General features: G+C 72.0%; 36 protein-coding genes and 1 pseudogene. 13 read left to right on the plus strand and 24 right to left on the minus strand.

What is annotated here, in order from left to right; all coding sequences use genetic code 11:
• The first annotated feature begins 166 nt into the window (after window positions 1-166).
• The 4 genes from JXZ78_RS17810 to JXZ78_RS17825 all read left to right on the plus strand — a co-directional run bounded on the left by JXZ78_RS17810 (window position 167) and on the right by JXZ78_RS17825 (window position 4536).
• A complete protein-coding gene (locus JXZ78_RS17810; protein ID WP_030024691.1) occupies window positions 167-826 on the plus strand; it encodes a hypothetical protein in 660 nt (219 codons plus the stop codon).
• Window positions 827-887: 61 nt separating this feature from the next.
• Window positions 888-1727, plus strand: a complete 840-nt coding sequence (locus JXZ78_RS17815) for a thioredoxin domain-containing protein (RefSeq protein WP_030024690.1) — start codon at window positions 888-890, stop codon at window positions 1725-1727.
• Window positions 1728-1896: 169 nt separating this feature from the next.
• A complete protein-coding gene (locus JXZ78_RS17820) occupies window positions 1897-2751 on the plus strand; it encodes a thioredoxin domain-containing protein (RefSeq protein WP_030024689.1) in 855 nt (284 codons plus the stop codon).
• 105 nt (window positions 2752-2856) lie between these two features.
• On the plus strand, window positions 2857-4536 hold the full coding sequence (locus JXZ78_RS17825) for an alkaline phosphatase D family protein (protein ID WP_030024688.1): 1680 nt from the start codon (window positions 2857-2859) through the stop codon (window positions 4534-4536).
• Window positions 4537-4573: 37 nt separating this feature from the next.
• Here the strand turns inward: JXZ78_RS17825 and JXZ78_RS17830 are convergent, their stop codons facing one another.
• A complete protein-coding gene (locus JXZ78_RS17830; protein WP_372498429.1) occupies window positions 4574-5272 on the minus strand; it encodes a dienelactone hydrolase family protein in 699 nt (232 codons plus the stop codon).
• A 21-nt stretch (window positions 5273-5293) separates the two neighbouring features.
• Between JXZ78_RS17830 and JXZ78_RS17835 the strand changes: the two genes are divergently transcribed.
• Window positions 5294-6415 (plus strand): mechanosensitive ion channel family protein, encoded by a 1122-nt coding sequence (locus tag JXZ78_RS17835; protein WP_030024686.1) that lies wholly within the window; start codon window positions 5294-5296, stop codon window positions 6413-6415.
• A gap of 66 nt (window positions 6416-6481) precedes the next feature.
• Here JXZ78_RS17835 and JXZ78_RS17840 read toward each other — a convergent pair whose 3' ends face one another.
• From JXZ78_RS17840 to JXZ78_RS17855, 4 genes are all read right to left on the minus strand, one after another.
• Entirely contained in the window at window positions 6482-8083 is a 1602-nt protein-coding gene (locus JXZ78_RS17840; RefSeq protein WP_033040148.1) for a Na+/H+ antiporter, read from the minus strand.
• Window positions 8084-8221: 138 nt separating this feature from the next.
• Window positions 8222-9163 carry an RluA family pseudouridine synthase gene (locus JXZ78_RS17845; RefSeq protein WP_030024683.1) on the minus strand — a complete coding sequence of 314 codons (942 nt, stop codon included), beginning with the start codon at window positions 9161-9163 and terminating at the stop codon, window positions 8222-8224.
• Between the two features lie 81 nt (window positions 9164-9244).
• Entirely contained in the window at window positions 9245-9922 is a 678-nt protein-coding gene (gene lspA, locus JXZ78_RS17850) for a signal peptidase II (RefSeq protein ID WP_030024682.1), read from the minus strand.
• 243 nt (window positions 9923-10165) lie between these two features.
• A complete protein-coding gene (locus JXZ78_RS17855) occupies window positions 10166-11005 on the minus strand; it encodes a TraR/DksA family transcriptional regulator (protein WP_030024681.1) in 840 nt (279 codons plus the stop codon).
• 616 nt (window positions 11006-11621) lie between these two features.
• Here JXZ78_RS17855 and ileS point away from each other — a divergent pair.
• Window positions 11622-14762 (plus strand): isoleucine--tRNA ligase, encoded by a 3141-nt coding sequence (ileS, locus tag JXZ78_RS17860; protein WP_030024680.1) that lies wholly within the window; start codon window positions 11622-11624, stop codon window positions 14760-14762.
• Window positions 14763-15197: 435 nt separating this feature from the next.
• On the opposite strand, the gene JXZ78_RS17865 is transcribed toward ileS, so the two are convergent.
• The 16 genes from JXZ78_RS17865 to rsmH form a co-directional block, all read right to left on the minus strand.
• On the minus strand, window positions 15198-16322 hold the full coding sequence (locus tag JXZ78_RS17865) for a DivIVA domain-containing protein (RefSeq protein WP_030024679.1): 1125 nt from the start codon (window positions 16320-16322) through the stop codon (window positions 15198-15200).
• Between the two features lie 49 nt (window positions 16323-16371).
• The gene (locus JXZ78_RS17870; RefSeq protein ID WP_030024678.1) at window positions 16372-16665 is read right to left on the minus strand and encodes a YggT family protein; all 294 of its coding nucleotides are present in this window, start codon (window positions 16663-16665) and stop codon (window positions 16372-16374) included.
• 71 nt (window positions 16666-16736) lie between these two features.
• Complete coding sequence (locus tag JXZ78_RS17875) at window positions 16737-17357, minus strand: cell division protein SepF (protein WP_030024677.1); 621 nt, start codon at window positions 17355-17357, stop codon at window positions 16737-16739.
• 124 nt (window positions 17358-17481) lie between these two features.
• Complete coding sequence (locus JXZ78_RS17880) at window positions 17482-18213, minus strand: YggS family pyridoxal phosphate-dependent enzyme (RefSeq protein ID WP_030024676.1); 732 nt, start codon at window positions 18211-18213, stop codon at window positions 17482-17484.
• Between the two features lie 3 nt (window positions 18214-18216).
• On the minus strand, window positions 18217-18966 hold the full coding sequence (pgeF, locus tag JXZ78_RS17885; protein ID WP_030024675.1) for a peptidoglycan editing factor PgeF: 750 nt from the start codon (window positions 18964-18966) through the stop codon (window positions 18217-18219).
• Between the two features lie 13 nt (window positions 18967-18979).
• On the minus strand, window positions 18980-20209 hold the full coding sequence (ftsZ, locus tag JXZ78_RS17890) for a cell division protein FtsZ (protein WP_030024674.1): 1230 nt from the start codon (window positions 20207-20209) through the stop codon (window positions 18980-18982).
• Between the two features lie 274 nt (window positions 20210-20483).
• On the minus strand, window positions 20484-21395 hold the full coding sequence (locus JXZ78_RS17895; RefSeq protein ID WP_238783195.1) for a cell division protein FtsQ/DivIB: 912 nt from the start codon (window positions 21393-21395) through the stop codon (window positions 20484-20486).
• 64 nt (window positions 21396-21459) lie between these two features.
• Window positions 21460-22545 (minus strand): undecaprenyldiphospho-muramoylpentapeptide beta-N-acetylglucosaminyltransferase, encoded by a 1086-nt coding sequence (murG, locus tag JXZ78_RS17900; protein ID WP_030024673.1) that lies wholly within the window; start codon window positions 22543-22545, stop codon window positions 21460-21462.
• A 6-nt stretch (window positions 22546-22551) separates the two neighbouring features.
• Window positions 22552-23892, minus strand: coding sequence for a putative lipid II flippase FtsW (gene ftsW, locus JXZ78_RS17905; protein ID WP_030024672.1), 1341 nt, complete (start codon window positions 23890-23892; stop codon window positions 22552-22554).
• A 61-nt stretch (window positions 23893-23953) separates the two neighbouring features.
• A complete protein-coding gene (gene murD / locus JXZ78_RS17910; RefSeq protein ID WP_030024671.1) occupies window positions 23954-25372 on the minus strand; it encodes a UDP-N-acetylmuramoyl-L-alanine--D-glutamate ligase in 1419 nt (472 codons plus the stop codon).
• A complete protein-coding gene (gene mraY, locus JXZ78_RS17915; RefSeq protein WP_030024670.1) occupies window positions 25369-26433 on the minus strand; it encodes a phospho-N-acetylmuramoyl-pentapeptide-transferase in 1065 nt (354 codons plus the stop codon). Before mraY ends, murD begins: the two co-directional genes overlap by 4 nt.
• Complete coding sequence (locus JXZ78_RS17920; protein ID WP_030024669.1) at window positions 26430-27863, minus strand: UDP-N-acetylmuramoyl-tripeptide--D-alanyl-D-alanine ligase; 1434 nt, start codon at window positions 27861-27863, stop codon at window positions 26430-26432. Before JXZ78_RS17920 ends, mraY begins: the two co-directional genes overlap by 4 nt.
• Before the next feature lie 62 nt (window positions 27864-27925).
• Window positions 27926-29683, minus strand: a complete 1758-nt coding sequence (locus JXZ78_RS17925) for a Mur ligase family protein (protein WP_030024668.1) — start codon at window positions 29681-29683, stop codon at window positions 27926-27928.
• A gap of 18 nt (window positions 29684-29701) precedes the next feature.
• Window positions 29702-32071 carry a peptidoglycan D,D-transpeptidase FtsI family protein gene (locus tag JXZ78_RS17930; RefSeq protein WP_238783196.1) on the minus strand — a complete coding sequence of 790 codons (2370 nt, stop codon included), beginning with the start codon at window positions 32069-32071 and terminating at the stop codon, window positions 29702-29704.
• Between the two features lie 143 nt (window positions 32072-32214).
• Window positions 32215-32844 carry a cell division protein FtsL gene (gene ftsL / locus JXZ78_RS17935; protein ID WP_078623976.1) on the minus strand — a complete coding sequence of 210 codons (630 nt, stop codon included), beginning with the start codon at window positions 32842-32844 and terminating at the stop codon, window positions 32215-32217.
• Window positions 32841-33800 (minus strand): 16S rRNA (cytosine(1402)-N(4))-methyltransferase RsmH, encoded by a 960-nt coding sequence (gene rsmH, locus JXZ78_RS17940; RefSeq protein ID WP_030018004.1) that lies wholly within the window; start codon window positions 33798-33800, stop codon window positions 32841-32843. Before rsmH ends, ftsL begins: the two co-directional genes overlap by 4 nt.
• 493 nt (window positions 33801-34293) lie before the next feature.
• Between rsmH and JXZ78_RS17945 the strand changes: the two genes are divergently transcribed.
• The 4 genes and pseudogenes from JXZ78_RS17945 to JXZ78_RS17960 all read left to right on the plus strand — a co-directional run bounded on the left by JXZ78_RS17945 (window position 34294) and on the right by JXZ78_RS17960 (window position 40076).
• Entirely contained in the window at window positions 34294-34851 is a 558-nt protein-coding gene (locus JXZ78_RS17945; RefSeq protein ID WP_030018003.1) for a beta-class carbonic anhydrase, read from the plus strand.
• A 273-nt stretch (window positions 34852-35124) separates the two neighbouring features.
• Window positions 35125-36183, plus strand: a complete 1059-nt coding sequence (locus JXZ78_RS17950; RefSeq protein WP_030018002.1) for an AAA family ATPase — start codon at window positions 35125-35127, stop codon at window positions 36181-36183.
• Window positions 36184-36668: 485 nt separating this feature from the next.
• Window positions 36669-37040, plus strand: a pseudogene (locus JXZ78_RS17955) (DUF58 domain-containing protein); the annotation flags it as partial.
• A 495-nt stretch (window positions 37041-37535) separates the two neighbouring features.
• On the plus strand, window positions 37536-40076 hold the full coding sequence (locus tag JXZ78_RS17960; RefSeq protein WP_030018000.1) for a transglutaminase TgpA family protein: 2541 nt from the start codon (window positions 37536-37538) through the stop codon (window positions 40074-40076).
• Between the two features lie 701 nt (window positions 40077-40777).
• Here JXZ78_RS17960 and JXZ78_RS17965 read toward each other — a convergent pair.
• From JXZ78_RS17965 to JXZ78_RS17975, 3 genes are all read right to left on the minus strand, one after another.
• Window positions 40778-41209 carry an SCO2097 family morphological protein gene (locus JXZ78_RS17965; RefSeq protein ID WP_030020902.1) on the minus strand — a complete coding sequence of 144 codons (432 nt, stop codon included), beginning with the start codon at window positions 41207-41209 and terminating at the stop codon, window positions 40778-40780.
• 257 nt (window positions 41210-41466) lie between these two features.
• Window positions 41467-42222 (minus strand): methyltransferase, encoded by a 756-nt coding sequence (locus JXZ78_RS17970; protein ID WP_030020901.1) that lies wholly within the window; start codon window positions 42220-42222, stop codon window positions 41467-41469.
• Window positions 42223-42320: 98 nt separating this feature from the next.
• Entirely contained in the window at window positions 42321-42806 is a 486-nt protein-coding gene (locus JXZ78_RS17975; RefSeq protein WP_030020900.1) for an SAV_6107 family HEPN domain-containing protein, read from the minus strand.
• A gap of 226 nt (window positions 42807-43032) precedes the next feature.
• Between JXZ78_RS17975 and JXZ78_RS17980 the strand changes: the two genes are divergently transcribed.
• From JXZ78_RS17980 to JXZ78_RS17990, 3 genes are read left to right on the plus strand one after another with little or no spacing between them, the layout of a single operon-like run.
• Window positions 43033-43866, plus strand: a complete 834-nt coding sequence (locus JXZ78_RS17980; protein ID WP_030020899.1) for an ATP-binding cassette domain-containing protein — start codon at window positions 43033-43035, stop codon at window positions 43864-43866.
• The gene (locus JXZ78_RS17985) at window positions 43838-46045 is read left to right on the plus strand and encodes a YhgE/Pip domain-containing protein (protein ID WP_030020898.1); all 2208 of its coding nucleotides are present in this window, start codon (window positions 43838-43840) and stop codon (window positions 46043-46045) included. Before JXZ78_RS17980 ends, JXZ78_RS17985 begins: the two co-directional genes overlap by 29 nt.
• Window positions 46046-46080: 35 nt before the next feature.
• A complete protein-coding gene (locus tag JXZ78_RS17990) occupies window positions 46081-46692 on the plus strand; it encodes a TetR/AcrR family transcriptional regulator (protein ID WP_030020897.1) in 612 nt (203 codons plus the stop codon).
• Window positions 46693-46834: the final 142 nt, after the last annotated feature.

Here is a 46834-nt window from a genome sequence, read left to right on the forward strand (position 1 = left end):
CAGCGGCTCGATTCTGGACCACAACTCATCGTCCACCAGCCACGGTCGAGCACTTCGCTTACTCACACCCCAGCAACTGACGCAGCCATCCGAAGGACACGGCTACTTACGTTGCGTTAGGAGCTCTTAGTGCCCACTTACACCGGGCCATGGCAGACTCGCTGCAATGGACATCTCGGCGGCACACCTGCGGGCACTGCGCGCAGCGCTCTTCACGGCGCTGTGCGTGACGCTGTCCGCCGCGGGTCATGTGCTGCTGTCCCGGATGCCGCTGCCGCTGACCACCGTCGCCGTCCTCTCGGCCGCCGTCTTCGCCGTCGCGTACGCGCTGGCCGGCCGGGAGCGCGGCTACTGGCGCATCGCCGCCCTGCTCGTCCCGCTGGAACTGGCCGCCGACACGGTCTTCAGCGCCGGCCAGCACACCTGTTACGGGCGGGCCGGCGGCCCGGTCACCGGGCCGCTGCGGTCCCTGGGCGTGGACCTGCTGTGCGGCGGCGGTGACGTGGGCACGCCCCTGGCGCACCTGTCGCCGCAGGACCGGACACCGGCCGCGACCTGGCTGCTGCTGCTCGCCGTGCACGTCGCCGTGGGGCTGCTCGCGGCGGCCTGGCTGCGGCGGGGCGAGGCGGCGCTGGCCCAGCTGCTGGGGGCGGTGACGGCGTTCGCGTTCCGGCCGCTGCTGCTGGCCGTGGCGGTCGTCCGGGCACTGCCCGTGCCGCACCACCGGGCCACCCGGTCCGCGCGCACGGAGCCCGCCCCGCGGGCCGTCCCGCTGCTCGTGCACTGCGTCGTACGGCGTGGACCGCCCTGTTCCCTCGCCGCGTAGCCTTCGGGCCGCGGCTCATGGACAGGCACCCGTTCACACCTTTTCCAGGAGCAGGACAGTCATGAGCAACCGCAACAGCCAGGCCAACAAGCAGGCAGCCCGCGAGCGGCTGCGCGTCGAGCGCGAGCGGCAGAAGAAGAAGGAGAAGGTCCGCCGGCAGCTGACCGTCGGCGGTTCGATCGTCGCCGTGCTGGCCGTCGCGGGCGGCATCGGCGTCGCCGTGGCCAACTCGGGCGGCGGCGACTCCGGCGGCTCCGCCAAGTGGTCCGACGCGGCGAGCGCCAAGCTGGTCCAGCCGGCCAACACCTCCGGCAAGAACGGCACGGAGATCATCGTCGGCAAGAAGGACGCCAAGCACACGCTGTCGCTCTTCGAGGACGCCCGCTGCCCGGGCTGCGCGGGCTTCGAGCAGAACGTCGGCGAGACGATCCAGAAGGACCTCAAGGACGGCAAGTACAAGGCCTCCATCCACCTGGGCACCTTCCTGGACAACAACCTCCAGGGCACCGGCTCCAAGAACGCGCTCAGCGCGATGGGCGCCGCGCTGAACGTGAGCCCGGACGCGTTCTTGAAGTTCAAGGAGGCGCTGTTCTCCAAGGAGTACCACCCGCAGGAGACCGGTCCGGACAAGTTCGCCGACAACAACTACCTGATCAAGGTCGCCGACACGGTGCCCGCCCTGAAGGGCAACGCCAAGTTCCAGGACGCGGTGAAGGCCGGTACGTACAACCGCTGGGCGATGGAGATGTCCGAGGCCTTCAACGGCTTCAAGGACGTCAAGAGCACGCCGACGGTCAAGATGGACGACACGGTGCTGGGCACCGACTCCGCGAACGGCAAGGTCGCGCCGTCCACGCCGGACGCGTTCAACGACCAGGTCGACAAGGCGATGAAGGGCTGACCCGCCGCCCTTCGCGGAGCCCCGGACCGGTCTTCCGGTCCGGGGCTCCGTCGTACGCCGATGCCAAATCTTGACCCGGCAGATCGCCGTGCTCATGGCAGACTCCGGCACGAAGCGGACCGCGCGCCGCCGGGCACGGGTCACTGGAAACAGGGAGTCGGTAAGCACCATGAGCGACCGCAACAGCCAAGCGAGCAAGCAGGCGGCCCGCGAGCGGATCCGCGCCGAGCGCGAGCGGCAGAAGAAGAAGGAGAGGATCCGCCGGCAGCTCGTGGTGGCGGGCTCGGTGGTCGGTGTCCTGGTCATAGCCGGCGGCATCGGCTTCGGGATCATGAAGGCGAACGAGCCCACCGGCTGGGAGGCGGCCAAGGAGGCCGACCTGGTCAAACCCGCCCACACCAGCGGCAAGAACGGCACCGAGATCGTCATCGGCAAGCCGGAGGCCAAGGAGACCTTGGAGGTCTTCGAGGACATCCGCTGCCCGGCCTGCGCGGGCTTCGAGCAGAGCGCGGGCCCGGCCCTCCTGAAGGGCATGGAGGACGGCCGCTACAAGATCCGCTTCACGATGTACACGTTCATCGACGGCGGGCAGGGCGGCGAGGGCTCCAAGAACGCGCTCAGCGCGCTCGGCGCGGCCCTGGACGTCGGCCCGGAGGCGTTCCTCAAGTACAAGACCGCGCTGTACGCGGAGAAGAACCACCCCGAAGAGGCCGACGACGCCTACGCCAAGGACAAGAAGCTGATCGAGGTCGCCGATCAGGTGCCCGAGCTGAAGAACAACGAGAAGTTCCAGGCGGCGGTCAAGAACGGTACGTACGACCGCTGGACCATGGACATGACCGCGCTCTTCGGCCGCAAGGGCGTGACCGGGACCCCGGCGTTCCTGCACGGCGACAAGAAGCTGAAGCTGCCGCCGGTCCCGCAGAAGCAGATGACCAAGGAGCAGTACCAGGAACTCGCCACGGCCAACTTCAACAAGATGATCGACGACGAGTTCGGGCCCGCGAAGGACGCGAAGAAGTAGCTGCGCGGGCCGGAGCACCGGCCCGGCGGACAGCTGTTTACGGGAGGGCGAACTTCCTGCGCGAGCCCTCCCGCAGTGCCCTACCCGACAGTATGGTGATCGGCCGTGACCGATCATGACCAGATATCACGTCGCACCGCCGTTACGGCCGCAGCCGCCTCCGCCGCCCTGCTGCCCTTCGCCACCGCCGGCCCCGCCCGCGCCGTCCGGACCGGTCCGGACGTACAGAGCGGCACGGACGCCCCGCCCCGTACGGACGCCCAGGTCTTCCAGCACGGCGTGGCCTCCGGCGACCCGCTCCCGGACGGCATCCTGCTGTGGACCCGGGTGACGCCCGAGCCCGGCGCGGTGCCCGGCTCCGGCCGCGGCCCGGACACCACGGTGGGCTGGGAAGTGGCGGCCGACCCCGGCTTCGGCACGGTGGTCGCGCGGGGAACCGCGACCACCACGGCCGCGGCCGACCACACCGTCAAGGCCGACGTACGCGGCCTGGCGCCGGCCACCGCCTACTACTACCGCTTCACCGCCGCCGGTACCCACTCGCCCGTGGGCCGCACCCGCACCGCCCCCGCCCACGACGCGAAGGCCCCCAACATCCGCTTCGGCGTCGTCTCCTGCGCCAACTGGGAGGCGGGCTACTTCTCCCCGTACCGGCACCTGGCGGCCCGCCGCGACCTGGACGCGGTGCTGCACCTCGGCGACTACCTCTACGAGTACGCGACCGGCGGCTTCCCCGCCTCGGGGAAGGTCGTACGGCAGCACTCCCCCACCCACGAGATCATCACGCTCGCCGACTACCGCACCCGGCACGGCGTCCACAAGACCGACCCCGACCTGCGGGCCCTGCACGCCGCGCATCCGATGATCGCGATCTGGGACGACCACGAGTTCGCGGACAACGCCTGGTCCGGCGGCGCCGTGAACCACACCCCCGGCGCCGAGGGCGACTGGGCGACGCGGATGGCCGCCGCCAAGCGCGCCTACTTCGAGTGGATGCCCGTACGGACTTCCACGGCGGGCACCACCTACCGCAGGCTGCGCTTCGGCAAGCTCGCCGACCTGCACCTGCTCGACCTGCGGACCTTCCGGGACGAACAGGCCAAGCCGGGCAGCGGGAAGGTGGACGACCCGGGGCGCTCGATCACCGGACGCGCCCAGCTGGACTGGCTCAAGGCCGGACTGGAGCGCTCGGACACCGCCTGGCGGCTGGTCGGCACCTCCGTGATGATCTCCCAGGTCGCCTTCGGCTCCGTACCGGCCCACCTGCTGGCGCCGCTCGCCGAACTCCTCGGCCTGCCGAAGGAGGGCCTGGCCGTGAACACCGACCAGTGGGACGGCTACACCGACGACCGGCGCGAGCTGCTGACCCACCTGCGCGACCGTGGCATCGGCAACACCGTCTTCCTGACCGGCGACATCCACATGGCGTGGGCCAACGAGGTGCCGGTGAAGGCCGCGACCTACCCGGCCACGCCGCCGGTCGCCACCGAGTTCGTGGTCACCTCGGTCACCTCCGACAACGTGGACGACTTCCTGCACGTCGCCCCGCACACCGTCTCGCTGGTCGGCGTCGCCGCGGTCCGGGCCGCCAACCGCCATGTGAAGTGGCTGGACATGGACTCGCACGGCTACGGCGTCCTGGACGTCAGCGCCGAGCGCACGCAGATGGACTACTACACCGTCTCCGACCGGACCGACCCGCACGCCACCACCGCGCTGGCACGCTCCTACCGGACCCGCTCCGGGACCCAGCGGGTGGAGCGGGTGCGGCAGCCGGTGCGCTGACCCGCTCCGCACCCCCTGTACGGCCCCTGTACGGCCTTTACAGCGAGTCGAGGAAGCCGAGGGCGACCTTCCAGGCGCTCTCGGCGGCCTCCTCGTCGTAGTCCGGCAGGTCGGGGTCGGTGAACAGGTGCCCGGCACCCTGGTAGCGGTAGACCTCGACATCCGCGCCGGCCCGCCCCATCCGCAGGTACCACGCGTTCAGCCAGTCGTGCGGCTCGAACGGGTCCGGGTCGGCGACGTGCAGCTGGACGGGCAGCTCGTCGACGGCCGCGTCGTCGGCGATGTCCGAGGTGCCGTGCATCAGCAGCAGGCCGCGCGCCTTCTCGTCCCCCAGGGCGAGATTCTGGGCGACCGCGCCGCCGAAGGAGAAGCCCGCGTAGACCACGCCCCGGTCGGAGTACGGCGCGGCGGCGGTCACGGCGCGGACCAGCAGCTCGTCCTTGCCGATCTCGTCCTTGATCACCACACCGTCCTCGACGGTGTCCGCGGTCCGCCCGTCGAAGAGGTCCGGTACGACGACCTCGTGACCGGCCGCACGCAGCCGGTCGGCGGCGGCGTGCACCGCGGGCCGCAGGCCGCACACCGAATGGAACAGAACCACCGTCGAGGGTTTCGCGGACGGCGCGGACGGCGAGGCGGACGAAGAGGCCACTGAATTCACTTCCCTGTCATTGGATCGCACTTCCACCATCGTGCCAGTTACGGTCAGTAGGTACCGGCACGAAGCTGACCACATCTAGGAGGACCGGAAGTGTCCATGGAGGACGTGCTTCGTCCGCTCACCGTCGTAGGCGGCTCCATAGTCGTGACGCTCGTCCTGGGCTGGCTCGCCGACCTGGCACTGCGCCGGGCCGACACCGCCCGCCCGGACACGCCACTGTGGGGCCTGCTGCGGCGCTGCCGTGTCCCCCTGCAAGTGGTGCTGGTCACCGCGCTGCTGCGCGGCTTCTACGACAGAACCGGTCTGCAGTTCATCGAGGACCACGAAGCGGGCCTCGGCCAGATTCTCTCCCTCGTCCTGATCGCGGCCACCGCCTGGCTCGCCATCCGGGCCTCGGCGGCCATCGTGGAGTCCTCGTACTCCCGGTACGCGGCGGGCGCGCGGGACGCCGCCCGGGTGCGGCGGGTCCGTACCCAGGTCACCCTGATCCAGCGGGTGGTCACGGCGATCGTCATCGTCGTCGCCGCGGCCTCGATGCTGCTGACCTTCCCCAAGATGCAGACGGTCGGCCAGTCCATGCTGGCCTCGGCGGGGCTGGTCGGCATCGTGGCCGGTGTCGCCGCGCAGTCCACCCTCGGCAACCTCTTCGCCGGCCTGCAGATCGCCTTCGGCGACATGGTCCGCATCGGGGACACGGTGGTCGTGGACAAGGAGTGGGGCACGGTCGAGGAGATCACCCTGACCTTCCTGACCGTGCGGACCTGGGACGAGCGGCGGATCACCATGCCCGTGTCCTACTTCACCAGCAAGCCGTTCGAGAACTGGTCGCGCGGGGGCGCGCAGATGACCGGCACGGTCTTCTTCCACCTCGACCACGCGGCGCCCGTGGAGAAGATGCGCGAGCGGCTGCACGAGATCCTGCAGAACAGCACCGACTGGGACGGCCGCGGCTGGAGCCTGGTGGTCACCGACACCACCCCGACCACGATCCAGGTCCGCGCCCTGGTCACCGCCCGGGACTCGGACGCCATCTGGTCGGTGCGCTGCGAGGTCCGCGAGCGGATGATCGACTGGCTGCGCGCGGAGCACCCGTACGCGCTGCCGCGGGTGGTCATCGCCGCCGCGCCCGACGGCGGTGAGGACGCCGCCCGGCTCATGGAGACGAGCGCGGAGCGGCGTCCGGGGACCCTGGACAAGGGACCGGGGCTGGACGGCTGACAGCACGGGGCGGGGTGCGAACGCACCCCGCCCCTTTTGGGCCTACGCCCTTCCCGCCTCCCGGCCTTACGGCAGCGGAGCGCCCCGCAGGCTGCGCATGTCCAGCTGGCGCAGCACCCGGTCCACGATCTCCGGGTCGGCACCCGGCTCGCTGCGCGCCGCCAGCACCTCGTGGCGGGCGGCCGAGAGCATCTCGCTCTGGATGCTCTGCACCTTCTTCATCCGGGTGATGCGCTTCTCGAAGTGCTCCCGCCGGTCGTCGTCCACGATGTCCGGCGCGATGCGCGCACCCATGTCGTAGGCGCGCCGGGCGAGCTGCTCGCTGATCTCCTCCGGCAGCTCCTCGACCTCCAGGATCTCCTTCAGGCGCCGCTTGGACGCCTTGATCACCCGGAGCGCCAGCTCGTGCTCCAGCTTCTCCTCGGCCTCCGAGTCGGCCTTGACCCGCAGCTTCTTGACCAGGGTCGGCAGCGACAGGCCCTGGACGACGAGCCCGGAGAGCACCACGGCGAAGGCGATGAACAGGATCTCGTCACGGGCCGGGAAGTCCCCGCCGCCGTCGATCGTGTACGGGATGGCCAGCGCCAGCGCGACGGACGCCACCCCGCGCATCCCGGACCACCACATGATCACGGTCTCCCGCCAGCTCAGCGGGATGTCCTCGTCGAAGTCGCGGCGCTTGTGCATCCGCTTGGCCAGCCAGGCGGCGGGCAGCAGCCACAGCAGCCGGACGCCCACCACGACCACCACGACGGCGGCGCCGATACCGAGCATCTCGCCCCAGCGGCCGGAGGCCACCTTGATGACGTTGTGCAGCTCCAGGCCGATCAGCCCGAAGGCGACGCCGGTGACGAGGGTGTCGACGATCTCCCAGAAGGTATAGCCGGCCAGCCGGCCCATCACGTCGTCGGCGTCCACCGCGTACTCGGCCAGGAACAGCGCGGTGGTCAGCACCGCCAGCACTCCGGAGCCCTCGAACTCCTCGGCGAGGACGTACGCGACGAACGGCACCAGCAGCGTCAGCCCGATCTGCAGCGTCGGGTCGCCCAGCAGGCCCATCAGCTTGTTGGTGACCCAGCCCAGCACCAGCCCGACCGCTATCGCGACCACCGCGGACAGCACCAGCGAGCCGACCGCGCCGGGCACCGAGAAGGAGCCGCTGACGGCCGCGGCGAGCGCGACGTGGTACAGCACGATCGCGGTGACGTCGTTGAACAGCCCCTCGCCCTCCAGGATGGAGACCATGCGGCGGGGCAGCCCCAGCTTGCCCGCGACGGCGGTCGCGGCGACCGGGTCCGGCGGCGCGACCAGGGCGCCGAGCACCACGGCCGCGGCGATCGGCATGCCGGGGACGATGGCGTGCGCGACGGCGGCGACGGCGGCCGTGGTCGCGAAGACCAGGGCCACCGCCAGCAGGAAGATGGGCCGGATGTTGGCCGTGAACTGCCGCCAGGAGGTGCGCTGCACCGCGGCGTAGAGCAGGGGTGGCAGCACCAGCGGGAGGATGAACTCCGGCGGCACCTCCACGTTCGGCACGAACGGCAGCAGTGCCAGCCCCGCGCCCGCGAGCGTCATCAGGACCGGCGACGGCAGGCCCAGCCGGTCACCGACCGGGACCATGACCACGGCCCCGAGAAGTAGGACGAACATCAGGGCCAGCTGGTCCACGGTGGCTGCACTCCGGGGTCGAGATCGATCACGTTCCGACCCAAGCCTGCCATGGAGCCTGCGAAAACCGCTCGGACGAGCGGTCCGGCCGCTCGGCCGTCCGGCCTACCTCAGCACCCGCGACTCAGGGCCGGCGGATCAGGCGCTCTCGGCCCGCACCCGGTCCAGCGCGCGCTGAAGGTCCTCCGGGTAGGCGCTCTCGAACTCCACCCACTGCCCGTCGGCCGGGTGCTCGAAGCCCAGCCGCATCGCGTGCAGCCACTGCCGGGTGAGGCCCAGCCGCTTGCCGAGCGTCGGGTCCGCGCCGTAGGTCAGGTCGCCGACGCACGGGTGACGGTGCGCGGACATGTGGACCCGGATCTGGTGCGTACGCCCCGTCTCCAGCTTGATGTCCAGCAGGCTGGCCGCCCGGAAGGCCTCGATCAGGTCGTAGTGCGTCACCGACGGCTTGCCGTCGGCCGTCACCGCCCACTTGTAGTCGTGCTGCGGGTGCCGGCCGATGGGGGCGTCGATCGTGCCGCTCATCGGGTCCGGGTGGCCCTGCACCAGGGCGTGGTAGCGCTTGTCGACCGTACGCTCCCGGAACTGCTGCTTGAGCAGGGTGTACGCGCGCTCGGACTTGGCCACCACCATCAGGCCGGAGGTGCCGACGTCGAGGCGGTGCACGATGCCCTGGCGCTCGGCGGCGCCGGAGGTCGCGATGCGGAAGCCGGCGGCGGCCAGCCCGCCGATGACGGTGGTGCCCGTCCAGCCGGGGCTGGGGTGCGCGGCGACGCCGACCGGCTTGACGATCACGACGATGTCGTCGTCGTCGTGCACGATCTCCATGCCCTCGACGGGCTCGGCGACGATCTCCACCGGTGGCGCGGCCTGCGGCATCTCCACTTCCAGCCAGGCACCGCCGTGCACCCGTTCGGACTTCATGACTTCGGCGCCGTCCACCCGGACCTTCCCGCCGGCCGCCAGCTCGGCGGCCTTCGTACGGGAGAAGCCGAACATACGGGCCAGCGCGGCGTCGACGCGCTCGCCCTCCAGGCCGTCCGGTACGGGCAGGGTGCGGATCTCGGGAATCGTGCTCACACCACCGAGTATGTCAGCCCGCGGTGACACTCCCGTCGGCCCCGGGTCGTCCGGGGCACGCGGCCCCTACGGCGCAGGCCCTCAGTCCTTGTGGACCGTGCCGTCCGGGTCCAGGCCGCGGAAGGACAGGATCACGATCAGGATGCCGCCGCAGACGATCGCGGAGTCCGCGAGGTTGAAGACCGCGAAGTGGGCGGGGGCGATGAAGTCCACCACCGCGCCCTCGAAGACGCCCGGCGTACGGAAGATCCGGTCGGTGAGGTTGCCGAAGGCGCCGCCCAGCAGCAGGCCGAGCGCGATGCCCCACGGCAGGCTGTAGAGCTTGCGGGCGATCCGGATGATCACCACGATCACGATCGCCGCGATGATGGTGAGGAAGATCGTCAGCGCCTCGCCGATGCTGAAGGCGGCACCGCGGTTGCGGATCACCTCCAGGCGCAGCAGCGAACCGATCACCTCGATGGGGGCGTGGTGCTCCAGCTTCGCGACCACCAGCGCCTTGCTGCCCAGGTCGAGGAGGTAGACGACGGCCGCGACCAGGAACAGCGTGCCGATCCGCCGCTTGCCCCGGCCCTTGGTCCGGCCCGCGGTGGCACCGGCCTCGCCGCCGTCCGCGTTCTCGTCCCGGCCCTCGTCCGGCTGCTGCTCCCGCGACGCCGCCCTCTCGGCGCTCCCCCCGGCTCCCGGCACCGCCGCCGTCCCCGGCTCGGAATCCGGCCCGGTCTCCGGCGTACCGGTGATGCGCTCCGCCTCTGCCACGTTGTGAGCCCCTCAGCCCGTCGAGTCCCGCACGCCAGGCCGCCCCCGGCTGAGGACGAGGGTACGGCACAGGCGTACGGACACCGTGGGTACGGCCCCCTCGGCCTCGGGTGATTCATCCGCGGACCGCCACCGACCGCCCACCGGGCACCCGCCCCGACGGCCCCGACGGCCTCTGGCGGGCCCCCTGCCGCCACTCCCGCCCCTGCCCCCTCCCGCCTACCCCTCTCTCCTCCTCCGCCCCTACCGCCGCTCCTGCCGCTGCTTGCACTCCACGCACAGCGTCGCCCGGGGGAACGCCTGCATCCGGGCCTTGCCGATCGGCTTGCCGCAGTTCTCGCACAGGCCGTACGTGCCCGCGTCCAGGCGCTCCAGCGCGCGTTCGGTCTGGAGCAGCATCTCGCGGGCGTTGGAGGCCAGCGCCATCTCGTGCTCGCGGGTGATGTTCTTGCTACCGGTGTCGGCTTCGTCGCCGGTGCCCTCGCCGGTGTCCCGCATCAGCCCGGCGAGCGCGTCCTCGGACGCCGTGATCTCCGCGCGCAGCCGCTCCACCTCGTCGAGCAGTTCCGTGCGGGCCTCGGCGACCTCCGCCGGTGTCCAGGGGTCCTCCCCGGGCCGTACGGCCAGCTCGCCGGGGGCGGCCGCGGCGCGCGCCTTGGGCACCGCGCCCGGCGTCCCGTCCTGCTCCGCCTCGGCGGCCGGTGCCCCGCCCGGAGTCTGCTTCTCCACCACCGTCTTGGCTCCCGTCTTCTTCGCGGGCACCGCCTTCTCGGCAGGTGCGGTCTTCTTGGCCGCCTTCTTCACGGCGGCCTTCCGGGGCGCGGGCCCGCCGTCCGCAGGGGGCTCCCCGGCCTCCTTCTTCGCCGCCTTCTTCGCCGTGGCCTTGCCGCCCGGCGTCTTCTTCGCCGTGTGCCCGGCCGCGGGCGGGTGCTCCGGCTCCTCCGCCGGGGTGTCCGGTACGGCCTCCGCGCTCATCGCCGTGGCGGCGGACGCCCGCTTCTTCGCCGCGGGCCCTGGCTTGTCGGCCGCGGCCTTCCCGGCATCCGCCGTGCTCTTCTTCGCGGCGGTCTTCTTCGCCACCATGGCCGCGACCCCTTCACGTATGTGATCATGCTCGCGAATCGTGACCGGAACGATAAATCGCCTCAAGGCACGCGGCAACGGGACGCACCGCCCTTTCCGGCCCGGTCTCCCCCCGCGGCAGCCGGGTCTGCATCCGTTGTGCCCACCTGCCCGCGCGGTAATCCGCCAGCCCACGGCCCGCGCGGAGCCCGGCCCCGGCCGCCCGGCGCGCGGGCGCCGACTCCCGCGCCCTGCGTATCGCCATTCGGGTCACGCCCTCGGCGCCCGCTACCTCACTCGGCGCAGCCCGGAAAACCGGTCGGCCCGCACCGTCGGTGCCCCGTACACTGTGGGCAGCGAAAGGCGCCGACGGGACGAGTAGCGTCGTACGCAGCGATGAGCGATCCGGGGACGGTGCGAGCCCGGAGGCGTGCGCGACGTGAAGATCACCCCAGAGCCGCCGGAAGAACGCCCACGGACGGCCGGCAGGCGGCCCGCGGGTCAGTAGAACCGGCCTCGCGACCCCAATGAGGGGGCGGTGCAGCGCGCACCGCCAAGGAGGGTGGTACCGCGGGGGCCCAGGCTCTCGTCCCTCCGGACGGAGAACGCAGCAGGTGTCCGCCGGAGGAACGCCCCGATGTCACAGCCTCAGTACCGCCAGGTACCCGCCCAGGTAGACCTGCCCGCCCTTGAGCACGCGGTGCTCGATTTCTGGCGCGAGCAGAAGGTCTTCGCCCGTACCCTCCAGCAGTCCGAGGGACGCCCCGAGTGGGTCTTCTACGAGGGTCCGCCGACCGCCAACGGCATGCCCGGCGCCCACCACATCGAGGCCCGCGTCTTCAAGGACGTCTTCCCCCGCTTCCGCACCATGCGGGGCTACCACGTCGGCCGCAAGGCCGGCTGGGACTGCCACGGCCTGCCGGTCGAGCTGGCCGTCGAGAAGGAGCTGGGCTTCAACGGCAAGAAGGACATCGAGGCGTACGGCATCGCCGAGTTCAACGCCAAGTGCCGTGAGTCGGTGACCCGCCACACCGACGCGTTCGCCGACCTGACCACCCGGATGGGTTACTGGACGGACCTGGACGACCCGTACCGCACCATGGACCCCGACTACATCCAGTCGGTCTGGTGGTCCCTCAAGCAGATCTTCGACAAGGGCCTGCTGGCCCAGGACCACCGTGTCGCCCCCTGGTGCCCCCGCTGCGGCACCGGTCTGTCCGACCACGAGCTGGCCCAGGGCTACGAGACGGTCGTGGACCCCTCCGTCTTCGTCCGCCTCCCCCTGACCTCCGGCCCGCTGGCCGGCGAGGCGGCCCTCCTCGTCTGGACGACCACCCCCTGGACCCTGGTCTCCAACACCGCCGTCGCGGCCCACCCCGACGTCACCTACGTGGAGGCCACCGACGGCCAGGAGAAGCTCGTCGTCGCCGAGCCCCTCCTCGACAAGGCCCTCGGCGAAGGCTGGACCACGACCGGCCGGACCTTCACCGGCCGCGAGATGGAGCGCTGGGCCTACCGCCGCCCCTTCGACCTGGTCGAGCTGGAGGACGCCAACTTCGTCGTCAACGCCGACTACGTCACCACCGAGGACGGTACGGGCCTGGTCCACCAGGCGCCCGCCTTCGGTGAGGACGACCTCAAGACCTGCCGCGGCTACGGCCTGCCGGTCGTCAACCCGGTACGCCCCGACGGCACCTTCGAGGAGAACCTGGCCCTCGTCGGCGGCCAGTTCTTCAAGAAGGCCGACGAACACCTCGTCGCCGACCTCGACGCCCGCGGCCTGCTCTTCAAGCACGTCGCCTACGAGCACAGCTACCCGCACTGCTGGCGCTGCCACACCGCGCTCCTCTACTACGCCCAGCCGTCCTGGTACATCCGCACCACCGCGGTCAAGGACGCCCTGCTGCGCGAGAACGAGGGCACCAACTGGTTCCCCGAGTCGGTCAAGCACGGCCGCTTCGGCGACTGGCTCAACAACAACATCGACTGGGCCCTGTCCCGCAACCGCTACTGGGGAACTCCCCTCCCCATCTGGCGCTGCGCCGAAGACCACCTCACCTGCGTGGGCTCCCTGGCCGAACTCACCGACCTCACCGGCACCGACCAGTCCGGCCTGGACCCGCACCGCCCCTACATCGACGCCGTCACCTTCCCCTGCCCCACGTGCCAGGGCACCGCGACGCGCGTCCCCGAGGTCATCGACGCCTGGTACGACTCCGGCTCCATGCCCTTCGCGCAGTGGGGCTACCCGTACAAGAACAAGGAACTGTTCGAGAAGCGCTACCCGGCGCAGTTCATCTCCGAGGCCATCGACCAGACCCGCGGCTGGTTCTACACCCTCATGGCCGTCGGCACCCTCGTCTTCGAGAAGTCGTCCTACGAGAACGTCGTCTGCCTGGGCCACATCCTCGCCGAGGACGGCCGCAAGATGTCCAAGCACCTGGGCAACACCCTCGACCCGATCCCGCTGATGGACCAGCACGGCGCCGACGCCGTCCGCTGGTTCATGGCGGCCGGCGGCTCCCCCTGGGCAGCCCGCCGCGTGGGCCACGGCACCATCCAGGAAGTGGTCCGCAAGACCCTCCTGACCTACTGGAACACGGTCGCCTTCCAGGCCCTGTACGCCCGCACCTCCCACTGGGCCCCCAGCGCCGCCGACCCCGCCCCGGCCGAGCGCCCGCTCCTCGACCGCTGGCTGCTGTCCGAACTCCACGCCCTCACCGACGGTGTCACCGACGCCCTCGAAACCTACGACACCCAGCGCGCCGGCAAACTCCTCTCCTCCTTCGTCGACGACCTCTCCAACTGGTACGTACGCCGCTCCCGCCGCCGCTTCTGGCAGGGCGACAACGCGGCCCTGCGCACGCTCCACGAGGTCGTCGAGACGGTCACCCGGCTGATGGCCCCCATCACCCCCTTCATCACCGAACGCGTCTGGCAGGACCTGATCGTCCCGGTCACCCCCGACGCCCCCGACTCGGTCCACCTCTCCACCTGGCCCGAGGCGGACCGCTCGGCGATCGACCCGGAACTGTCGAAGCAGATGGTCCTGGTACGGCGCCTGGTCGAACTGGGCCGCGCCACCCGCGCGGAGTCCGGCGTCAAGACCCGCCAGCCCCTCTCCCGCGCCCTGGTGGCAGCCTCCGGTTTCGAAACGCTCTCCCCCGAGCTGCGCACCCAGATCACCGAAGAGCTGAACGTCTCCACCCTCGCCACCCTCTCCGAGGTGGGCGGCTCCCTGGTGGACACCACGGCCAAGGCCAACTTCCGGGCCCTCGGCAAGCGCTTCGGCAAGGGCGTCCAGGCAGTCGCCAAGGCCATCGCCGAAACCGACGCCGCGGCCCTCTCCCTCGCCCTGCGCGAGGGCACGGCGACCATCACCGTCGACGACGAGACGGTCCCCCTCTCCCCCGACGAGGTCATCATCACCGAGACCCCGCGCGAGGGCTGGTCGGTGGCCTCCGACGCGGGCGCCACCGTGGCCCTCGACCTGGAGATCACCCCCGACCTGCGCCGCGCGGGCCTGGCCCGCGACGCCATCCGCCTCATCCAGGAAGCCCGCAAGAACAGCGGCCTGGACGTCGCCGACCGCATCACCCTCCGCTGGCAGACCCCCGACGAAGAGGTCCGCACCGCCCTGACCGACCACCAGGACCTCATCGCCGACGAGGTCCTGGCCACCGACTTCGCACAGGGCGAGGCCGACGACACGTACGGCCAGGCATTCGAGGACGAGTCCCTCAACCTGACGTTCCGCCTCAAGAAGACCGAGGCGTGACCACCGAGCCGGTCTGAGCACACGACGGCCCCCGACGCACCAAGCGTCGGGGGCCGTTGCCGTACAAACGGCTTGGGCGTTTCTATAGGACACCGACCCAAAGAGCACCGAAAGCCGCAATACGGCCAGGGCTCGGGGGTGCGCAGGGGTCTCCCCGCAGGCAGCCCGCACACTGGCCAGTTATGGCATGCACGAGGAGTCAAGGGTGCTGTGGGGGCACCCCCGGCCGGAGGCTGGGGGAGAGTGACCCCGGAGGGCCCCCGAGCCCCCACCCACCGGACCCATCGCGCAAGACGCGCACCCCCACCGGACCGCACGGCACGAGGCCACAGGCCACGCAAAAGAACCGGGCCCCCGGGGAATCACCCCAGGGGCCCAGCCCTGATTGCCGACCACGCGCTACACGCGACGACTACGCGCGAAGCGCGGCACCGCTCAGTTGTCGTCCTCGTCGATGAGGAACCCACGCATCGGCGACGGCGCCTGCTGCATCGGCTGCTGCCCCTGCGGCCGCACCGGAGCCATCGGCTGCGTCATCGCCGGCGACATCTGCTGCTGCCCGCCGTAGGACGGCGCGCTGCCCGAGCCACCACCGTGACCACCCATCGACTGCCCGCCACCCATGGCGTGGTTACCCCCCATGGACCCGGCACCGGCCGAAGCCATCGACGGCGACGGCGGCAGCGAGGCGGTCGCCGGCGTCCGCGGCGGCGCCAGCGAGTCGTCGGCCTGGTTCTCCAGCTGGCGCAGCTGGCTCTCCAGGTAGGACTTCAGCCGCGTACGGTACTCGCGCTCGAAGCCGCGCAGGTCCTCGACCTTGCGCTCCAGCGTGGCGCGGGCCGACTCCAGCGACCCCATCGCGACGCGGTGCTTCTCCTGCGCGTCCCGCTCCAGCGCGTCCGCCTTCGCACGGGCGTCCCGCTCCAGACCCTCCGCACGCGAGCGCGCCTCGCCCACGATCTTGTTGGCCTCGGAACGGGCCTCCGCGATCGCCTGGTCGGCGGTCTGCTGCGCGAGCGACAGCACGCGAGCGGCACTGTCACCGCCCGGGCCCTGGCCCGGCTGCGGCAGCTGCGGGCCACCGTGCCCGCCGGGGCCGCCCATCGGGCCGCCCAGCGGACCGCCGGGACCCATCGGGCCGGGGCCGTGCGGACCCTGGGGCCCAGGACCGTGGCCACCGGGCCCGGCCGGGAGCCGCGGGGCTCCTCCGGTCAGCTGCGGCGGGCCGCCCAACTGCTGCTGTTGCTGCTGTTGCTGCGGCGGCACCGGCTGCGGACCGGATATGGCGGCGGGCACGGGAGCGCCGGGCCTGCCCTGCTGGTGCTGCTGCTGGTCCTGCTGCTGGTCCTGCTGCTTGCGCATGTTCTGCTGCTGGTTCTGCGCGGCGGCGCGCGTCGCGGCGGCCAGCTTGGCGCGCAGGTCCTCGTTCTCCCGCAGCAGTCGGGTCAGTTCGGCTTCGACCTCATCGAGGAAGGCATCGACCTCGTCCTCGTCATAGCCTTCTCGGAGGCGGACGGTCGTGAACTGCTTGTTCCGCACGTCCTCGGGGGTCAACGGCATCTCTACTTCACCTCAACGTAGTCGTCGGCAATCGGCAAGACCGTATCGTTCACACCAACAACACCGTCCTCACGACGGTGATCAGGATGTAGACGATGATCATCAATACGAAGAAGGACAGGTCGAGCGCCACGCCCCCGAGACGCAGCGGCGGAATGACCCGCCGCAAGAGCTTGAGTGGCGGATCAGTGACAGTGTAGGTGGCCTCCAGAACGACCACCATCGGCTTGCCGGGTTGCCATGAACGGGCGAACTGGAAGACATAGTCCATCACCAGCCGGAAGATCAACACGATGAGGAAGCAGTACAACGCGATGTAGATCACCTGTCCAGCGATGCTCATCTGCGGTGCCCTCTCCCCTTGCCATGCTGTCGTGTTGGGCCCTTTCGGCCCGGTGTGCCCGGTGTTGCGTCTCAGCTCTGGTTGAAGAACCCGCCCTCTGCGATACGGGCCTTGTCCTCCGCCGTGACATCGACGTTAGCAGGCGACAACAGGAACACCTTCTGCGTCACCCGCTCGATGCTGCCGTGCAGGCCGAAGACGAGACCGGCCGCAAAGTCGACAAGTCGCTTCGCGTCCGTGTCGTCCATCTCCGTGAGGTTCATGATCACCGGAGTGCCCTCACGGAAGTGTTCCCCGATGGTACGGGCTTCGTTGTAGGTCCGGGGGTGCAGCGTCGTGATGCGGTACGGCTCCCGCTCGGACACAACCTTGGGCATGATCACCGGTGCGTTCTTCTCCAGATTCGGACGGTCGGGTGTGATGGACGCCACGGGGGCGATTCGGGCGGGTCGTCCGCTTTCGGCAGCCAGCGGGGCGGACTCACGCTGAGCGGGAGGCTGGGCGACTCGGACGGGTTCGTCCCGTTCCGGGTGCGGCTCGGTGGGTACTTGGGTCTGCTGTCGCCGCCCCCGTTCGGGCTCCGGGTCAAGCTCGGGCTCGAACTCGTCGTCGGGGTCGAACCCCCGGCCGTCGTACCCATCGTCCTCCACGAGGCCGAGGTAGACCGCCATCTTGCGCATCGCGCCGGCCATTCTCTGCGTCCTCCGCTCTGTGGTGGATCGGCTCCGTCACCTGGCGCCTTGAATCCACGCGGTCTGCCCTCCTTTTGGGGGCAATGACCATATTTTGTGCTGTGGTCCGACTTGCTTGGCGACGTTACCCGAGCCGTGGTCGGACTCCGAGTACCGCAGTGCCGACGCGCACATGTGTCGCCCCGGCAGCCACGGCCTCATCAAGGTCCGCGCTCATCCCTGCCGACACCATGTTCGCAGCAGGATGGTTCACGCGCAGGCCGGATGAGATTTCCATCAAACGCTCGAAAGCGGCACCGGGCCGCCCGGCATAAGGGCCGGTCAGCGGAGCCACCGTCATCAGACCGTCCAGGCGCAGCCCTTCGGCGTCCGCGACGGCGTCGGCGAGCGCGGCGACCCCGGCCGGGGCGACCCCGCCGCGCTCCCCCGTCTCCCCCCGGGCGGCACCCGACTCGGCGTCAAGTGCCACTTGGAGCAGGCAGCCGAGCTCGCGGCCGGCCCGTACCGCTTCCTTCGACAGCGCGGTGACCAGCTTGGCGCGGTCGACCGACTGCACAATATCGGCGTAATTGACTACAGACCGCACTTTGTTGGTCTGCAACTGGCCGACGAAGTGCCAGGTAAGGGACAGATCCGAGCAGGCCGCAGCCTTCGGTGCCGCGTCCTGGTCACGGTTCTCCGCCACCTGACGGACGCCCAGTTCCGCGAGCAGCCGCACGTCGCTCGCCGGGTAGGTCTTCGTGACCACGATGAGGGTCACGTCCTCCCGCGCGCGGCCGGCCTTGTCGCACGCGGTGGAGATTCGTTCCTCCACGCGCGCCAGATTGTCCGCCAGTTCGGTCCTACGATCCGTCACAGCTCAGCATCCCAGCCATACATAGCTCGCGAGCCGCCCGGTGACGCGGTCCCGCCGGTACGAGAAGTGGTCCGCCGACTCCAGCGTGCAGATGTGGGAATGCTCACCCATCTGCACGCCGCAGGCGGCGAGTTGGGCACGGACCCCGGCGGCCATGTCCACCGCGGGCGTGCCCCACGAGGTGGTGGCCCAGGCCTCGGGCACCACCGCGGCGACCTCGGCGCGCATCGCCTCGGGCACCTCGTAGCAGCGTCCGCAGACCGCGGGGCCGGTACGGGCGACGATGCGGGACGGGTCGGCGCCGAGCGCGGTCATCGCCTCGACGGTCGCCGGAACCACCCCGGCCACCAGTCCCGGACGCCCCGCGTGCGCGGCGCCGGTGACCCCGGCGACCGGGTCGGCGAGGAGCACCGGGGTGCAGTCGGCGGTCAGGACGGCGAGGGCCAGGCCCCGGCGGGCCGTCACCACCGCGTCCACGCAGGGGATCTCGGAGCCGTCGCGCCAGGGGCCGTCGACCACGGCCACGTCGCGGCCGTGCACCTGGTTCATCCATACGACGGAGGCGGGGTCCAGACCCAGCGCCTTCGCCGCCCGTTCGCGGTTGGTCCGTACCGCGCCGGGATCGTCGCCGACCGCGCCCCCGAGGTTCAGCTCGGCATACGGAGCGGCGCTCACCCCGCCCCACCGGTCGGTGGAGGCGAAGTGCGCGCCGCTCGTGTCGTTCGTCAGCACCGGGTGCTGTTGCCCTATCACGTCGGGACTTCGGTCACTTCAGGAAGTCGGGGACGTCCAGTTCCTCGGCCGCGGTGTCCGAGTACGGACGGGCCGGCGGAACCTGCGGCGAGGCGGTCGGGGGCGGCGGGACCTCGCCGAGCGGGGACGGGTCGGCCGGGGCCGGCTCCTCGTCCCGTACCGGCACCGAGCCCAGGCTGCCGAAGGACGACGGCCGGGACTCGGCCTGCGGGGCCGGGCGGCTGGGGGCCGGGGCCGGTTCCTCGCGCTTGCCGTTGTTCTGGCTGCCGAGCACGGTCTGCTGACGGGCCGGCGGCTGGCCGCCGTCGAAGCCCGCGGCGATGACGGTCACCCGGACCTCGTCGCCGAGCGCGTCGTCGATGACCGCGCCGAAGATGATGTTCGCCTCGGGGTGGGCCGCCTCGCTGACCAGTTGCGCGGCCTCGTTGATCTCGAAGAGACCGAGGTCCGAGCCGCCGGAGATGGAGAGCAGCACGCCGCGGGCGCCGTCGATGGATGCCTCCAGGAGCGGCGAGGAGATCGCCATCTCCGCGGCGGCCACCGCGCGGTCGTCGCCGCGCGCCGAGCCGATGCCCATGAGGGCCGAGCCGGCCTCGGACATCACGGACTTGACGTCGGCGAAGTCGAGGTTGATCAGACCCGGGGTGGTGATCAGGTCGGTAATGCCCTGGACACCCGACAGCAGTACCTGGTCCGCGGACTTGAACGCGTCGAGCACGCTCACCTGGCGGTCCGAGATGGACAGCAGTCGGTCATTGGGAATCACGATGAGGGTGTCGACCTCGTCGCGCAGGCCGGCGATGCCGTCCTCGGCCTGGTTCGCGCGGCGACGGCCCTCGAAGGTGAACGGGCGGGTGACCACACCGATCGTCAGGGCGCCGAGCGAGCGGGCGATGTTGGCGACGACGGGGGCGCCGCCGGTGCCGGTGCCGCCGCCCTCTCCCGCGGTCACGAAGACCATGTCGGCCCCCTTGAGGACCTCCTCGATCTCCTCACGGTGGTCCTCGGCCGCCTTGCGGCCGACGTCTGGGTTGGCGCCTGCGCCCAGCCCACGGGTGAGTTCCCGGCCGACGTCCAGCTTGACGTCGGCGTCGCTCATCAGCAGGGCCTGTGCATCGGTGTTGATCGCGATGAACTCGACGCCCTTGAGCCCGACCTCGATCATCCGGTTGATGGCGTTCACGCCACCGCCGCCGATGCCGACGACCTTGATGACTGCGAGGTAGTTCTGCGGTGCTGCCACGTCGAAGGCCTCTCGCCTCGAGTTACGTGTCGCCGCCGCACCGGGGTGCGGACGTCGACTGATGCCGATGGGACGGTTCGTAGTGCCGACCCGAACCCTAACGCTGAAGTTTAGGGTTACCAGTGCCTGTGTTCCTGGGACTCTTTGGAACGAGACACTAAGTCGACAAGTGGCGCACGTTCAACGAACACGCCGAACCTCCCGTTTTTCTTTTCACCCTATGTGATCACCCATAGTGGTAGCCATCCAGGGTGCTGGCCTGCGGGTACACACGTCAACTCCCGGACACCGCGGGTGCGGTGGGCACACTCACGTCGAAGTGGCGCGCGTCACGCGCCGCTTTCAGCGCCGCGGCGAGCACCTTGGCCTTCGCCGTACTGCGTTCGTCACTCCCCCAAACGACGGTACGGCCGCCCGTCAGCTTCAGGGTGATGGCGTCGAAGGAGCGCACCTCGACGGTGCGAACGTCCTGGTGGAGCGCTTTCGGCAGGGCGGTGACGACGGTGCCGGCCGCGCGCCGGAGCCGGTCGGCACCGAACCGCCGCAGGCCCGGGCTGTCACGTACGGCCATTTCCAGAAGCGGGACGCCCTTCGGGGCGGCGGCGACCGTGGCGAAACGCGTCCCTTCGGCGTCCACTTCGACGAACTTTCCGCCCGTTTGAATAACGAGTTCCGGCTGCCTTTCGGTCACTTTCAGGCTGACCGTGTGCGGCCAGGAGCGCCTGACCTCAACGGACTTGATACGCGGAAGTTTCGCGCGCAGCCGGTCGGCGACGGCCTTCTTGTCCACCGAGGCGAGCGGGGTGTCCATCGGTACCGCGGCGGCCCGTACGACCTCATCGACCGTCAGAACCCCCGTACCGCTCACCTTCACGGCCTCCGTGCGCAGCCAGGTGGAGCCGTACAGGGACCAGGTGCCGAAACCGGCCAGCAGCACCGCGCCGGCCAGTGTGATGATCAGAGTACGGCGGGACGGCACCCTGAACCGGGTCCACAGACCGGGGCGCCCGTCCGGGGAGCCGGACGACCCACCCTGTCGCGCGGGCTTCTTGGCCCCTCCTCCGCCGCCGGAACCGGCTTTCCCGGCTTTCTCGGCCTTTCCTGCCTTTCCCGCCTTTCCGGACGAGGGCGGGCCGGAGCGCGCGGACTTCTTCTCACCGCGCCGGGCGGTCGTCGGTCCGGCCACGCTCCCTCTCCTTCCGGCCGCCACCCCGGGGTCCACCCCCGGGGCAGCACGGCCGTACCGTCCGTCAGCGGCCAGCGACCGCCTCGTACACCATCCCGACCAGCAGCTCGTCCGCGTCCCGGCGCCCGAACTCGGACGCCGCGCGGGACATCTCGTACAGCCGGTGCGGGTCGGCGAGCACCGGGAGCACCTGGCCCTGCACCCACTCCGGCGTCAGCTGCGCGTCGTCGATCAGCAGGCCGCCGCCGGCGTTGACCACCGGCTGGGCGTTGAGCCGCTGTTCACCGTTGCCGATGGGCAGCGGCACGTAGGCGGCCGGGAGCCCGACGGCGGACAGTTCGGCGACGGTCATCGCGCCCGCGCGGCAGAGCATCATGTCGGCCGCGGCGTACGCGAGGTCCATCCGGTCCACGTACGGTACCGGTACATACGGGGGCATTCCCGGCATGTTGTCCACGTGCGGCATTTCATTCTTCGGGCCGACCGCGTGCAGCACCTGGATGCCGGAGCGCTGAAGCGCCGGCACGGCCGCCTGGATGACCTCGTTGAGGCGCCGGGCACCCTGCGAGCCGCCCGACACCAGCAGCGTCGGCAGGTTGGGGTCCAGCCCGAAGGCGGCCCTGGCCTCGGGGCGGACCGCCGCCCGGTCGAGGGTCGCGATGGAACGGCGCAACGGAATGCCGACGTACCGGGCGTCCCGCAGCTTGCTGTCCGGGGTGCTGACCGCGACATACTTGGCGTACCGCGAGCCGATCTTGTTGGCCAGCCCGGGGCGGGCATTGGCCTCGTGCACGATGATCGGCACCCCGCGCCGCTTGGCGGCGAGATAGCCGGGCAGCGCGACATAACCGCCGAAACCGACGACGCAGTCCGCCTTCGTGCGCTCCAGGATCTGCTCGGCGGCCTTGATCGTGCCGCGCAGCCGCCCGGGGACGGTGATCAGTTCGGGCGTGGGCTTGCGCGGCAGTGGTACGGCCGGGATCAGCCCCAGCTCGTAGCCCCGCTCCGGCACCAGCCGGGTCTCCAGCCCCTTCTCCGTGCCGAGTGCCGTGATCCCCACGGTCGGGTCCTGCCTGCGCAGGGCGTCCGCGAGGGCGAGCGCGGGCTCGATGTGGCCGGCGGTCCCCCCACCGGCGAGTACGACATGCACCGAAATTCACCGCTCTCCGGACGGTCGCTTCTTGACGCGCCGTCTCATCGTCTTCCGTCTCACCCCAGCCAGTTTCCTGCCGAAAACAGGCTGCCGCATGGCCAGTGCCGCCCGTGCAGCGGGCTCGTCACGCGCGAAGGCGATCAGCAGACCGATGGCGAACATCGTCGGCAGCAGGGCGGAACCTCCGAAGGAGAACAGCGGCAGCGGGACACCGGCGATCGGCAACAGACCGAGCACCGCACCGATGTTGATCACGGCCTGGGCCGTGATCCAGGTGGTCACGCCTCCCGCTGCGTACCTCACGAAGGGGTCCTCCGTGCGTCCGGCCACGCGGATACCCGCATAGCCTAGAGCCGCGAAGAGGGCGAGCACCGACAGCGTCCCCGCAAGCCCCAGTTCCTCCCCGGTGATGGCGAAGATGAAGTCGGTGTGCGGTTCAGGGAGTTCACCCCATTTTTCCATACTGGCGCCCAGTCCCGAACCGAAGAATCCGCCGGAGGCCAGCGCGTAGATGCCGTGCACGGCCTGCCAGCACTGGTCCTGCGGCCCGGGGTCGGTCGCGCCGATGCAGGCGAGCCGGGCCATCCGGTTGGCGCTGGTCTTGATCAGCAGCGCCCCTATGACGACGGCCGCGCCGAGCACCCCCACGAAGAGCCGGGTCGGGGCGCCGGCCAGCCACAGCAGGCCGAACAGGATCGCGGTCAGGATGATCGCGGTGCCCATGTCACCGCCCAGCATGATCAGACCGAGCAGCAGGAAGGCCATCGGGATCAGCGGCACCAGCAGGTGCTTCCACTGGGCGAGGAGCTTCTTGTCCTGTTTGCGTGCCAGCAGGTCGGCGCCCCACAGGACCAGCGCCAGCTTGCCGAACTCGCTGGGCTGCATCTGGAAGGGGCCGCCCAGGTTGATCCAGTTCTGGTTGCCGTTGACCGCGACCCCTATCCCGGGGATCTGCACCAGGGTCATCAGGAAGACCGAGACGGCCAGCAGCGGATACGCCAGGGTGCGGTGCAGCCGTACCGTCATCCGGGCCGCCACGAGCATCAGGATGCCGCCGAGCACCGCCGCGAAGAGCTGCTTGCGGAAGAAGTACGTCGGTGCCAGCCCGAGCTGGAGGGCCTTGATCTGGGAGGCCGAGTAGACCATCACCAGGCCGAGCACGGTGATCAGCAGGCTGCCGCCGACCACCAGGTAGTAGGCGGTCAGCGGCCGGTCCCAGGCCCGGCGGACCTGGGTGTACAGACCGCGCGGGTTACGGGGGGCGCCGCCGCGCGGCAGGCGCGGGCCGAGGCCGGGCCGCCGTGCCGGGCGCGGCGGCGCGGCCTTCGCCGATCGGGCCGTCATCCTCGTCCCCTCCACAAGTGCGCTGCGCCGTGCGTCCTCGACGGCGGCGGGGACGTGCGGACTACTGTTCCTGGGCGGCCAGCGTGCGGACCGCGTCGGCGAAGGCCTCGCCCCGCTTGGTGTAGTTCAGGTACATGTCCATCGAGGCGCAGGCCGGGGCCAGCAGGACCGTGTCGCCCGGCCGGGCCAGGCGCGCTGCCTCCCGTACGGCTTTGGACATCGCCCCAGTGTCGGTCCGGTCGAGGTCGACCACCGGGACATCCGGGGCGTGTCGCGCCAGGGCCTCCCGAATGAGCGCCCGGTCGGCGCCGACGAGGACCGCGCCGCGCAGCCGCCCGGCGGACTTCTGGACGAGTTCGTCGAAGGTGGCGCCCTTGGCCAGGCCGCCGGCGATCCAGACGATGTGCTCGTACGCCGCCAACGACGCCTCGGTGGCGTGGGTGTTGGTGGCCTTGGAGTCGTCCACGTACGCGACCCCGGCGACGTCCGCGACGTGCTCGATGCGGTGCGCGTCCGGGTGGAAGGCGCGCAGGCCGTCGCGTACGGACTGGGGGCGCACGCCGAAGGCGCGGGCCAGGGCCGCCGCGGCGAGCGCGTTGGCGATGTTGTGCGGGGCCGCGGGCGTCACGTCCGAGACCTCGGCCAGCTCCTGGGCCTGCTTCTGCCGGTTCTCGACGAAGGCGCGGTCGACGAGGATGCCCTCGACGACGCCCAGCTGGGAGGGGCCCGGGGTGCCGAGGGTGAAGCCGATGGCGCGGCAGCCCTCCTCGACGTCGGCCTCGCGCACCAGGTCCTCGGTCACCTGGTCGGCGACGTTGTAGACACAGGCCACGGTGTTGCCCTCGTAGATCCGGCCCTTGTCGGCGGCGTACGCCTCCATGGAGCCGTGCCAGTCGAGGTGGTCCGGGGCGAGATTGAGGACCGCGGCGGAGTGGGCGCGTACGGAGGGCGCCCAGTGCAGCTGGTAGCTGGACAGCTCGACGGCGAGAACGTCGTACGGCTCGTCCGAGAGCACCACGTCCACCAGCGGCACCCCGATGTTGCCGACGGCCGCGGTGCGCAGCCCCTCGGCCTCCAGGATGGCGGCCAGCATCCGTACGGTCGTGGTCTTGCCGTTGGTGCCGGTGACCGCGAGCCAGGGCGGGGATTCCGGGCCGCGCATCCGCCAGGCCAGCTCCACGTCGCCCCACACGGGGACACCGGCCGCCTCGGCGGCCTGGAAGAGCGGGCTGGCGGGCTTCCAGCCGGGGGTGGTGACGACGAGGTCGGTGCCCTCGGGGAGAGTGTCGCCGTCGCCGAGGCGGACGGTGATGCCCAGCTCCTCCAGGGGGGCGGCCTGCGCCCGCTCCCGCTCGCCGTCGCTGCCGTTGACGACGGTGACGACGGCGCCGAGGCCGGCCAGGGCGCGGGCGGCGGGAACGCCGCTCACGCCGAGACCGGCCACGGTCACGTGCTGTCCGGCGAGGTCGAGGCCGGTCACTTGGCGGCCTGCCAGCCGCCGTAGAACAGGCCCAGGCCGACGATCACGCACATGCCCTGGATGATCCAGAACCGGACCACCACAAGGACTTCGGACCACCCCTTGAGTTCGAAGTGGTGCTGGAGTGGCGCCATCCGGAAGACCCGCTTGCCGGTGAGCCGGAAGGAGCCGACCTGGATGACCACCGACATGGTGATCAGGACGAAGAGGCCGCCGAGGACGGCCATCAGCAGCTCCGTACGGGAGCAGATGGCCAGACCGGCCAGCGCGCCACCCAGGGCCAGCGAACCGGTGTCGCCCATGAAGATCTTCGCGGGCGAGGTGTTCCACCACAGGAAGCCGAAGCAGGCGCCCATCAGGGCGGAGGCGACGACCGCGAGGTCGAGCGGGTCGCGTACCTCGTAACAGGCGGGCCCGGCGCTGATCGCGTTGGCGCAGGACTCCTGGTACTGCCAGATGCCGATGAAGGTGTACGCGCCGAAGACCATCACCGAGGCGCCGGTGGCCAGGCCGTCCAGGCCGTCGGTGAGGTTCACGCCGTTGGACATCGCCAGGATCATGAACAGCGCCCAGATGACGAAGAGCACCGGACCGATCTGCCAGCCGAAGTCCTGGGTGAAGGACAGCCGGTCGGAGGCCGGGGTCTGGCCGCGCAGGTCGGCGAACTGGAGCGAGAGCACCGCGAAGGCGATGCCGACGATCAGCTGGCCGGCCATCTTCGCCTTGGCCCGCAGGCCCAGCGAACGCTGCTTGACGATCTTGATGTAGTCGTCGAGGAAGCCCACCAGGCCCATGCCGGCCATCAGGAACAGCACCAGCACACCGGAGAAGCTCGGGTTGCTGCTGGTGATGACCTTGGTCAGCGCGTAGGCGATGAGCGTGGCCAGGATGAAGGCGATGCCGCCCATGGTGGGCGTACCGCGCTTGCTGTGGTGGTCGCGCGGGCCGTCGTCACGGATGAACTGCCCGTAGCCCTTCCTGGCCAGCAGCTTGATCAGCAGCGGGGTGCCGATCAGCGTCAGGAAGAGTCCGATCATTCCGGAGAAGAGGATCTGCTTCATCGGGTGGCGGCTCCGCCCTCGACACCGGTGTCGCCCAGCAATGCCGCGGCGACCCGTTCCAGGCCGACCGACCTGGACGCCTTCACCAGCACGACGTCACCCGGCCGCAGCTCGCTGCGCAACAGGTCGACCGCCGCCTGCGCGTCGGACACGTGCACCGACTCCTCACCCCACGAACCCTCGTTCTTGGCGCCCATGTCGAGCCAGGCCGCTTCCCTGCCGCCGACCGCCACGAGCTTGCTGACGTTGAGCCGGACGACCAGGCGCCCGACCGCGTCGTGTTCGGCGAGTGACTCCCCGCCGAGCTCGGCCATCTCACCGAGCACCGCCCACGTACGGCCTCCCGTTTCCTTGGAGGCTTCGCCCATCGCCACGAGCGCGCGGAGCGCCGCCCGCGTGGATTCCGGGTTCGCGTTGTAGGCGTCGTTGACGACCGTCACACCGTCCGCACGCTCGGTGACCTCCATCCGCCAGCGGGAGAGCGTGCCGGCTTCGGAGAGCGCGACGGCGATCTCGTCCACGGGCATGCCCAACTCATGGGCGACGGCGGCCGCGGCAAGCGCGTTCGACACGTGGTGCTCACCGTACAGCCGCATGGTCACGTCGCTGCACCCGGAGGGTGTGTGAAGCGTGAAGGCCGGCTGTCCGAGCGCCGTGAGCCGGACGTCCTCGGCCCGTACGGCGGCTTCCGCGGACTCGCCGAAGAAGACCGTACGGGCCTTCGTACGGGAGGCCATCGCGCGTACGTACGGGTCGTCGGCGTTGAGCACGGCGACGCCGCCCTCGGCCGCGGCGGGCAGCGCCTCGACCAGCTCGCCCTTGGCCTGCGCGATCTGCTCGCGGCCGCCGAACTCGCCGATGTGCGCGGAGCCCACGTTGAGGACCACGCCGATGCGCGGCGGGACCAGCTGAGCGAGGTAGCGGATGTGGCCGACGCCGCGGGCACCCATCTCCAGGACGAGGAACTTCGTGCCGTCGTCCGCGCGCAGCGCGGTCACCGGCAGCCCGATCTCGTTGTTGAGGTTGCCCACCGGGCACACCGTCGGCCCCCGGCGGGCCAGCAGCTGGCCGATCAGGTCCTTGGTGCTGGTCTTGCCGGCCGAGCCGGTGAGCCCGACGACGCAGGCGCCCAGCCGGCCGACGACGGCGCGGGCCAGCGCCCCGAGGGCGGCGACCACGTCGTCCACGACGATCGCGGGGACACCGACGGGACGGGCGGCGAGGACCGCCGCCGCGCCCGCCTCGACGGCGCGCGCGGCGTAGTCGTGACCGTCCACGCGTTCGCCGGCGAAGGCCGCGAAGAGGCTGCCGGGGCGCACCTCACGGGAGTCGTACACGACCGGGCCGGTGACCTGGGCCTCCGGGTCCGGTATGTCGTGCTGCTGCCCGCCGACGATGTTCGCGATCTCGGCGAGGGACAGGGAGATCACTTCTCACCCCCGGCCGTGGGCAGGTCGTGCCGTTCGAAGGGTTTTGCGCGCATGGCGGTGTGTCATCCCTGGTGGTTCGGCTGCTGCGGTGTCATCGAAGCCTCGATGGCCTGGCGCAGCACCTGACGGTCGTCGAAGGAGCGGACCACTCCGGCGATGTCCTGGCCCTGCTCGTGGCCCTTGCCCGCGACGATCACGGTGTCGCCGGGCTCGGCGCGGGCGACGGCGGCCGCGATGGCGGTGGCCCGCTCCTCCTCGACCAGCACGGTGCCGCGCTCGTGGACGGGTACCTCGGCGGCGCCCGCCAGCATCGTGGCGAGGATCGCGAGGGGGTCCTCGCCACGGGGGTTGTCGGAAGTCAGTACGGCGGTGTCGGCGAGGCGGGCGACCGCCGCGCCCATCGGCTTGCGCTTGTGCGGGTCGCGGTCGCCGCCACAGCCCAGCACGGCGTGGATACGGCCCTCGGTGACCTTGCGCAGAGCGCGCAGGACCGATTCGACCGCGTCGGTCTTGTGGGCGTAGTCCACGACCGCCAGGTAGTCCTGGCCCGCGTCGACACGCTCCAGGCGGCCGGGGACGCCGGGCACCGCGGCGACGCCGTCGGCGGCGGTCTGCGGGTCCACACCGGCCACCACCAGCGCCGTGATCGCGGCCAGCGCGTTGGCGACGTTGAACGGGCCCGGGATGGGCGAGGCGGCCCGTACGGACACGCCGTCGGGGCCCAGCACGGTGAAGGTGGAGCCGAGCGTGCCGACCTCGACGTCGGCGGCGCGCCAGTCGGCGTCCGGGTGGCCCTCGGCGGAGAACGTGGTGACCGGCACCTCGGACTCGCCGGCGGCCAGCCGCTTGCCGTACTCGTCGTCGAGGTTGACCACGCCGGCCTTGCTGCGCGCCTTGGTGAACAGCTGCGCCTTGGCCTGGAAGTAGTCCTCCATCCCGGAGTGGAACTCCATGTGCTCCGGGCTGAGGTTGTTGAAGATCGCGACGTCGAAGACGCAGCCGTCGACCCGGCCGAGGACCAGCGCGTGGCTGGAGACCTCCATCGTCACCGCCCGCACGTCGCGCTCGCGCATGACGGCGAACAGTGCCTGGAGGTCGGTGGCCTCGGGCGTGGTGCGCTCCGACTTCAGGCGCTCGTCGCCGATCCGGGACTCGACCGTACCGATCAGGCCGGTCAGGCCCGCCCGGCGGCCGCCGTCGCCCGGAGCCGCTTCGCGCTGCTCCTCCTCGGCGGCCTTCCCGGCCGCGGCGCGCAGGCCGCCGTCGACGAGGTAGGCGGTGGTGGTCTTGCCGGAGGTGCCGGTGATGCCGATCTGCAGGAGATCGCTGCCCGGGTCGCCGTAGATCGAGACGGCGAGCGCCCCCATCCGGGCCCGCGGCTCGTCCACCACCAGGACGGGCAGGCCCGTCGCGGCGGCGCGCTCGCGGCCCGCCGGGTCGGTCAGGACCGCCGCGGCGCCGAGGTCGGCGGCCTGGTTGGCGAAGTCGGCGCCGTGGAAGCGGGCGCCGGGCAGCGCGGCGTAGACGTCACCGGGCCGCACGGCCCGGGAGTCGTGGGTGATGCCGGTGACGACGGCGTCGGCGGCGTCCGCCGTGGCCGGCACCGAGGTGCCCAACTGCTCGGCGAGGTCCGCGAGGGGGGTGGCGCGGACCCGCTCTGGGCGGGGCGCTCCCGGAAACTTTCCGGGGGCGTCCTTCTGGGCGTGGTGGGACTGATCAGCGTGTGACACGGCGGTGAGCGTACCGGGCGCGGCGGCCTCGGGGCGAAGTGAGGGCCGCGTGCGGGAGCGGTTCCCTGGGTCGGGGGTGATGGTCGTCACGGCGGTGCTGCCTCGTTTTCATTCGCCTGGCTGGAAGGTGACGGGCAGGCGCGGGGGCTGGGCGCCGCTCGGCGGGACCTGGAGCGTCTTGAGCGCGAACTCCATGACCTGCTGGTAGATCGGGCCGCACACCTGGCCGCCGAAGTAACTTCCCTTGGTCGGGTTCTGGACGGCGCAGTAGACGGTGATACGGGGCTGGTCGGCGGGGGCGAACCCGGCGAAGGAGGCGGTGTAGCCGTGGTAACGGCCGGTTTTCGGGTCCACCCGGTTGGACGTGCCGGTCTTGCCGCCGACGCGGTACCCGTCGATCTTCGCCTTGGCGCCGGTGCCTTCCTTGTCGTCGACCACCGATTCGAGCATGGTGGCCAGTGTCCTGGCGGTCTTCTCGCTCACCACCCGGCTCTTGTGCGGCCGCGGCGCGGGCCGGTACCGGCCGTCCGGGCCCGTGGTGCCCCTTATGAGCGTGGGGGCGATGCGCTCGCCGCCGTTGGCGATGGCGGAGTAGACCGAGGCGGCCTGGACCGCGTTGAGCGACAGGCCCTGCCCGAACGGGATCGTGTACTGCTGCGAGGTGCTCCACTTCTGCGGCGGGGCCAGCAGGCCGGGGGTCTCGCCGGGGAAGCCGAGTCCGGTGGGCTGTCCGAGACCGAACTTGCGCAGGTAGGAGTAGAGCACCTGGTTGGCTTCCTGCCGGGTCCTGCCGAGCTGTTCGGTGGCCAGGATGGTGCCGATGTTGCTGGATTTGGCCAGGACGCCGTTGAGGGTCAGGTGCCAGGTGGGGTGGTCGATGTCGTCCGAGAAGTTGCGGTCGCCGCGGTGCAGCCGGTTGGGGACGGTGACCCGGGTGGCGGGGGTCGCGGCGCCCTCTTCCAGAACGGCGGCCATCGACATGAGCTTGCTGGTGGAGCCGGGTTCGAAGGCGTCGGTGAGAGCGGCGTTGCCCAGCGCTTCCGGGTCGGCCTTCGAGATGTCGTTGGGGTCGAAGCCGGGGGCGTTGGCCAGGGCCAGGATCTCGCCCGTCCTCGTGTCCTGCACGACGACGTAGCCCCGGTCGGCCCGGGACTCGGTGACCTGCTTGGTGATGGCCTGCTGAGCCATCCACTGGATGTCGCGGTCCAGGGTCAGCTCGACGTCGGTGCCCGGCACGGCCGGGTGTTCCTGGGTGCCCGCGGTGGGCACCCGCCGGCCGCCGGACTGGGCGTAGATCAGCTTGCCGTCCTTGCCCGCCAGCTGCTGGTCGAGCCGGGCCTCCAGGCCGCCGCCACCCCGGCCCTCGCTGTTGACGAAGCCGAGCACCCCGGAGGCGAGGTCCTTGTTGGGGTAGACGCGCTTGCTGTGCTTGTCCGCGAAGATTCCGACCAGGACGTTCGGGCGGCGCTCGCTCTTGGGCTGCTTGGCCGCCTTGGCGTCCAGCTCCCTGCGCAGATCCTTGATCTGCTTCCAGACCTGCGGGGTCTGCTGCCGGGAGAGCCGGACGTAGCGGGAGCCGGGCGTGGCGAGCTTCTTGGCCAGGGCGGCCCGGTCCTCGTGGAGGATCGGCGCGAGCAGGGCGGCGGCCTGCTGCGGCGCGTCCTGAACCTTGATCTTGTCGGGCGCGAACAGGCTGGGGTCGGCGGTGATGTCGTACGCGTCCACCGTGGTGGCCAGGTCCACACCGTCCCGGTCGGTGATCGCGCCCCGCTCGGCGGCCAGCTTGACCGGGACATACCGGTTGACGTTGGCCTTGGCCGCGTACGCACCGGCGTCCACGGCCTGCACCTGGAACAGCCGGACGACGAAGACCAGCAGGATCAGGGCCAGGCCGAGCGAGACCAGGCGCAGCCGGGGGCGCGGGCTGCCCAGGCGCAGGGTGGGTGTGCGGGGGCGGGGGGCGCGTTTGGTGGTGGTGGGGCGTGCGGAGGCGGGGCGCTTCTGGGCCGCGGGGCGGCTCTGGGCCGTCGCGCGCTGGGACCGGCCGCTCCCGCCGCTCTGGCCCGGACCGCCGCGGGGCGGACCGGCGCGGCCGCCGGCCGGGGTGGGGCGGGGGACGCGGCGGCGGGGGTCCGGGGCGGTGGGCGCCTTGGAGCCCGCCGCGGCGCCGGGGCGAGAGGGGGAGCCGGAGGCCGGGCTCGTACCGGAGCCGCTGCCGGTCTTACGTGGGGCCCGGGGGGCGGCGGGCTTCGATCCTGCGGACTTCGATCCGGCAGGCTTCGTTCCGGCAGGCTTCGTTCCGGCGGGCTTCGGGCCGGACGTCTGGGGGCCGGAAGTCTTCGCAGCGGAGGGTTTGGAGGGGCCGGGTGTCTTGGCACCGGGGGACTTGGAGCCGGAGGATCCGGATCCTCCGGGCCCGGCCCCCCTCGAACCCGAGCCGGAGCCGCTGCCGGAGCGCGGGCCCTTGGGGTCGGTCATGCGACGCCCTCCTCCGGTGCGGTCCTACGGGCGAGGGGTACGCATCCGAAGGCGAGCGCGGGCGCAGGGGCAACGGCTGCGGCCACGGCCGCAGGCAGGGCGGCGCCCCCGGACAGGCCTTCGGCGTTCTCGTACGTCACAGGTCACCTGCCGGAAGTCGTCGGAGCGGAGCCGGGCCCCGGGGCGCCGGGCAGCGGACGGCCGGGGGCGGAGAGGGCGGGGAACGGGTGGTCGGGCAGCGGCTGGTCGGGCAGCCCCGCGTCCGGGGCGGCGGGCGCGGCGGACGGTTGCGGCCCGGCGGACGGCCGGGGCCCGGGGACCCGCGCGGCGGCGTGCCCCGGCGCCGTCCGGGGGCCCGGCACGGTGAACCGCGACGGGGTGCGCGCGCTCATCGGTCCCGTACCGCCCGGGGCCGCGCTCGGCTTGCCGCGTACCGTGCCGTCGGGCTCCAGGAACGCCGGGCTGCCGCCCGGGACCATGCCCAGCTCGCGGGCGCGCTCGTCCAGCGCGCCCGGCGCCGAGTAGGCGTCCACCTCCTGCTGGAGCGCCTGCTGCTCGTCCGTCAGCTCATTGGTGCGTTTCTCCAGCTTGCTCAGCTCGAAGGAGCCCTGGTTGAGCGCGGAATTCAGCAGCAGCAGCGTGATCAGGCCGGAACCGAGGAGCACGACCACGAGAAGCACGAACGGCGTACGCGCCGCCGTGCCCCCCGCTCCGGAGGCGAACAGGCCCGAGAGCCGTCCGGACCCCGGGCGCGTGCGCCCCGGCCGGTTCACGCGATGTCCTCGCGGATGCGCTCGGCGCCGCGCAGCCGGGCGGGGGCCGCGCGCCGGTTCTCGGCGATCTCCTCCTCGGTCGGCAGCTCGGCGCCACGGGTGAGCAGCTTCAGCCGCGGCTGGTACTGCTCGGGGACGACGGGCAGGCCGGGCGGTGCGGTGTTGGCCGCGCCCGCCGCGAAGACCTGCTTGACGATCCGGTCCTCCAGGGACTGGTACGACAGCACGGCGATCCGGCCGCCCACCGCGAGGGCCCGTACGGCGGCCGGCACGGCGCTCTCCACGGCGGCCAGTTCGGCGTTGACCTCGATGCGCAGCGCCTGGAACGTGCGCTTGGCGGGGTTGCCGCCGGTGCGCTTGGCGGCCTGCGGCAGGGCGTCACGGATCAGCTCCACCAGCCGCGCGCTGCGCGTGAAGGGCTCCTTGGCGCGCTCCTTGACCACGGCCTCGACGATCCGCTTGGCCTGCTTCTCCTCGCCGTATGCGCGCAGGATGCGGACCAGTTCGCCGGGCGGGTAGGTGTTGAGGACCTCGGCAGCGCTCATGCCGGTCGTCTGGTCCATGCGCATGTCGAGCGGCGCGTCCTGCGCGTACGCGAAGCCGCGGTCGGCCTCGTCGAGCTGCATCGAGGAGACACCGAGGTCGAACAGGACGCCCTGGACGCGCGGGACGCCGAGGCGGGCCAGCACCCGGGGCAGCTCGTCGTAGACGGCGTGCACGAGGGTGGCGCGGTCCCCGTAGGGCGCCAGGCGCTCCCCCGCCAGCTTCAGGGCCGCCGGGTCGCGGTCGAGGGCGATCAGACGTGCTGCCGGGAACGTGGCGAGCAGCGCCTCGCTGTGCCCTCCGAGGCCGAGCGTGCAGTCGACGACGACCGCGCCGGGCTCGGCGAGTGCGGGGGCGAGCATGTCCAGACACCGCTGGAGCATGACGGGTACGTGGCGATCGTTGCTGCTCATGCGCCTTCCGATGGGGTGGGCGGCAGGTGGGTCCCCCCGGCCGCTGGCTGGGGGAATGCCGCACGTACCGCTTGGTCCCCGCCCGCTCTGAAGGGGAAGTGGCCCTCCGACGACGGGGAAGTGCCGTCGGCGGACCGGTTGGAGCGGGAGGAGGCCGAGCCGTACGTGCAGATCGCACGCGAAAGATCCGGGATCCGAGGAGAGCGTCACGCCTCCCACTTCGCGCCACTTTAGTCCACTGCCGCGCGGGGTCAATCAACCGGTTCCGCGCGTCCCGCACCGGCCGTCCGGGGGTTTTCGGAAGATTTTCGGGCGGCTCCGGAGAACCGTGGGACCACCCGGCCCGAGGCCCGCGGCGCGGGCGAAAAGGCCGCTTTCACCCGATCGGCGGCAGACTGCGGGGGCGTGTGGAAAACCTCACACGACACCTCGGTGCCCCCTATGCCCGTCCCCACGTGCAGCCTTATCGCCCGGCGCCCTTTACCGTGTTGCTATGTCGATACCTGCCTCGCAGCCGCTGCCCCCCTCGACCGACAGCGCCGTGGCCCCCACGGGCGGCACGGTCACCGACCGCCTCGTCGAGGCCAACAGCAAGTACGCCGCCGCCTTCACCGATCCGGGCATGGACGCCCGGCCCGTCCTCAAGGTCGCCGTCGTGGCGTGCATGGACGCGCGCCTCGACCTCCACGCCGCGCTGGGCCTGGAGCTCGGCGACTGCCACACCATCCGCAACGCGGGCGGCGTCGTCACCGACGACATCATCCGCTCCCTGACGATCAGCCAGCGGGCGCTGGGCACCCGCTCGGTCGTCCTCATCCACCACACGGGCTGCGGGCTGCTCAGCCTGACCGAGGACTTCCGCCACGACCTGGCGGCCGAGGTCGGACAGCGCCCCAACTGGGCGGTCGAGGCGTTCAAGGACCTCGACGAGGACGTCCGGCAGTCCATGCAGCGGGTCCGGACCTCCCCGTTCCTGCTGCACACGGACGATGTACGGGGATTCGTCTTCGATGTGACGACGGGTCTGCTGCGGGAGATCGACCCGCGGTAGGTGCCGGACATACGGGAAGTCCACGGCCGCGGGGCCCTGCCCCGCGGCCGTGGTGCCGTGCCCGGGACCGTGCTGACGCGGCCCGTCGGGTGAGTTATCCACAGGCCATGACGCGGGGCGGCGTGGGCGGCGAGAATGCGTGAGTGACGTCGTCGCGGCCGTGCGGCCGGGGCGGCGCAGGGCGGGGAGGGCCGGTCCGTACGGAGGACGTGGGCCCGCAAGCGGGGTATCCCGTGCTCTCCGGAGCGCGGGGCAAGGGCCGAGGAGGGCCGGGTGACGACCTATGACGAGCAGGCGAGCCTTGGAGGTCACCCCGCGCGGCCGGAGCCGGGCGCGCGGGGCGGTCTGACCACCACGGCGGAGCGGGTCCGCCGGTCGGTGGAGGGCGTGATCGAGGGCAAGCCGGAGGTCGTGCGGCTCTCGCTGACCGTGCTGCTCGCGGAGGGCCATCTGCTCATCGAGGACGTGCCGGGCGTGGGCAAGACGATGCTCGCCAAGGCGCTGGCCCGGTCCATCGACTGCTCGGTGCGGCGTATCCAGTTCACCCCCGACCTGCTGCCGTCGGACATCACCGGCGTGAGCGTCTACGACCAGCAGCGGCGGGACTTCGAGTTCAAGCCCGGCGCGGTCTTCGCCCAGATCGTGATCGGTGACGAGATCAACCGCGCCTCGCCCAAGACCCAGTCCGCGCTGCTGGAGTCCATGGAGGAGCGCCAGGTCACGATGGACGGCCAGACCTACGAGCTGCCCGCGCCCTTCATGGTCGTCGCCACCCAGAACCCGGTCGAGATGGAGGGCACCTACCCCCTGCCGGAGGCGCAGCGGGACCGTTTCATGGCGCGGGTCTCGATCGGCTACCCGAGCCCGGAGGCCGAGCTGCAGATGCTGGACGTGCACGGCGCCGCCTCTCCCCTGGAGGAGCTCCAGCCGGTCGCGCATGCCGACGAGATACTGAAGCTGATCGACGCGGTGCGCGCGGTCCACGTCGCCGCACCGGTCCGCAGATACGCGGTGGATCTGGTGGCCGCCACCCGCAACCACCCCGAGCTGCGGCTGGGCGCCTCGCCGCGGGCGACGCTGCATCTGCTGCGCGCGGCGAAGGCCTCGGCGGCGCTGGCCGGCCGGGAGTACGCCCTGCCGGACGATGTGCAGGCGCTCGCGGTGGCGGTGCTGGCGCACCGGCTGCTGCCGACCGCCCAGGCCCAGTTGAACCGCCGTACGGCCGAGCAGGTCGTGGTCGAGATCCTGCGCCGTACGCCGGTCCCCGACCCCTCGGCCCAGCAGTGGCCACGACCGCACGCGCAGCAGCCGCCCGGCGCCCGGGGGTACTGATGACGGGCGGGGGGACCGAGGAAGCTCCGGAGCCCGGGGGGCTGCGGGCCGCCTTCGCGGGGCTGACGACGCGCGGCCGGTCCTTCCTGGCGGCGGGTGTGGCCGCCGCCGTGTGCGCGTACGCCCTCGGGCAGACGGACCTGCTCCGGGTCGGACTGCTGCTGGCCGCGCTGCCCCTGGTGTGCGCGTTCGTGCTGCACCGCACCCGCTACCGGGTCGCGGGGAGCCGGACCCTCTCCCCCGCCCGGGTGCCGGCCGCGGCCGAGTCGCGGGTCCTGCTGCGGGTGGAGAACGTCTCGCGGCTGCCCACCGGTGTGCTGATGCTCCAGGACCGGGTGCCGTACGTGCTCGGCCCGCGGCCCCGATTCGTCCTGGACCGGGTCGAGGCGGGCGGCCGCCGTGAGGTGTCCTACCGGGTCCGTTCCGACCTGCGCGGACGGTATCCGCTGGGGCCGCTGCAACTGCGGCTGTCCGACCCGTTCGGCATGTGCGAGCTGACCCGTTCCTTCAGCGACCAGGACATCCTGACGGTGGTGCCGCGGGTCGAGCCGCTGCCGCCGGTGCGGCTCACCGGCGAGGCTTCCGGTTACGGCGACGGGCGGCAGCGGGCCCTCGCGCTGGCCGGCGAGGACGACGTCATCCCCCGCGGCTACCGCCACGGTGACGACCTGCGCCGCGTCCACTGGCGCTCCACCGCGCGCTACGGCGAGCTGATGGTCCGCCGGGAGGAGCAGCCGCAGAAGGCGCGCTGCACGGTCCTCCTGGACACGCGGCGCACGGCCCATCAGGGCTCCGGGCCGGACTCCGCGTTCGAATGGGCCGTGTCGGGCGCCGCGTCGACGGCGGTCCACCTGCTGGAGCGCGGCTTCTCGGTGCGCTTCCTGACCGACACGGGCACGTCCGTACCAGGACCGGACGGGGCCGGCGGCTGGGCGGGCGGCACCGAGTCCGCCGACACCGCCGGGCTGCTGCTGGACACCCTCGCCGTGGTGGAGCACTCCGCCGAACCGGGCCTGGCCCGGGCGTACGACGTGCTGCGCGGCGGCAACGAAGGGCTGCTGGTCGCGTTCTTCGGCGACCTGGACGAGGAACAGGCCGCGGTGGCCGGGCGGATGCGGCAGCGCAGCGGGGCGGCGGTCGCGTTCGTCCTGGACAGCGCCGCCTGGTCCCGGGGGGCCGACGGGCCGCGTACCGGCACCGGCGAGGCCGGGCGGCCGCTCGCCGAGCGCCTGCGGATGCTCCGTGAGGCGGGCTGGAAGGCACTGCCGGTGTCGCCGGGCGATGCGCTGACGGCGCTGTGGCGGCAGGCGGACCAGGTGGCCGGTCGCGGCACCGGGAAGCGGAGTGACGACATGAGCGGGCGGGCGCGGCTGACGGTGTGCGCGGCGGTGGCGACGCTGTGCGCGTCCAGTGCGCTGCTGCCACTGGTGGACCCGGTCGGCTGGATGATGCAGGCGGCCGTCCTGCTGATCATCGTGTCCGGCGCCGGCGCGCTGGCCCGGCGGATGCCACTGGCGCGGCCGCTGACCGTCGTGGCGCAGGCCGTGGTGGCGCTGCTGCTGCTCACCGTGCTCTTCGCGAACGACCAGGCGATCGGCGGCGTGCTGCCGGGGCCCGACGCGTTCCGGGAGCTCGGCGAACTGACGCAGGAGGGCGTCGCCGACGTCGGCCGCTACGCCATACCGGCGCCGGTGACGGCCGGTATCCGCCTGCTGCTGGTCGGCGGGGTGCTGCTGGTCGGCCTCGTGGTGGACACGCTGGCCGTGACGTACCGCAGCGCGGCGCCCGCCGGGCTGCCGTTGCTCGCGCTGTATTCGGTGGCGGCGGGGCTCTCCCAAGGCGGCGCGGGCTGGCTGTGGTTCCTGATCGCGGGAGCCGGTTATCTGCTGCTGCTCCTGGCCGAGGGCCGGGACCGGCTCTCGCAGTGGGGCCGGGTGTTCGGCGGCCGGACCTCCGGCGCCGGGCGGCCGCCGGTCGCCAAGGGGCAGAGCTACGCCTCCACCGCGGGCGGCCCGGCGCACGCCCCGGTCCGTACGGGCCGCCGGATCGGCGCGCTGGTGCTGGGTGTCGCCCTGGTGGTGCCCGCGGTGCTGCCGTCCTTGGGCGGCGGGCTGCTGGGCCCGGCCGTGGCCGGCCGCGGTACGGGCGGCGGCGGCACGATCTCCGCGGTGAACCCGCTGGTCTCCCTGCAGAACAGCCTCAACCAGCCGGAGGACCGGCAGGTCCTCAACTACCGCACCACCGCTTCGGACACCCGTGACCTGTATCTGCGGATCGTCGCCCTCGACCAGTTCGACGGTACGGCGTGGAAGCCGTCCGAGCGCGCCGTCAAGGATGTGCCCGACCGGCTGCCCGACCCCGCGGGGCTGAGCCCGAAGGTGGACGTCACCACCGTCAACACCTCCGTCTCCGCCGCTCCTTGGTACGCCCAGAACTGGCTGCCGCTGCCCTACCCCGCCTCCCACGTGGACATCGCCGGGCGCTGGCGCTTCGAGCCGGAGGGCCGCACGCTGGTCGGCGACCGCGGGCAGAACACCCGTGGTGCGCAGTACCAGGTCGAGAGCCTGCTGGTGCGGCCGACCGCACACCAGCTGGACACCTCGCCCGCGCCGCCCGCCGAACTGACGCGGGAATACACGAAGGTGCCGGACTCGCTGCCGCCGGTGGTACGCGAGACCGCGCGGCAGGTGACGCGGGGTGCCGGGTCGGCGTACGACAAGGCGGTCCGCCTCCAGGACTGGTTCTCGCTCAACGGCGGCTTCACCTACAACACGGAGGTACGGGCCGGCAGCGGCACGGAAGCCATCGCCCGGTTCCTGGAGCAGAAAGAGGGTTTCTGCGTGCACTTCGCCTTCTCGATGGCGGCGATGGCACGCACGCTGGGCATACCGGCCCGGGTCGCGGTCGGGTTCACCCCCGGCACCCGGCAGAGCGACGGCTCCACCTCGGTGGGCCTCAAGGACGCGCACGCCTGGCCCGAGCTGTACTTCGAGGGCACGGGCTGGACGCGCTTCGAGCCGACGCCGAGCCGTGGCACGCCGCCCGACTACACCCTCGCCGACACCCCGTCCACCGGCGGGACCAACGCTCCGGCGCCGCAGCCGTCGCGTTCGGCGGTGGCGCCCGTGGGGCCGTCGCCCTCGCAGAGCTGCGCTCCCGCCGAGCGGCGCGTGGGCCCCTGCTGGACCCCGCCCGCGCAGTCGACGAGCGGCCCGGCGGACGACGGTCCCTCGCCCTGGACCGTCACGGCCGTCAGCGTCGGCGCGCTGCTCCTGCTCCTGGTGCCGGTGCTGCCGCTGCTGTGGCGGCTGCGGGCCCGCTCCCGGCGTCTGCACGGCGGCCGCCCCGGCGGGGACGGCCCGGCCGGGGCGCTCACGGGCCACCGGGAGGCGGTCGACGCCGGCTCCTGGGCCTCCGACGGGCCGCCGGAGCCGCCGGGCGGCGCGCGTCCCGGGCAGTACGGCACCGCCCGTACGCTCGCGGCCTGGCGGGAACTGGTCGACTCCGGCTGGGACTACGGCATCCTGCCGGACGATTCCCTGACCCCGCGCAAGGCGGCGGAGCGCATCGTACGCATAGGTGAGCTGGACGGCGCGGCGGCGGCAGCGGCTCGCCGCGTCGCGGCCTCGGTGGAACAGGTCCTCTACGCCCCCGAGCCGCGTCCAGCGTCCGGCCTCGCCGACGAGGTGCGGCGCGTCCGCACCGGCCTGCGGGACGGCGCCTCCCGCCGCCTGCGCCTACGCGCCCTCCTGGCGCCCCGCTCGGCCGCCCGGGCCCTGTGGACTCTCTCGTCCCGCTGGTCCGCCTTCATGACCCGCTGCACGACAAGCCCACCGGCCACGGCGATGCGGCGCGTGGCAGGCGCGGTGCGCCTCTCAAGGGGCAGGCCGTAGCCCCGGCCCCTGGGTGAGGGTCCCCAGGCCGTCTTCGCCCTCACGGTCGCAAAGAGCGAAGACGGTGGGGCGGGCTCGCCGTCCGGGCACCGAAACTCCGCTGTACTGCGGGAGGCTCGAAGGTGGCGCGGGCCCGGGCCCTACAGACTTCGTCCTACGGTCCCGCACCCTCCCGTACACGGTCGGCTTTCGCGGCGTGGATGGGGGACGCCTGCCCCAACCGGCCGTCCGTCGCCGTACGACGGAAGGGGGCGGGCCGTAGGACGGAGTCTGGAGGGCCGGGCCCGTACCCCGGTACGGGAGGCGCCGCCCAGCACAGGCAGCCAGTCGGCCACGAAGCCCGACCCGCCGTCGGGCGCCGAAACTCCGCCGCACTGCGGGCCGCTCGACCGTGGCGCGGGCCCGGGCCCTACAGACTTCGTCCTACGGTCCCGCACCCTCCCGAACACGGTCGGCTTTCGCGGCGTGGGTGGGGGACGCCTGCCCCCACCGGCCGTCCGTCGCCGTACGACGGGAGGGAGCGGGCCGTAGGACGGAGTCTGGAGGGCCGGTCCCGTACTCGGCTGCGGCTCTCGCGGCTACCGGCCGGGGGCGGTCCGCTCGGCCCGGTGCGGGTGCCGGGCGCGCGAAAAGCGGCCGTCCGGTATCGGACGGCCGCATCGTGAGGCGGGGCGCGGACTAGGAGGAGGTCCGCGGTGTGTTCAGTGGCCCTGTTCGTCGCGGCGGCGCTGCCAGCGGCTCTCGATCCGGTCCATCATCGAGCGGCGCTGCCTGGCCTGACGGCGGGCGGATGCACCGCCGGAGCCGCCGGAGCCGCCGGGTCCCGCCCGGCCGCCTGCCGCGGCCTGCTGCTCGCCCGGCTTGGGGGCCTTGCGCCATCCGGTGACCGCGAGCACCGCGCAGCCCAGCATGACGAGGAAGCCCACCACGCTGACCCAGATCTGCTGTGCGACCATTCCGGCCATGAGGAGCGCGATACCTACCAGGAAGCCCGCGACCGCTTGGTAGACCCGTCGCCGGGTGTACGTACGCAGCCCGCTTCCCTCAAGCGCTGTCGCGAACTTGGGATCTTCGGCGTACAGCGCTCGCTCCATTTGCTCGAGCATTCGCTGCTCGTGCTCCGAGAGCGGCACGGAGTCCTCCTACTCGTCGGTCGCGGGGGGCGACCGGGTGCGACCCTTTCAGGATAGGCAGGGAATCGCCCCCGTGAAACCCGCCCCTCTACGCCAATTCACTGTCCGGGCCGCCACGGCGGTCGGTGGTGCTTGCAGCCTGCATTCCCCACCCGCCGATCCGTCATGCCGGACGCTGTACCCCGATCATACGGGGCGAAGCGGCTGATCGGGTGGCCTGTGGCCGACTGCACGTGCGGGAAAGCGGGCCGGGGGCGTCAGCCGCGCTCGGCGAGGACGTGCAGCTGGGTGGCGACCGAGTGGAAGGCGGGCTGCTCGGCGGCGGCTGCCTCCAGTTTGAGCAGGGCGTCCATCGCGCCCGGCTCGGTGTCCACGAGCACGCCGGGCACCAGGTCGGCGAAGACCCGTACGCCGTGCACGGCGCCGACCCGCAGGCCGGTGTCCGAGACCAGTTCGGTGAGCTGCTCGGCGGTGAAGCGCCGGGGTACCGGGTCGCCGTCACCCCAGCGGCCCGCCGGGTCCGACAGGGCGTTCTTGGCCTCGGTGAAGTGGCCCGCCAGGGCGCGGGCGAGGACGGCGCCGCCGAGTCCGGCGGCGAGCAGGCTCAGCGTGCCGGCCGGGCGCAGCGCGCCCACCGCGTTGCGCACGCCCTCGGCCGGGTCGTCGACGTACTCCAGCACGCCGTGGCAGAGCACGGCGTCGTAGCCGCCGGGCTCGACCACGTCGAACAGCCCGTGGGCGTCGCCCTGCACGGCGCGCACCCGGTCGGCGACGCCCGCCTCGGCGGCCCGCCGTTCCAGGGCGAAGAGGGCATTGGGGCTGGGGTCCACCACTGTGACGCGGTGGCCCAGGCGCGCGACCGGCACGGCGAAGTTGCCCGTGCCACCGCCGGTGTCCAGGACGTCGAGGGCGTCCCGCCCGGCGGCTTCGGCCCGGTGCTCCAGGGCGTCTTTGAGAACCTCCCAGACCACGGCGGTACGAAGGGATGCGCGCGGGCGCAGCGGGTCAGACACGGCGGGTGGCTCCTCGGCGGGGGCATGAACTGATGGGTACCACCCTAATGGGACCTGCGGGAACGGCCCGGCAGCCCCGCTGCCGCCCGGCCCTGCCCTCACCCCGCCCGCTGCGAGGGCAGCACCGGCTGGAGGAGCAGCATCCGTTCCACCAGGCGCAGGAACATCGCCACGTCGCGGATCAGGTCGTCGGCGTCGCGCGGGCCGGCCGCGCCGGCTATGCCCGCCTCGGCGCGGGCGCGGCGCTGGGCCCCGGAGGCGAACAGCGCGCTCCATTCGGCGAGTTCGGGAGCGACCTCGGGCAGGACCTCCCAGGCGCTGCGGATGCGCTGCCGGCGGCGGAGGCTGGTCTCCGGGCGGCCGCGCACGGCGAGGACGGCGGCGGCCGTGCGGAGCGCGGCGAGGTGGGCGGTGGCGTAGCGCTCGTTGGGGGTTTCCAGGCCGCGGGCTTCGTCGACGCCGCGCTGCGCCTGGGCGAGCAGGTCGAGGGCGGCGGGCGGCGCGGCCGCCCGGCGCAGGACGGGGTGGACATCGCCCGGAGGGCCGTACGCCGCGGAGCTGCCCGCGGCCGAACTGGCTGCCATGACGAACCTCCTGTCGTCGCATGACGGTTCAGGACCGTTATGGGGTCATCGTGCGGCACACCACTGACAATCGGCTCTGACCTGCTCTTTCCCCGGAAAGCAGGGGTAATGCGAAGAGATCCTTCCGTTCGCCGGAAAGCGGGCGGACCCCGCCGACCCCCTTGCGGAGACATGACAAGGCTGCGCATACTTTTTGAACTGACTGGTCAGTGCAAGGGAGGGGATCGTGCACAGCACCCCGCACGGGGCGGCCGTCACCGCCACGGGCTACGGCCTCCGGGGCCCGCGCGGCTGGGTCTTCCGGGACGTCGGCCTCGCGGCGCAGCCGGGTTCGCTGATCGCCGTGGAGGGCCCGTCCGGCTCCGGACGCACCTGCCTGCTGCTCGCGCTCACCGGCCGGATGGCGACCACCGCCGGGACGGCCGAGGTCGCGGGCCTGCCGCTGCCGAAGAAGAAGGCAGCGGTACGAGCGGTCACCGCTCTTGCGCACGTACCCGGTGTCACCGATCTCGAACCTGCGCTGACCGTGGCCGAGCATCTGCGCGAACGCACCCTGCTTCAGCGACGGTTCGCGACTCTCTCCCAGCTGCTGCGGGGAGGCGCCCGTAGCGCGCTACCTCGCCCGCGCCGGGAGCGTACAGCAGCAGCCCGCGCCCGGATCGACGCGGCCCTGGAAGCGGCCGGTCTGGATCTGGCCACTCTGCCCAAAGGCGACCGGACGTCCGTACGCGACCTGGAGCGGCCGGAGGCGCTGCGCCTGTCGATAGCTCTGGCGCTGATCGGCCGGCCCCGCCTGCTCGCCCTGGACGACACCGACATGAAGCTCCCCGACGACGAACGCGCCGCCCTCTGGGCGACGCTGCGCTCCCTCGCGGAGTCCGGCACGACCGTGCTCGCGGTGTGCAGCCAGGCGCCGGACGGCGCGGTCGTGGTACGCACCACCCCGCGCGGCGACGGGCGGGACACCGAAGCCGACACCGAAACCGGCACCGGTGGCACAGGCTCCCGCGACGACGAGAAGGGGGCGGCGGATGCGCTCGCCGAGGCTGGCCGCGCTTGAACTGAAGCGGTTCGGGAGGGGCAAGCTGCCGATGGCGGCCCTGATCGCCCTGCTCCTGCTGCCGCTCCTGTACGGCGCGTTGTACCTGTTCTCCTTCTGGGACCCGTACGGGCGCCTGGACAAGATCCCCGTCGCGCTCGTCAACGAGGACGCGGGCGCCGAGGCCAAGGGCAAGAGGATCACGGCCGGCGACAGCATCGTGGACGGGCTGCGCGACAGCCACACCTTCGACTGGCACGAGGTGAGTGCCCAGGAGGCCGACAAAGGCGTCGAGGACGGCTCGTACTACCTGTCGCTGACCGTGCCCGAGGACTTCAGCAAGCGGATCGCGTCCAGTTCGGGCGACCGTCCGGAGACCGGCGCGCTCCGGGTCCGTACGAACGACGCGAACAACTACATCGTCGGACAGATCTCCCGCACCGTCTTCTCCGAGGTGCGCTCGGCGGCCTCGGTGAAGTCCTCGCGCACCTTCTACGACAACATCTTCGTCTCCTTCTCGACGCTGCACGACAAGACGCAGGAGGCCGCGGACGGCGCCGGGAAACTCAAGGACGGCATCGGGCAGGCCCAGGACGGCACCGGCAAGCTCAGGGACGGGCTGGGTACCGCGAAGGACGGCAGCGGCACGCTGGCCGCCGGCCTGAAGGACCTCGACGCGGGCGCCGGCAAGCTCGCCACCGGCACCGCTGACCTCTCCAAGGGCGCGTCCGCCGCGTCCCAGGGGGCGGACCGGCTGGCCTCCGGTTCCGGCCAGGTCGCGCAGGGCACCCAGCAACTGGCCGACAAGGTCAACGGCGTGGTGGGCGAGGTGGGGCCCTTCATCCGGGCGCACGGCAAGGAGATCGGGCGGATCGCCGAGGTGGTCGCCGACGGTTCGCAGGCCGTACGCGACAACCTGGACAAACTGCCGCGCGCGGCCGACGCGGGCGCCCGGCTCTCCCGGGGGATGTCCGACCACCTCGCCACGTTCTACCGGCAGCGGTGCGGCGACGGGGCGCGGCCCGACGCCTCCTGCGCCGAGCTGAAGCAGCTCAAGGACCAGGCGGCGGCCGCCGCGGCCAAGGCCGAGGAGATCAGCGGTTACGTCCACGACCAGAAGAACCTCGACCAACTGGGCCGCGACCTCGACTCGCTGCACCGTCTGGCGGGCGAACTGGCGCGGCGCGGCCCGACCCTCGGCGCCGACCTGGACGCCGCGGTCGCGAAGATCAACCAGCTCAACGCGGGCGCCCACCAGGTCTCCGCGGGCGCCGGCAAGCTGGCCGCCGGCACCGGGAAGCTGGCGGACGGCGCGGACCGGGCGGCCGACGGGGCCCGGAAGCTGCACGACGGCGCGGGCCGCGCCGCGTCCGGCGCGGGCGACCTCGACCAGGGGGTCGGCAAGCTGAAGGACGGCGCGCAGACCCTGTACGGCGGCATGTTCAAGCTCTCCGACGGTTCCGGGAAGCTGGCGGGCGGGCTGCACGACGGCGTGCGGCAGATCCCCGACTACGGCAAGGAGGACCGGGACGCCCGTACGCGCGTGATGTCCGACCCGGTGCAGCTGGCCTCCCAGGCGGCGCACCGCGCGCCCAACTACGGCACCGGCTTCGCCCCGTACTTCATCCCGCTCTCCCTCTGGGTCGGCGCGATGGTCGCGTACATGCTGATCCCGCCGCTCAACCGGCGCGCGCTCGTCATGGGCGCGGGTGCCTGGCGGATCGCGGTCTCCGGGTGGCTGCCGGTGTTCGCCCTCGGGGTGCTCCAGACGGCCGCGCTGATGTCCGTCCTGCACTACGGGCTCGGCCTCCAGATGGAACGGCCGGCCGGCACGATCGGGTTCCTGCTGCTGGCCACGGCCTGCTTCGCGGCGATCGTGCAGTGGCTGAACGCCCGCTTCGGGCCGGCCGGACGCATTTTGGTGCTGGCGCTGCTGATGCTCCAGCTGACGTCGGCGGGCGGTACGTACCCGGTGCAGACCAGTCCCGGTTTCTTCAACGCCGTCCACCCGTACCTGCCGATGAGCTACATCGTCGAGGGGCTGCGGCGGCTCATCACGGGCGGCGACCTCGCGCCCGTGTGGCAGGGCAGCGCCGTCCTGCTCGCCTTCACCGCCGCCGCGCTCGCGCTGACCGCCTGGGCGGCGCGCGGGAAGCAGGTCCTCCGGATGAAGGACCTCCATCCGGAGCTGAGCCTGTGAGCGCGCGGGCCTCCGGGACCGGCACAATCTCCCCCATGGACAGCTCCAGCACGCGCCGCCAGACCACCCGGCGCAAGCTCTTCGAGGCCGCCGTCACGCTCATCGCCGAACAGGGATTCTCCTCGACGACGGTGGACGAGATCGCCGAGCGCGCGGGTGTCGCGAAGGGCACCGTGTACTACAACTTCGCGAGCAAGAACGAACTCTTCGAGGAGTTGCTGCGGCACGGGATCGAGCTGCTGGCCACCTCCCTCCAGGAGGCGGCCGACGCGTCGGCGGACCGGGGCGGCAGCCGGGTGGACGCGCTGGACGCGATGATCCGGGCCGGGCTGGACTTCATCGCCCGCTACCCGGCGCTGACCCAGCTCTACGTCGCCGAGCTGTGGCGTACGAACCGGGCCTGGCAGTCGACGCTGATGGTGGTGCGGGAGCGGGCCATCACGGTCGTGGAGGGCGTGCTCCGGGAGGCGGTGGCGGACGGCGAGCTGAGCGAGGACATCGACATCCCGCTGACGGCGTCCGCGCTGTTCGGGATGGTGCTGGTGGCGGCGCTGGACTGGCAGTCCTACCAGCCGCACCGGTCGATCGACGACGTGCACGCGTCGCTGTCCCGGCTCCTTCAGGGGCGGGTGAGCGGGCACCCGTAGGCGCCCGCGGACGCTTCCGGGTGCCCGTCCCGCACCCGGAGTGCCAGGGTGTGCGCCCCGGGGCGCACACAGCGGCGGGGGGGGGGGGGGGGGGGCCGGCCCCGCCCGCGGGGCCGGGCCGGCCCGCGGGCCCCGCCACCCG

Source organism: Streptomyces monomycini (assembly GCF_022271435.1).
GTDB lineage: Bacteria > Actinomycetota > Actinomycetes > Streptomycetales > Streptomycetaceae > Streptomyces > Streptomyces monomycini.

Excerpts from the sequence above, each read along its gene's own strand:
- JXZ78_RS17810 (WP_030024691.1), top strand. The coding sequence starts at position 167 with ATGGACATCTCGGCGGCACACCTGCGGGCACTGCGCGCAGCGCTCTTC.
- JXZ78_RS17815 (WP_030024690.1), top strand. The coding sequence starts at position 888 with ATGAGCAACCGCAACAGCCAGGCCAACAAGCAGGCAGCCCGCGAGCGG.
- JXZ78_RS17820 (WP_030024689.1), top strand. The coding sequence starts at position 1,897 with ATGAGCGACCGCAACAGCCAAGCGAGCAAGCAGGCGGCCCGCGAGCGG.
- JXZ78_RS17830 (WP_372498429.1), bottom strand. The coding sequence starts at position 5,272 with ATGTGGTCAGCTTCGTGCCGGTACCTACTGACCGTAACTGGCACGATG.
- JXZ78_RS17835 (WP_030024686.1), top strand. The coding sequence starts at position 5,294 with ATGGAGGACGTGCTTCGTCCGCTCACCGTCGTAGGCGGCTCCATAGTC.
- JXZ78_RS17855 (WP_030024681.1), bottom strand. The coding sequence starts at position 11,005 with ATGGTGGCGAAGAAGACCGCCGCGAAGAAGAGCACGGCGGATGCCGGG.
- ileS (WP_030024680.1), top strand. The coding sequence starts at position 11,622 with ATGTCACAGCCTCAGTACCGCCAGGTACCCGCCCAGGTAGACCTGCCC.
- JXZ78_RS17865 (WP_030024679.1), bottom strand. The coding sequence starts at position 16,322 with ATGCCGTTGACCCCCGAGGACGTGCGGAACAAGCAGTTCACGACCGTC.
- JXZ78_RS17870 (WP_030024678.1), bottom strand. The coding sequence starts at position 16,665 with ATGAGCATCGCTGGACAGGTGATCTACATCGCGTTGTACTGCTTCCTC.
- JXZ78_RS17875 (WP_030024677.1), bottom strand. The coding sequence starts at position 17,357 with ATGGCCGGCGCGATGCGCAAGATGGCGGTCTACCTCGGCCTCGTGGAG.
- ftsW (WP_030024672.1), bottom strand. The coding sequence starts at position 23,892 with ATGACGGCCCGATCGGCGAAGGCCGCGCCGCCGCGCCCGGCACGGCGG.
- mraY (WP_030024670.1), bottom strand. The coding sequence starts at position 26,433 with ATGAAGCAGATCCTCTTCTCCGGAATGATCGGACTCTTCCTGACGCTG.
- JXZ78_RS17930 (WP_238783196.1), bottom strand. The coding sequence starts at position 32,071 with ATGACCGACCCCAAGGGCCCGCGCTCCGGCAGCGGCTCCGGCTCGGGT.
- rsmH (WP_030018004.1), bottom strand. The coding sequence starts at position 33,800 with ATGAGCAGCAACGATCGCCACGTACCCGTCATGCTCCAGCGGTGTCTG.
- JXZ78_RS17945 (WP_030018003.1), top strand. The coding sequence starts at position 34,294 with ATGTCGATACCTGCCTCGCAGCCGCTGCCCCCCTCGACCGACAGCGCC.
- JXZ78_RS17960 (WP_030018000.1), top strand. The coding sequence starts at position 37,536 with ATGAGCGGGCGGGCGCGGCTGACGGTGTGCGCGGCGGTGGCGACGCTG.
- JXZ78_RS17975 (WP_030020900.1), bottom strand. The coding sequence starts at position 42,806 with ATGGCAGCCAGTTCGGCCGCGGGCAGCTCCGCGGCGTACGGCCCTCCG.
- JXZ78_RS17985 (WP_030020898.1), top strand. The coding sequence starts at position 43,838 with ATGCGCTCGCCGAGGCTGGCCGCGCTTGAACTGAAGCGGTTCGGGAGG.
- JXZ78_RS17990 (WP_030020897.1), top strand. The coding sequence starts at position 46,081 with ATGGACAGCTCCAGCACGCGCCGCCAGACCACCCGGCGCAAGCTCTTC.